General features: G+C 63.3%; 50 protein-coding genes (2 of these 50 running past the window's edge). 34 read left to right on the forward strand and 16 right to left on the reverse strand.

What is annotated here, in order from left to right; all coding sequences use genetic code 11:
• The 7 genes from mraY to aqpZ form a co-directional block, all read left to right on the forward strand.
• Positions 1-408, forward strand: the final stretch of a protein-coding gene (gene mraY, locus MKI86_RS05510) for a phospho-N-acetylmuramoyl-pentapeptide-transferase (protein WP_134649576.1). It extends 693 nt beyond the left edge of the window; the window shows 408 of its 1,101 coding nt (coding positions 694-1,101); the start codon falls outside the window, past its left edge; the stop codon is at positions 406-408.
• Positions 409-414: 6 nt separating this feature from the next.
• Positions 415-1,812, forward strand: a complete 1,398-nt coding sequence (gene murD, locus MKI86_RS05515; protein WP_241598435.1) for a UDP-N-acetylmuramoyl-L-alanine--D-glutamate ligase — start codon at positions 415-417, stop codon at positions 1,810-1,812.
• A gap of 106 nt (positions 1,813-1,918) precedes the next feature.
• Positions 1,919-3,073 (forward strand): putative lipid II flippase FtsW, encoded by a 1,155-nt coding sequence (gene ftsW / locus MKI86_RS05520; protein ID WP_241598437.1) that lies wholly within the window; start codon positions 1,919-1,921, stop codon positions 3,071-3,073.
• A gap of 9 nt (positions 3,074-3,082) precedes the next feature.
• Positions 3,083-4,204 carry an undecaprenyldiphospho-muramoylpentapeptide beta-N-acetylglucosaminyltransferase gene (murG, locus tag MKI86_RS05525; RefSeq protein ID WP_241598439.1) on the forward strand — a complete coding sequence of 374 codons (1,122 nt, stop codon included), beginning with the start codon at positions 3,083-3,085 and terminating at the stop codon, positions 4,202-4,204.
• Positions 4,201-5,616 (forward strand): UDP-N-acetylmuramate--L-alanine ligase, encoded by a 1,416-nt coding sequence (murC, locus tag MKI86_RS05530; protein WP_241598441.1) that lies wholly within the window; start codon positions 4,201-4,203, stop codon positions 5,614-5,616. The genes murG and murC overlap by 4 nt, the downstream gene beginning before the upstream one ends.
• Complete coding sequence (gene murB, locus MKI86_RS05535) at positions 5,613-6,587, forward strand: UDP-N-acetylmuramate dehydrogenase (RefSeq protein ID WP_241598442.1); 975 nt, start codon at positions 5,613-5,615, stop codon at positions 6,585-6,587. The genes murC and murB overlap by 4 nt, the downstream gene beginning before the upstream one ends.
• A 157-nt stretch (positions 6,588-6,744) precedes the next feature.
• A complete protein-coding gene (gene aqpZ, locus MKI86_RS05540; RefSeq protein WP_241598443.1) occupies positions 6,745-7,431 on the forward strand; it encodes an aquaporin Z in 687 nt (228 codons plus the stop codon).
• Between the two features lie 69 nt (positions 7,432-7,500).
• On the opposite strand, the gene MKI86_RS05545 is transcribed toward aqpZ, so the two are convergent.
• Positions 7,501-8,802 (reverse strand): MFS transporter, encoded by a 1,302-nt coding sequence (locus MKI86_RS05545; protein ID WP_241598445.1) that lies wholly within the window; start codon positions 8,800-8,802, stop codon positions 7,501-7,503.
• Between the two features lie 439 nt (positions 8,803-9,241).
• On the opposite strand from MKI86_RS05545, the gene MKI86_RS05550 reads away from it, so the two are divergent.
• The 8 genes from MKI86_RS05550 to ligA all read left to right on the forward strand — a co-directional run bounded on the left by MKI86_RS05550 (position 9,242) and on the right by ligA (position 20,588).
• Positions 9,242-10,168, forward strand: coding sequence for a D-alanine--D-alanine ligase (locus MKI86_RS05550; protein WP_241598447.1), 927 nt, complete (start codon positions 9,242-9,244; stop codon positions 10,166-10,168).
• Positions 10,156-11,076 carry a cell division protein FtsQ/DivIB gene (locus MKI86_RS05555; protein WP_241598449.1) on the forward strand — a complete coding sequence of 307 codons (921 nt, stop codon included), beginning with the start codon at positions 10,156-10,158 and terminating at the stop codon, positions 11,074-11,076. The genes MKI86_RS05550 and MKI86_RS05555 overlap by 13 nt, the downstream gene beginning before the upstream one ends.
• Positions 11,073-12,404 carry a cell division protein FtsA gene (gene ftsA / locus MKI86_RS05560; protein ID WP_241598452.1) on the forward strand — a complete coding sequence of 444 codons (1,332 nt, stop codon included), beginning with the start codon at positions 11,073-11,075 and terminating at the stop codon, positions 12,402-12,404. Before MKI86_RS05555 ends, ftsA begins: the two co-directional genes overlap by 4 nt.
• Before the next feature lie 101 nt (positions 12,405-12,505).
• Positions 12,506-14,239 carry a cell division protein FtsZ gene (ftsZ, locus tag MKI86_RS05565; RefSeq protein WP_241598453.1) on the forward strand — a complete coding sequence of 578 codons (1,734 nt, stop codon included), beginning with the start codon at positions 12,506-12,508 and terminating at the stop codon, positions 14,237-14,239.
• A 315-nt stretch (positions 14,240-14,554) separates the two neighbouring features.
• On the forward strand, positions 14,555-15,511 hold the full coding sequence (gene lpxC / locus MKI86_RS05570) for a UDP-3-O-acyl-N-acetylglucosamine deacetylase (RefSeq protein WP_134649563.1): 957 nt from the start codon (positions 14,555-14,557) through the stop codon (positions 15,509-15,511).
• 153 nt (positions 15,512-15,664) lie between these two features.
• On the forward strand, positions 15,665-16,531 hold the full coding sequence (locus MKI86_RS05575; protein ID WP_241598456.1) for an outer membrane protein assembly factor BamD: 867 nt from the start codon (positions 15,665-15,667) through the stop codon (positions 16,529-16,531).
• A gap of 77 nt (positions 16,532-16,608) precedes the next feature.
• Entirely contained in the window at positions 16,609-18,279 is a 1,671-nt protein-coding gene (gene recN, locus MKI86_RS05580) for a DNA repair protein RecN (RefSeq protein ID WP_241598458.1), read from the forward strand.
• Positions 18,280-18,428: 149 nt separating this feature from the next.
• Positions 18,429-20,588 (forward strand): NAD-dependent DNA ligase LigA, encoded by a 2,160-nt coding sequence (gene ligA / locus MKI86_RS05585; RefSeq protein WP_241598459.1) that lies wholly within the window; start codon positions 18,429-18,431, stop codon positions 20,586-20,588.
• A gap of 3 nt (positions 20,589-20,591) precedes the next feature.
• On the opposite strand, the gene MKI86_RS05590 is transcribed toward ligA, so the two are convergent.
• From MKI86_RS05590 to MKI86_RS05605, 4 genes are all read right to left on the reverse strand, one after another.
• On the reverse strand, positions 20,592-21,506 hold the full coding sequence (locus MKI86_RS05590) for a M23 family metallopeptidase (protein WP_241598460.1): 915 nt from the start codon (positions 21,504-21,506) through the stop codon (positions 20,592-20,594).
• A 126-nt stretch (positions 21,507-21,632) separates the two neighbouring features.
• Positions 21,633-22,043 (reverse strand): TIGR02588 family protein, encoded by a 411-nt coding sequence (locus tag MKI86_RS05595; protein ID WP_241598461.1) that lies wholly within the window; start codon positions 22,041-22,043, stop codon positions 21,633-21,635.
• A gap of 7 nt (positions 22,044-22,050) precedes the next feature.
• Positions 22,051-22,893 carry a TIGR02587 family membrane protein gene (locus MKI86_RS05600; protein WP_241598462.1) on the reverse strand — a complete coding sequence of 281 codons (843 nt, stop codon included), beginning with the start codon at positions 22,891-22,893 and terminating at the stop codon, positions 22,051-22,053.
• A 67-nt stretch (positions 22,894-22,960) separates the two neighbouring features.
• A complete protein-coding gene (locus MKI86_RS05605) occupies positions 22,961-24,934 on the reverse strand; it encodes a DEAD/DEAH box helicase (RefSeq protein WP_241598463.1) in 1,974 nt (657 codons plus the stop codon).
• Positions 24,935-25,213: 279 nt separating this feature from the next.
• Here MKI86_RS05605 and panC point away from each other — a divergent pair, with 279 nt between their 5' ends.
• From panC to MKI86_RS05625, 4 genes are all read left to right on the forward strand, one after another.
• Positions 25,214-26,098 carry a pantoate--beta-alanine ligase gene (panC, locus tag MKI86_RS05610; protein WP_241598466.1) on the forward strand — a complete coding sequence of 295 codons (885 nt, stop codon included), beginning with the start codon at positions 25,214-25,216 and terminating at the stop codon, positions 26,096-26,098.
• A gap of 1 nt (position 26,099) precedes the next feature.
• Positions 26,100-26,924 carry a 3-methyl-2-oxobutanoate hydroxymethyltransferase gene (gene panB, locus MKI86_RS05615; protein WP_241598468.1) on the forward strand — a complete coding sequence of 275 codons (825 nt, stop codon included), beginning with the start codon at positions 26,100-26,102 and terminating at the stop codon, positions 26,922-26,924.
• Positions 26,925-27,117: 193 nt separating this feature from the next.
• A complete protein-coding gene (locus tag MKI86_RS05620) occupies positions 27,118-27,846 on the forward strand; it encodes an AzlC family ABC transporter permease (protein WP_241598470.1) in 729 nt (242 codons plus the stop codon).
• Between the two features lie 2 nt (positions 27,847-27,848).
• Complete coding sequence (locus MKI86_RS05625) at positions 27,849-28,160, forward strand: AzlD family protein (RefSeq protein ID WP_241598472.1); 312 nt, start codon at positions 27,849-27,851, stop codon at positions 28,158-28,160.
• Here MKI86_RS05625 and MKI86_RS05630 read toward each other — a convergent pair.
• The 4 genes from MKI86_RS05630 to MKI86_RS05645 all read right to left on the reverse strand — a co-directional run bounded on the left by MKI86_RS05630 (position 28,150) and on the right by MKI86_RS05645 (position 32,309).
• Entirely contained in the window at positions 28,150-29,985 is a 1,836-nt protein-coding gene (locus MKI86_RS05630) for an aminopeptidase P family protein (RefSeq protein WP_241598474.1), read from the reverse strand. The genes MKI86_RS05625 and MKI86_RS05630 overlap by 11 nt on opposite strands.
• A gap of 494 nt (positions 29,986-30,479) precedes the next feature.
• The gene (locus tag MKI86_RS05635) at positions 30,480-31,361 is read right to left on the reverse strand and encodes a 50S ribosomal protein L11 methyltransferase (RefSeq protein WP_241598476.1); all 882 of its coding nucleotides are present in this window, start codon (positions 31,359-31,361) and stop codon (positions 30,480-30,482) included.
• A gap of 67 nt (positions 31,362-31,428) precedes the next feature.
• On the reverse strand, positions 31,429-32,028 hold the full coding sequence (locus MKI86_RS05640) for an SCO family protein (protein WP_241598478.1): 600 nt from the start codon (positions 32,026-32,028) through the stop codon (positions 31,429-31,431).
• Positions 32,029-32,150: 122 nt separating this feature from the next.
• The gene (locus MKI86_RS05645) at positions 32,151-32,309 is read right to left on the reverse strand and encodes a hypothetical protein (RefSeq protein WP_241598479.1); all 159 of its coding nucleotides are present in this window, start codon (positions 32,307-32,309) and stop codon (positions 32,151-32,153) included.
• A gap of 240 nt (positions 32,310-32,549) precedes the next feature.
• Here MKI86_RS05645 and MKI86_RS05650 point away from each other — a divergent pair, with 240 nt between their 5' ends.
• Positions 32,550-33,014: a chemotaxis protein CheW gene (locus MKI86_RS05650; protein WP_134649548.1), complete on the forward strand. Its 465-nt coding sequence runs from the start codon at positions 32,550-32,552 to the stop codon at positions 33,012-33,014.
• Between the two features lie 167 nt (positions 33,015-33,181).
• On the forward strand, positions 33,182-33,535 hold the full coding sequence (locus MKI86_RS05655) for a hypothetical protein (protein WP_241598481.1): 354 nt from the start codon (positions 33,182-33,184) through the stop codon (positions 33,533-33,535).
• Between the two features lie 54 nt (positions 33,536-33,589).
• On the opposite strand, the gene MKI86_RS05660 is transcribed toward MKI86_RS05655, so the two are convergent.
• The 7 genes from MKI86_RS05660 to MKI86_RS05690 form a co-directional block, all read right to left on the reverse strand.
• A complete protein-coding gene (locus tag MKI86_RS05660) occupies positions 33,590-34,093 on the reverse strand; it encodes a CreA family protein (RefSeq protein WP_241598483.1) in 504 nt (167 codons plus the stop codon).
• A 61-nt stretch (positions 34,094-34,154) separates the two neighbouring features.
• Positions 34,155-34,901, reverse strand: coding sequence for a copper homeostasis protein CutC (locus MKI86_RS05665; RefSeq protein ID WP_241598485.1), 747 nt, complete (start codon positions 34,899-34,901; stop codon positions 34,155-34,157).
• A 20-nt stretch (positions 34,902-34,921) separates the two neighbouring features.
• On the reverse strand, positions 34,922-35,977 hold the full coding sequence (locus MKI86_RS05670) for a dipeptidase (RefSeq protein WP_241598487.1): 1,056 nt from the start codon (positions 35,975-35,977) through the stop codon (positions 34,922-34,924).
• A 68-nt stretch (positions 35,978-36,045) separates the two neighbouring features.
• On the reverse strand, positions 36,046-37,206 hold the full coding sequence (nagA, locus tag MKI86_RS05675; RefSeq protein ID WP_241598496.1) for an N-acetylglucosamine-6-phosphate deacetylase: 1,161 nt from the start codon (positions 37,204-37,206) through the stop codon (positions 36,046-36,048).
• Complete coding sequence (locus MKI86_RS05680) at positions 37,203-38,225, reverse strand: SIS domain-containing protein (RefSeq protein ID WP_241598498.1); 1,023 nt, start codon at positions 38,223-38,225, stop codon at positions 37,203-37,205. Before MKI86_RS05680 ends, nagA begins: the two co-directional genes overlap by 4 nt.
• Before the next feature lie 22 nt (positions 38,226-38,247).
• A complete protein-coding gene (locus MKI86_RS05685) occupies positions 38,248-39,012 on the reverse strand; it encodes a GntR family transcriptional regulator (protein ID WP_241598500.1) in 765 nt (254 codons plus the stop codon).
• Positions 39,009-39,896: a glucosamine kinase nucleotide-binding domain-containing protein gene (locus MKI86_RS05690; RefSeq protein ID WP_241598502.1), complete on the reverse strand. Its 888-nt coding sequence runs from the start codon at positions 39,894-39,896 to the stop codon at positions 39,009-39,011. Before MKI86_RS05690 ends, MKI86_RS05685 begins: the two co-directional genes overlap by 4 nt.
• A gap of 195 nt (positions 39,897-40,091) precedes the next feature.
• Between MKI86_RS05690 and MKI86_RS05695 the strand changes: the two genes are divergently transcribed.
• The 13 genes from MKI86_RS05695 to MKI86_RS05755 all read left to right on the forward strand — a co-directional run.
• Positions 40,092-40,985, forward strand: a complete 894-nt coding sequence (locus MKI86_RS05695; RefSeq protein ID WP_241598504.1) for an N-acetylmuramic acid 6-phosphate etherase — start codon at positions 40,092-40,094, stop codon at positions 40,983-40,985.
• A 44-nt stretch (positions 40,986-41,029) separates the two neighbouring features.
• Positions 41,030-42,289 carry an ABC transporter substrate-binding protein gene (locus MKI86_RS05700; RefSeq protein WP_241598506.1) on the forward strand — a complete coding sequence of 420 codons (1,260 nt, stop codon included), beginning with the start codon at positions 41,030-41,032 and terminating at the stop codon, positions 42,287-42,289.
• Between the two features lie 305 nt (positions 42,290-42,594).
• Complete coding sequence (locus MKI86_RS05705; protein WP_241598508.1) at positions 42,595-43,545, forward strand: carbohydrate ABC transporter permease; 951 nt, start codon at positions 42,595-42,597, stop codon at positions 43,543-43,545.
• 15 nt (positions 43,546-43,560) lie between these two features.
• Positions 43,561-44,400, forward strand: coding sequence for a carbohydrate ABC transporter permease (locus MKI86_RS05710; protein WP_134649536.1), 840 nt, complete (start codon positions 43,561-43,563; stop codon positions 44,398-44,400).
• Positions 44,401-44,408: 8 nt separating this feature from the next.
• On the forward strand, positions 44,409-45,461 hold the full coding sequence (locus MKI86_RS05715; protein WP_370879894.1) for a Gfo/Idh/MocA family protein: 1,053 nt from the start codon (positions 44,409-44,411) through the stop codon (positions 45,459-45,461).
• Between the two features lie 10 nt (positions 45,462-45,471).
• Positions 45,472-46,473: an ABC transporter ATP-binding protein gene (locus MKI86_RS05720; protein WP_241598512.1), complete on the forward strand. Its 1,002-nt coding sequence runs from the start codon at positions 45,472-45,474 to the stop codon at positions 46,471-46,473.
• Positions 46,474-46,661: 188 nt separating this feature from the next.
• Positions 46,662-47,936, forward strand: coding sequence for an efflux RND transporter periplasmic adaptor subunit (locus MKI86_RS05725; protein ID WP_507200883.1), 1,275 nt, complete (start codon positions 46,662-46,664; stop codon positions 47,934-47,936).
• An 11-nt stretch (positions 47,937-47,947) separates the two neighbouring features.
• Positions 47,948-51,085, forward strand: a complete 3,138-nt coding sequence (locus tag MKI86_RS05730) for a multidrug efflux RND transporter permease subunit (RefSeq protein ID WP_241598520.1) — start codon at positions 47,948-47,950, stop codon at positions 51,083-51,085.
• Positions 51,086-51,090: 5 nt separating this feature from the next.
• Positions 51,091-51,714, forward strand: a complete 624-nt coding sequence (locus MKI86_RS05735) for a TetR family transcriptional regulator (RefSeq protein WP_241598521.1) — start codon at positions 51,091-51,093, stop codon at positions 51,712-51,714.
• Positions 51,715-51,884: 170 nt separating this feature from the next.
• Complete coding sequence (locus tag MKI86_RS05740; RefSeq protein ID WP_241598522.1) at positions 51,885-52,550, forward strand: TetR family transcriptional regulator C-terminal domain-containing protein; 666 nt, start codon at positions 51,885-51,887, stop codon at positions 52,548-52,550.
• Positions 52,551-52,874: 324 nt separating this feature from the next.
• Entirely contained in the window at positions 52,875-54,293 is a 1,419-nt protein-coding gene (locus MKI86_RS05745; protein WP_241598523.1) for an amidase, read from the forward strand.
• A 354-nt stretch (positions 54,294-54,647) separates the two neighbouring features.
• The gene (locus MKI86_RS05750; protein WP_241598525.1) at positions 54,648-55,748 is read left to right on the forward strand and encodes a DUF2778 domain-containing protein; all 1,101 of its coding nucleotides are present in this window, start codon (positions 54,648-54,650) and stop codon (positions 55,746-55,748) included.
• 227 nt (positions 55,749-55,975) lie between these two features.
• Positions 55,976-57,671, forward strand: partial view of a methyl-accepting chemotaxis protein gene (locus MKI86_RS05755; RefSeq protein ID WP_241599276.1) — the 5' portion only. Its footprint extends 8 nt past the window's final position; only the first 1,696 of its 1,704 coding nucleotides appear in the window; its start codon is at positions 55,976-55,978; its stop codon lies off the right edge, out of view.

Consider the following 57,671-nt stretch of genomic DNA (forward strand, 5'->3'; position numbering starts at 1 on the left):
AACTACCTGCAGATCCATTTCGTGCCCGGTACGGGGGAACTCGCTGTCGTGCTCGGCGCGGTCATTGGCGCGGGCCTCGGCTTCCTGTGGTTCAACGCGCCGCCGGCCGCCATCTTCATGGGGGACACGGGGTCGCTGGCGCTGGGCGGCCTGATCGGCACCGTTGCCGTCGCCACCAAGCATGAGATCGTCATGGCCATCATCGGCGGGCTGTTCGTCATGGAAACGCTGTCGGTCATCATCCAGGTTGCCTCGTTCAAGCTGACCGGCAAACGCGTGTTTCTCATGGCGCCGATCCACCATCATTTCGAGAAGAAGGGTTGGACCGAAAGCCAGGTCGTGGTGCGCTTCTGGATCATCGCGGTCGTGCTGGCCCTCGTCGGTCTATCGACGCTGAAACTGCGGTAAGAGCCGATGATCCCGGTCACCACCTTCAAGGGAAAGACGGTCGCGCTCTTCGGGCTCGGCGGCTCCGGCCTTGCGACGGCCATGGCGCTCGCCGCAGGCGGGGCTGACGTCGTGGCCTGGGACGATAATCCGGCCAGCGTCGAAAACGCCGCGACATCAGGCGTCAAGACCGGCGACCTGCGCACGCTCGACTGGACGACGGTCGATGCGCTTGTGCTGTCGCCCGGTGTGCCGCTGACCCACCCCAAGCCGCACTGGAGCGCCGATCTGGCGCGCGCGGCAGGCGCGGAGATCGTCGGCGACATCGAGCTTTTCGTGCGCGAGCGCCGCGCCCATGCACCCGATTGCCCGTTCATCGCGATCACAGGCACGAACGGCAAATCCACGACGACGGCACTGATCGCGCATATCCTCAAATCAAGCGGCCGCGACACGCAGCTCGGCGGCAATATCGGCACCGCCGTCCTGACGCTCGATCCGCCCAAGGCCGGCCGCTTCTTCGTGGTCGAATGCTCGTCCTACCAGATCGACCTTGCGCCGACGCTCGATCCTTCCGCCGGCATCCTGCTCAACCTGACGCCCGATCATCTCGACCGGCACGGCTCGATGCAGCACTATGCCGAGGTCAAGGAGCGGCTCGTTGCCGGCAGCCGCACGGCTGTTATCGGTGTCGATGATACCCATTGCGCGATGATTGCCGATCGCATCGAGCGCACCGGCACCAAGGTCGTGCGGATTTCCCGGCGCAATGTGCTGGCCGACGGTATTTACGCCGATGGTGCGCGGCTGATTGCGGCGCAGGGCGGCGCGACACGTCCGATCGCCGATCTTTCGGCCATCCAGACCCTGCGCGGCAGCCACAACGCGCAGAACGCGGCAGCGGCGATCGCGGCGTGCCTTGCCGTCGGCGTGAGCGAAGACGATATCCGCGCCGGCCTGTCGACCTTCCCCGGGCTGAAGCATCGCATGCAGCCGGTCGGCCGCAACGGCGACGTGCTTTTTGTCAACGATTCCAAGGCGACCAACGCGGATGCTGCCGCACCCGCTCTGTCGAGCTTCGAGCGCATCTACTGGATTGCCGGCGGCGTGCCGAAGGAGGGGGGGATCACCACCCTCGGCGGCTTCTTCCCGCGCATCGCCAAGGCCTACCTGATCGGCGAGGCGGCGCCAGCCTTCGCGGCGACGCTCGGCGACCGGGTTGCCTTCGAGATTGCCGGCACGCTGGAGCGTGCCGTCGCGGACGCGGCTGCCGATGCCGGGCAGGATGCAAGCGGCCCCGTTGCCGTTCTGTTGTCCCCGGCTTGCGCAAGCTTCGACCAGTACAAGAACTTTGAAGTCAGAGGCGATGCCTTCGTGAAGCACGTTGCGGCGCTGCCGGGCGTGTCCATGCTGGTCGAGGTTTAGTGACGATGTCGGGCACCACCTCTCTTCCGTCATCTCCGGGGTCGAACCCGGGGATGATGGAGGAGAGGGCTGCGGACCCGAAATCCTTCAACGAGGGGATTTGATCATGGTAAGTCGTGCCGAACGTGGTGCATTGGCGGACTGGTTCTGGACGATAGACCGGTTCTTCCTCGCGGCCTTCATCCTGTTGATGGGACTGGGCTTCATGCTGTCCTTCGCGGCAAGCCCGGCCGTTGCCGAACGCATCGGACTTGACAGTTTCCACTTCGTGAAGCGCCACGCCTTCTTCCTGCTGCCGTCGATCGCAGTGATGTTCGGCATCTCCTTTCTCTCGCCGCGCCAGGTGCGGCGCGCGGCGATGATCCTTCTCGTCGCCTCACTCGGTGCCATGGTGCTGGCGCTGTTCTTCGGCGTCGAGGTCAAGGGATCGCGGCGCTGGCTCGCCATCGGCAGCTTGTCCGTGCAGCCTTCGGAGTTCATGAAGCCGGCCTTCGTCGTCATCTGCGCCTGGCTCTTCTCCGAACACGCACGCCAGCCGGAGATTCCCGGCAATCTCTTCGCCATCATCCTCTTCGGCATCGTGGCGGCTCTGCTTATCGCCCAGCCGGACCTCGGCCAGACGGTGCTCACGGCGGCGGTGTGGGGCGGCATGTTCTTCATGGCCGGCATGCCGTGGCTGTGGATCATCATTTTGGGCGGCGCTGCTGTCGGTGGTCTTCTCACGGCCTACACGCTCCTGCCGCACGTGGCGGCGCGTATCGACAAGTTCTGGACCGGCGAGGGCGACACGTTCCAGATGGATACCGCCCGGGAGGCCATCATCCGCGGCAACTGGTTCGGCCAGGGCCCGGGCGAGGGCACCGTCAAGCGCATCATCCCCGACAGCCACACCGACTTCATCTTCTCGGTCGCGGCCGAGGAGTTCGGCATCATCTTCTGCATGGTTATCGTACTGATATTCGCCTTCGTGGTGATGCGCGGCCTCAATCACGCATTCAAGGAGCGCAACGATTTCACGCGTTTCGCCGTCGCCGGCCTCGTGCTCCAGATGGGCATCCAGTCGATGATCAACATTGGCGTCAATCTCGAACTCATGCCGGCCAAGGGCATGACCCTGCCGCTGATCTCCTATGGTGGTTCGTCCATGGTGGCGATCTGCGTAACGGCCGGCTTCATCCTGGCGCTGACCCGCCACCGTCCCGAGAAGCGCGCCTCCGAGCGAAGCCTCTTCCGCGGTGGTATCGTGGCGGCGGCCGAATAAGGAACAGGCATGAGCAAAGGTATCGTTCTTCTCGCCGCCGGTGGTACCGGCGGCCATCTTTTTCCCGCAGAAGCGCTGGCTCATGAGTTGAAGGCCAGCGGCTGGTCGGTGCATCTCGTGACCGATAGCCGTGCCGAGCGCTTTGCCGGTAAATTCCCCGCCGACGAAATCCACATCGTGCCATCCGCGACCATCGGGTCGAAGAACCCGGTCAGCGTCGCCAAGTCGCTGTTCACGCTGTGGAAGGGCATGCGCGCCGCGCGCCGGCTGCTGGCGCGGCTGAAGCCGAAGGTCGTCGTCGGTTTCGGCGGTTACCCCACCGTGCCGCCGCTTCTGGCAGCGACCGGGATGGGCATCCCCTCGATGATCCACGAGCAGAATGCCGTGATGGGCCGCGCCAACAAGGCGCTTGCCAACCGAGTACAGGCAATTGCCGGCGGCTTCCTGCCGGAGACGGCCGGTCCCTATGCCGCAAAGACCGTAACGACGGGCAATCCCGTGCGGCCGGCCGTGCTGGAGGCTGCCGCGGTTCCCTACACGCCCTCAACGGACGGCGAATTCCGGCTGGTCGTGTTCGGCGGAAGCCAGGGCGCGCAGTTCTTCTCCAAGGCCATTCCCTCGGCGATCGCGGCGCTGGAGCCGCACGACCGGGCGCGGCTGAAGATCACGCAGCAGGCGCGCATGGAGGACAAGGACGAGGTGGTGCGCAGCTATGCCGACCTCGGCATTCCCGCGGATGTCTCGCCGTTCTTCAACGACATGGCCGCGCGCATCGGTGCGGCGCATCTCGTCATCAGCCGGTCCGGTGCTTCAACCGTCTCCGAGCTTTCGGTGATCGGCCGTCCCTCCATCCTCGTGCCCTATCCCTATGCGCTCGATCACGACCAGGCGGCCAATGCCGCCGCGCTTGCAGGTGCCGGCGGCGCCAAGGTGATCCCCCAGGCAGAGCTTTCGACGGAGCGCCTGGCGCGTATCGTCTCGGGTGCCATGCACGATCCGGCCAAGATGGCGACCATGGCGGCAAGCGCCAGAAATGCAGGAAAACCGGACGCCACGCGCTTGCTCGCGTCCATGGTAGAGGCTATTGCGGGCGGCAAGACGATTGCGCAATTCAAGGGAGAACGGCCATGAAGATGCCGCAGAGCATAGGGCTCGTTCATTTCATCGGCATTGGCGGCATCGGCATGAGCGGCATCGCCGAGGTGCTGCATAATCTCGGCCACAAGGTGCAGGGCTCCGACCAGTCGGACAGCGCCAACGTTCAGCGTCTGCGTGACAAGGGTATCGAGGTCTTCGTCGGCCACAAGGCGGACAATCTCGGTGAGGCGGAAGTCGTCGTCGTTTCCACCGCCATCAAGAAAAGCAATCCGGAATTGATCGCGGCGCGCGAAAAGCTGCTGCCGGTCGTGCGTCGCGCCGAAATGCTGGCTGAGCTGATGCGCTTCCGCAATGCCATCGCCATCGGCGGCACACACGGCAAGACGACAACGACCTCGATGGTCGCGACGCTTCTGGAGGCTGGCGGGCTCGACCCGACCGTGATCAATGGCGGCATCATCAACGCCTACGGCACCAATGCCCGCATGGGCGAGGGCGAATGGATGGTGGTGGAGGCCGACGAATCGGACGGCACCTTCCTGAAGCTTCCCGCCGATATCGCCATCGTCACCAATATCGACCCCGAACATCTCGACCATTACGGCAATTTCGATGCGGTTCGCGCCGCGTTCAGGCAGTTCGTCGAGAATGTGCCGTTCTACGGCTTCGGTGTGATGTGTCTTGATCACCCCGAAGTGCAGGCCATGGTCAGCCGTATCGAAGACCGCAAGGTCATCACCTACGGCGAAAACCCGCAGGCAGACGTGCGCTTCGGCAATATCCGCATGGATGGCGCGACCTCGGTCTTCGACGTGGAGATCCGCCGTCGACGCACCGGCCAGGTCATTTCGCTGAAGGATCTGCGTCTGCCGATGCCCGGCCGGCACAACGTTTCGAATGCGACGGCGGCGATTGCGGTTGCGCAGCGTCTCGGCATTTCGCCTGAGCTGATCGCCAAGGGGCTTGCGGGCTTCGGCGGAGTGAAGCGCCGCTTCACCTTCACCGGCAGCTGGAACGGCGTGAACGTCTATGACGACTACGGCCACCATCCGGTCGAGATCAAGGCCGTGCTGCGCGCCGCGCGCGAGGCCTGCGCGGGCCGAATCATCGCCGTACACCAGCCGCACCGTTACAGCCGCGTCGCAAGCCTCTTCGAAGAGTTCGCAGGCTGCTTCAACGATGCCGACAGCGTCATGATTGCGCCGATCTATGCGGCGGGCGAAGACCCCATCGAGGGTGTGACCGCAGAAGAGCTGGTTTCCCGCATCAAGTCGGGCGGGCATCGCGATGCGCGGGTGCTGGCTTCGCCGGATGCGCTGGCCGGTATCGTGGCCGGCATTGCAAAGCCCGGCGATTTCGTGGTTCTCTTGGGGGCTGGCAGCATCACGCATTGGGCGCAGGCGTTGCCGCGGGAATTGGCAGGCATTTCGGGTGAGGTGGCATGAAGCGGGTTGATGGTGCAAAACTTCTGGCGTCGTTGGGTGAAGGCATCAAGGAGGTGCGCGGACGCCTGACACCGGATGCACCGATGGATCGTGTCACCTGGTTCCGCGCCGGCGGCCTTGCCGAGCTGATGTTCCATCCGCACGATGTCGAGGATCTCGTCACCTTCCTCAAGCTGCTGCCCGAAGAGGTGCCGCTGACGGTGACGGGCGTCGGCTCCAACCTCCTGGTGCGCGACGGCGGCATTCCCGGTGTCGTGATCCGCCTTTCGGCCAAGGGCTTCGGCGACGTCGAACTTGCCGGCGAAAACCGCATCAAGGCCGGCGCCATCTGCCCGGACAAGAACATCGCGGCCATGGCGCTCGATCACAACATTGCGGGCTTCGAATTCTATTACGGTATTCCCGGCTCCATCGGCGGTGCGCTGCGCATGAATGCGGGCGCCAATGGCGGAGAGACGAAGGATCTCGTCGTCGAGGTTCACGCCGTCGACCGCAAGGGCAACCAGCACGTTCTGTCGAACGCCGACATGGGCTACAGCTACCGCAAGTCGACCGCGTCTGGTGATCTCATCTTTACCCATGCCGTCTTCCAGGGACAGGCGGGTGAAAAGGATGAGATCCGCGCGAAGATGGATGCCGTGCGCCAGCACCGCGAGACTGTCCAGCCGATCCGCGAGAAGACCGGTGGCTCGACCTTCAAGAACCCGGAGGGCCATTCGGCCTGGAAGCTGATCGACGAGGCAGGATGCCGTGGCCTGATGATCGGCGGCGCGCAGATGTCTCCCATGCATTGCAACTTCATGATCAATACCGGGCAGGCGACCGGCTACGAGCTGGAATATCTGGGCGAGACCGTGCGCAGCCGCGTGCTGGAGCATTCCGGCATCATGCTGCAATGGGAAATCAAGCGTCTGGGCAATTTCATGCCTGGTTACGAGGTGAAGGAATTCCTCGGCCACGCCACTGCCTGACACTTTTCCCTGGAACGGAGATGCGCGCATTCGGTGATTTAGCGCATCCATTCTACCCGTTCAGCTTGCGTTCATGCGCAATTTCCGAAAGCTTTAGCCCTGCGTGATCATCACGCGGGGTGATTCCGGATTTTCGGAAATCGGACAGGGGGTCCTCATGTTCAAGAAGCTTTCAGCCGAGTTTCTCGGCACGTTTTGGCTTGTCTTCGGTGGTTGCGGCAGCGCGGTGCTGGCTGCCGCTTTCCCGGAGGTGGGCATCGGCCTGCTCGGCGTTTCTTTCGCCTTTGGCCTGACGGTGCTTACCATGGCCTATACCGTCGGCGGCATTTCCGGCGGGCATTTCAATCCGGCCGTCTCCGTGGGGCTTACGGTCGCCGGCAAATTCCCGGCATCAAGCCTCGTACCCTATATCGTGGCGCAGGTCGTGGGTGCGATAGCGGCTGCGGCGGTGCTTTATCTCGTCGCGTCCGGTAAGGCCGGCTTCACGGCGGGCGGCTTTGCATCGAACGGTTACGGCGAGTTGTCGCCGGGCGGTTATTCGCTGACGGCAGCATTGGTCATCGAGGTGGTGCTTACGGCGTTCTTCCTTCTCATCATCCTCGGCTCGACCCATGGCCGCGCGCCCGTCGGCTTTGCGCCGATCGCCATCGGCCTCGGCCTGACGCTGATCCATCTCGTGTCTATTCCAGTCACGAATACCTCGGTCAACCCGGCGCGCTCCACGGGCGTTGCACTCTTTGCCGAGACGGCGGCACTGTCGCAGCTCTGGCTGTTCTGGGTGGCGCCGATCCTCGGCGCGGTCATCGGTGCGGTGATCTGGAAGATCGTCGGCGAGAACGATTGATCCGCAGACAAAAAGAAACCCGCCGCGTCGGACGCGGCGGGTTTTTGATTCAGGCGTATTGGGGCAGGCTCAGACTTCTTCCTTGCCCGAGAGCAGGATGCAGGCCAGCGTGATCGCGGCGGAAATGCCGAGATAGTAGCCGACATGGGTCATGCCGTAATTGGCCTGGAGCCAGGTTGCGATGTAGGGCGCGAGCGATGCGCCGAAGATGCCCGCGAAATTGAACGTGATCGATGAGCCCGTGTAACGCACCTTCGTGGGGAAGGGCGCGGCGAGTGCCGTGCCGATCAGGCCATAGGTCATACCCATCAGCGCCATCGCGAAGATCACGAAGATGAAGATGCCCTGTTCGCCGCTGGTCATCAGGCCCGGCAGGAAGAACGAGAAGACGCCGATCAGGATGGTCGTGAGGATCAGCACCTCGCGACGGCCGAACCGTTCCGCCAGCTTGCCGGCAACCGGAATGAACAGGCCGAAGAGCACCGAGCCCAGAATCTGGACTTCAAGCGCCTCGAGGAACGGGATGTTCAGGACCTTGACGTTGTAGGACAGGAGATAGGCCGAGCCGATGTAGAACAGCACGAAGGTGGCGAGCGCCACGAACGTACCGAGCACGAGGCTGCGCTTGTGGTTGCGGAAGAGTTCCATGACGGGAACCTCGACGCGTTCCTGCTTGTCGATCGCCTTCTGGAAGGCAGGGGTTTCGGTGATCGACAGGCGAACCCACAGACCCACGGCGATCAGCAGGATCGACGCGACGAACGGGATGCGCCAGCCCCAGGCGAGCAGCGCCTCCTGCGACATGAAATGCAGCAGAAGCCAAAAGACGCTCGAGGACAGGAAAAGCCCGATAGGTGCGCCGAGCTGCGGGAACATGCCGTACCAGCTGCGCTTGCCGGGAGGTGCGTTTTCGGTCGCGAGCAGAACGGCGCCGCCCCATTCACCACCGAGGCCGAAGCCTTGGCCGAACCGGCACAGCGCCAGCAGCAGCGGGGCAAGCACGCCGATAGTTTCATAGGTCGGCAGCAGGCCGATGATGACTGTCGATACGCCCATCGTCAGAAGTGCGGCGACGAGCGTCGTCTTGCGGCCGATGCGGTCGCCGTAGTGTCCGAACACGATGGCGCCGAACGGCCGGGCGAAGAAGGCGATCGAGAACGTCGCGAAGGAAGCCAGAAGTGCCGTCGTCGGATCGCTGTTGGGGAAGAACAGCGTCGGGAAGACCAGAACTGCGGCGGTGGCGTAAACGTAGAAATCGAAGAATTCGATGGTCGTTCCGACCAGGCTTGCAAATAGAACGCGCGCCGGTGAATTGAGGGCACGGTTGGACTGCGTTGCGGTCGGCGACCCTGACTGGAGTGTTTCACTCATCTTGGGTGCCTTTAAATGTTTCTTCTTGCCGTCTTGGGAGCAGCGGAGGCGTTCCTACGCCACGTGGCCGGCCGATGAAACAATAAAAATGCGTCCGGCATTAAAGAATCATACTTTTCTTTCCTTCCCCGCGACGCCCGCATTTACCAGAGCATTGCGCGGCCGGCAGCCGTGCTCATGCCTGAAACAGGAGCCACCCTGTCGTGCAGTTTTTCTTGCATGGTCGGCAAGGCTCTGATTCTAGAGAGAGAATCGTAGCGTGGCTTGATTCGGGACAGGAAAATTTGATCGACGGCGTGTCCGGTTAACGAAAGTAAACGCTTCATTAACCTTAATGGCGCTCTAGTGGTCTTCACGCGACTCGCCGAGTCGGACCCTGATGAAAATCAGGTCCACGCAAGCAGCGCGAAGCAGAATGCGGAATTCAGTTGGGGGTTCTATGAGCGTAAAGCATGTCGCGATGCTGATGGGTGGTTTTTCGTCGGAACGGCCGGTGAGCCTTTCGTCGGGCAACGCCTGCGCCGACGCGCTTGAAGCCGAGGGCTACAAGGTCACGCGCGTCGATGTCGGTCATGACATCGCAAACGTTCTTTCAGAACTGAAGCCGGACGTCGCCTTCAACGCGCTGCACGGACCGTTCGGCGAGGACGGCACCATCCAGGGGCTGCTCGAGTTCCTGCAGATTCCATACACTCATTCCGGCGTTCTTGCCTCCGCGCTTGCCATGGATAAGGCGCAGGCCAAGATCATCGCAAAGGCTGCCGGCATTCCGGTCGCCGAGCAGCGGCTGATGAACCGCTTCGATTTCACCTCCGCGCATCCGCTGGCGCCGCCCTATGTGGTGAAGCCCGTGCGCGAGGGCTCGTCCTTCGGCGTCGTCATGGTCAAGGAAGACCAGTCGCACCCGCCGCAGATCATCACCTCGGAAGAATGGCGCTATGGCGATGCAGTCATGGTCGAGCGCTATGTCTACGGTCGCGAACTGACCTGCGGCGTCATGGGCGATGTCGCGCTCGGCGTCACGGAAGTGGTGCCGCAGGGCCACGCTTTCTACGACTATGATTCGAAATATGTGAAAGGTGGCTCGAAACACATCATACCGGCGCAGATTTCACCAAATATTTACCAAAAAGTACAAACACTCGCACTCAAGGCGCATCAAGCGATCGGGTGCCGTGGCGTCAGCCGTTCCGACTTCCGCTACGACGACCGTTTTTCAGAGAATGGCGAGCTTATCTGGCTGGAGGTCAACACCCAGCCCGGCATGACCCCTACCTCCCTGGTGCCTGAAATGGCCGTCCATGCCGGCCACTCTTTTGGTGAATTCTTGAAGTGGATGGTGGAGGACGCGTCGTGTTTGCGTTGAGCGCCAAGAAGAGCAGGGTGCGTCCCGTCGGTCTTCCCGAGACGGAAGGCGGTCGTGTGCTGCCGCGCCCGCTGCGCCGTATCGTGCGTTTCCTCGTCAGCCTTGCAGCTGGCCGCATCCATATTCCCCGTCACACCGGCAGCATCGCCACCGCGCTGTTTCTCGGCGCAACCGGTTTTTACGGCATGTCGCTCGGCGGGCACTCGCAGGATTTCGCCCAGGCATCGACGACGGCGATCGGTTTCGCCATCGAGGATGTGAAGGTGTCCGGTAATCGCGAAACCTCGGAAATCGATATTCTGGAGCGCCTCGGGCTCGATGGCACGACCTCGCTCGTCGCACTCGATGTCAAGGATGCGCGCAAGAAGCTCAGCGAACTGCCTTGGGTCGAGGATGTTTCGGTTCGCAAGGTCTATCCGGGCACGATCGAGATCACGCTCAAGGAGCGCGAGGCTTTCGGCATCTGGCAGCACGGCAGCGATCTCTCGCTGATCGAGAAGAACGGCAGCGTGATCGCGCCGCTTCGTGACAACAAGTTCTCCACGCTGCCGCTGTTCGTCGGTCGCGATGCCGAGACGGCCGCTGCGGGCTTCTCCGACGAGTTCGACAGCTGGCCGGAAATCAAGGCACGCGTGAAGGCTTACATCCGTGTCGCCGGCCGTCGCTGGGACCTGCGTCTCGACAACGGCATTGTCGTGAAGCTGCCCGAGCACAACGTGCCGCGCGCGATGGACACGCTCGCCACGCTGGAAGCGGAGGAAAGCATCCTGGAACGCGATATCGCGGCTGTTGATCTGAGACTTGAGGACCGCACGACGGTCCGTCTGACGGAAGGGGCGCTCGAACGTCGTAACAAGATGGTCGAGCAGAGGACAAAGGACCTGAAGAAGGCAGCGAAGCGCACATGAGCATTTTCGGTTCGTCCCATTTCGGCCTGCCGCGCTTGAAGCCGCTTTCCTCGAAGCGGGCTCATGTCGTTTCGGTCCTCGATATCGGCTCCACAAAGGTGGTCTGCATGATCGGCCGGCTGACGCCGCGCGCCGAAAGCGAGATCCTGCCCGGCCGCACCCACAATGTCGAAATCATCGGCATCGGCCACCAGAAGTCGCGCGGCGTGAAGAACGGCGTGATCGGCGATCTGGATGCGGCTGAAAGCGTGGTGCGCCTTGCCGTCGACGCGGCTGAGCGCATGGCCGGCCTCACCATCGAGAGCCTGATCGTCAACGTTTCGGCCGGCCGCCTGCAGAGCGACGTCTACACCGCGACCATCGATCTCGGCGGACAGGAAGTCGATGCCAACGACCTGCGCAAGGTTCTTGCCGTTGCCGGCCACCAGTCCCTGCGTCAGGATCGGGCCATCCTCCATTCGCTGCCGACCGGATTCTCTCTGGACGGCGAGCGCGGCATCCGCGATCCGCTCTCCATGTTCGGCGACGTTCTGGGCGTCGACATGCATGTTCTGACGGCCGAGCGCTCGGCACTGAAGAACCTCGAACTCTGCGTCAACCGCGCCCACCTCTCCGTCGAGGGCATGGTGGCGACGCCCTATGCGAGCGGTCTTTCCGCTCTCGTGGACGACGAAGTCGAACTCGGCTGCGCCTGCATCGACATGGGCGGCGGAACGACGACGATTTCTGTCTTTGCCGAAGGCAAGCTCGTCCATTCCGACGCGGTGTCGCTTGGCGGCCATCACGTCACCACCGACCTGGCCCGCGGCCTTTCGACCCGTATCGAGGATGCGGAACGCCTGAAGGTCGTGCATGGCTCGGCCCTGCCGAATGCCGGCGACGAACGCGACATCATTACGGTTCCGCCGATCGGAGAGGACGACCGCGACCAGCCGACCCATGTGCCGAAGTCGTTGATTTCGCGGATCGTGCGCGCCCGGATCGAGGAAACGCTCGAACTCATTCGCGACCGCATCCAGCGCTCGGGCTTTTCGCCGATCGTCGGCAAGAGGATCGTGCTGACAGGTGGCGCGAGCCAGCTGACGGGCCTGCCGGAGGCGGCGCGCCGCATCCTGGCGCGCAACGTGCGAATCGGCCGCCCGCTCGGCGTCTCCGGCCTGCCGACGGCAGCCAAGGGGCCGGCCTTTTCGACGGCGGTGGGTCTGATGATCTACCCGCAGGTCGCGGAACTGGAAGAACACGCTGTGCAGGGCGGCATGCTCTCGCAGCTGACGGGGGGTAATGGCCGCATCGCCCGCATGGGACAGTGGGTGAAGGAAAGTTTCTGACGGGTTTGCCGGCGGCGTAGCGAGTGCCGGGAAAGACCGACAACTGAGTTTTGGGAATAGACCGGCTGGGCGAAGTGGCCGGAAACGAAAGGAACACTGCAATGACTATCAAGCTCCAGAAGCCTGACATCACCGAGCTGAAGCCCCGCATCACCGTCTTCGGCGTCGGTGGCGGTGGCGGCAACGCCGTCAACAACATGATCACCGCGGGTCTGGAAGGCGTCGATTTTGTCGTTGCCAACACCGATGCCCAGGCGCTGACCATGACCAAGGCGACCCGGATCATCCAGATGGGTGTCGCCGTCACGGAAGGCCTCGGCGCAGGCTCGCAGCCGGAAGTCGGCCGCGCTGCTGCCGAAGAGTGCATCGACGAGATCATCGATCACCTGAACGGCACGCATATGTGCTTCGTCACCGCCGGCATGGGCGGCGGCACGGGCACGGGTGCAGCACCCGTCGTTGCACAGGCCGCCCGTAACAAGGGCATCCTGACCGTCGGCGTGGTCACCAAGCCGTTCCACTTCGAAGGCGGTCGCCGCATGCGTCTGGCCGAAGAAGGTATCCAGGAACTACAGAAGTCGGTCGATACGCTGATCGTCATTCCCAACCAGAACCTGTTCCGCATCGCCAACGACAAGACGACATTCGCCGACGCCTTTGCGATGGCCGATCAGGTTCTCTACTCGGGTGTTGCCTGCATCACCGACCTCATGGTCAAGGAAGGCCTCATCAACCTCGACTTCGCCGACGTCCGCTCGGTGATGCGCGAGATGGGCCGCGCCATGATGGGTACGGGCGAAGCCTCGGGCGAGGGCCGTGCAATGGCCGCCGCCGAAGCCGCAATTGCCAACCCGCTCCTCGACGAAACCTCGATGAAGGGCGCGCAGGGCCTGCTGATCTCCATCACCGGCGGTCGCGACCTCACCCTCTTCGAAGTCGACGAAGCTGCAACCCGTATCCGCGAGGAAGTCGATCCTGACGCAAACATCATACTCGGCGCTACCTTCGATGAAGAGCTCGAAGGCCTGATCCGCGTTTCCGTTGTTGCAACCGGTATCGACCGCGCGGCCTCGGAGGTGGCTGCACGTAATGCTGACTTTCGCAACCTCAGCAAGCCGGTAGTTCGCCCGTCCGCCGCCATCCAGCCGCAGCCCGTCGCCGCAGCGCCGCAGCCGATCAGCCAGCCGCAGCCCGTGCTGCAGCAGCCGGTCGCCCAGCAGCCCGCGATCGACCCGATCGCCGAAGCCATCCGCGCCTCGGAAGAAAGCCTCGATCGCGAGCTTTCCATTCCGATGACGCGTCCGGCCCCGGCCCAGCAGGCCGCCGTCCATCAGGAAGAGCCGCGTCTGCAGAACCGCATCTTCGCGGCTCCGGCTGAAGCCCCGGTTGTCCAGCGCGTTGCGCCGGTGCAGCAGCCGGTCCAGCAGCAGGCTCCGGTCATGCAGCAGCGCGTCGAGCACGCGGCCCCGATCATTCGCCAGGAGCCGCAGTCCATGCGCATGCCGAAGATCGAGGACTTCCCGCCGGTCGTGCAGGCCGAGATGGACCACCGCGCTGCCCAGCAGCCGGCCGCGCATCAGGAAGAACGCGGCCCGATGGGCCTGCTCAAGCGGTTGACCTCGTCGCTCGGCCGTCATGAGGAAACCCACGCGGCCCAGGAGCCGGCGGCTCCCGCCGCCCAGCAGCAGCGCCGCCCGCTGTCGCCGGAGGCAAGCCTCTACGCACCGCGTCGCGGCCAGCTCGATGACCACGGCCGCGCCAACCCGCAGCCGCGTGCGCTGCATGAGGACGACCAGCTGGAAATCCCGGCCTTCCTGCGCCGCCAGTCTAACTGAGCCGGAACGGCTTTGTCACAGATGCCCGGATCATCGATCCGGGCATTTTTGTTTCTTGATGTCTTTCAAAGGGTTGCGACGCAGATTTTGCGTAACAAACCGAAAGAAACAGTGATTTGTATGATGACTGCCGGCCGACTAAATTCAGGCTGGGCAAAGGGGCAGCAGGAATCACGCCACGGCATGGCTGTGTGCAGCGAAACCTTCAGACGTTCCGGCAGGCGTGTCGGCGGACGCAAGGCGTTCAGCCACGGTACTGCTCGGCCCGCGAATTGAAATGTCGGCGATGAATGCGCCGAGACTAAGACGAGGCGAATGCACATGACGATGCTCGGTTTCCAGACGACGATCGCGGCCCCGGTGACGATTTCCGGGACGGGCGTCCATTCCGGCGCGGCCGTGTCGATCACGCTGAACCCGTCGGAAGCCGATAGCGGCATCCTCTTCCAGCGCCTGCACGATGACGGTACCGTCAGCGAATACCGCGCCGTATCCTCGCAGGTCGGCAACACCGACCTTTGCACCGTCCTCGGTTTCTCCGCCGCGACCTCCATCGCAACGGTCGAGCATGTCATGGCAGCGCTTTACGCGCTCGGCCTCGACAACCTGCTCGTCGAAGTGCACGGCTCGGAAATGCCGATCATGGACGGCAGCTCGGCTCCCTTCATCGACGCCATCGATCAGGTCGGCATCGTGCCGCTTTCGGTCAAGCGCCGCTATATCCGCGTGATCAAGCCGGTTCGCGTCGATGCCGGGGCCTCCTGGGCCGAGTTCTCGCCCTATGACGGCATGCGATTCGAGGTGGAGATCGATTTCGATTGCCCGCTGATCGGCCGTCAGGCCTGGAAGGGCGACATGACGCCGTCGACCTTCCGCAACGAGCTTTCCCGTGCCCGCACCTTCGGCTTCATGCGCGATGTCGAGCGCCTGTGGGCCTCCGGTCATGCACTCGGTTCCTCGCTGGAAAACTCCGTGGTCATCTCCGATGACAACACAGTGATCAATGTGGAAGGCCTGCGCTACGCCAAGGACGAGTTCGTCCGTCACAAGACGCTGGACGCCGTTGGCGACCTGGCGCTGGCCGGCGCGCCCTTCATCGGCCGCTACCGTTCCTATCGCGGCGGCCACAAGATGAACGCCTACGCGCTCAAGGCGCTGCTGAGCGACCCGACCGCCTATGAGGTCGTGGAAGATGCCGGCTCGCGTTCGCGTCCCGGTCAGCGTGAGCTGGTTGCGGTCAATGCGCCGGAATTTGCGCCCTGGGCTTTGTGAGGCCGGGCGCATTAAGCCTTTCTCCCGACACGTATGCCATAAAAATGCGTTAATGCGCCGGCATGGCGTTGCGATCTTCACGCTTTTGGAGATACAACGCGGGGCGCATGTGCGGCCCGCCCGCATTTGGTGCCGTTGAACTGGGATTGTCTCATGGTTGTTGCAGGATCTGTTGGTGTGAAGAAGACGGCACGTATTGTCTATCTTACGCTTTTCGCTACGGCGGCGTCTGTCGTTCTCTCCGCCTGCCAGTCGGACCCGGACATCGACATCACGAAGCTGACGGGCGAAACCGAATCGTCGCAGACGCTCTACAATCAAGGCCTGGCGAATATGAGCGCCGGCAAGGTTGGCGAGGCGGCGCGCAAGTTCGAGGCCGTCGATCGGCAGAACCCGTTCTCCGACGAGGCTCGCAAGTCGCTCGTCATGCTGGCCTTCACGAACTATCGCCAGGGCCGCAATGAAGAAGCCATCAAGGCCGGCAAGCGTTATCTGAGCCTCTATCCGGGTTCGGAAGATGCGGCCTACGCGCAGTATATCGTCGGTCTCGCCTACTGGAAGCAGATCCCGAGCGTGACGCAGGACCAGCGCGCGTCGCAGCAGACGATAGAGGCCATGCAGGCCGTCGTCGACAACTATCCGAAGTCGGAATATGTCGAGGACGCCCAGGCTAAGATCCGTTTCGCTCGCGACCAGCTCGCCGGCAAGGAAATGCAGATCGGTCGCTATTATCTCGAGCGTAAGGAATATATCGCGGCGGCCAGCCGCTTCCGCGTCGTCGTCGAGAAGTATCCGATGACGAACCAGATCGAGGAAGCGCTCGCCCGTCTTGTCGAGACCTATTACGCGATGGGCGTCGACAGCGAGGCGCAGACGGCAGCCGCCGTTCTCGGCCACAACTACCCGGACAGCCAGTGGTATTCCGACAGCTACAAGCTGCTTCAGACCAAGGGTCTGGAGCCGCGTGAAAATTCGGGCTCGTGGATCGCGCGCGCCGGCAAGAAGCTGATCGGGGCTTGACGCCGGCATAGTTGAGCGGAGAGTGTGCGACAGTTCTGCGTCCGGAATCGCGCGATAACAAAGAGATCTGACACGGTATGCTGGCGCAGCTATCGATCCGCGATATCGTCCTGATCGAACGGCTCGACCTTGCGTTCGAGCCGGGCCTGTCCGTGCTGACGGGCGAAACGGGCGCGGGTAAATCCATTCTTCTCGACAGTCTTTCGCTGGCGCTCGGCGGGCGCGGCGATGGTTCGCTCGTGCGTCACGGGACGGAGCGCGGGCAGGTCACGGCGGTTTTCGACGTACCGCTGGACCATGCCGCCCGCGTGCTTCTGCGTGAAAACGGCATCGACGACGACGGTGACCTCATTTTCCGCCGCCAGCAATCCGCCGACGGGCGCACCAAGGCCTTCGTCAACGACCAGCCCGTCTCCGTGCAGCTCATGCGGCAGGCGGGACAGCGCCTTGTCGAAATCCACGGCCAGCATGACGATCGCGCGCTGGTCGATACGGATGCACATCGGTTGCTGCTCGATGCCTTCGGCGGTCTCAACGAAGCCGCCGCCGATGTCGGTACGCTGTATCACCAGTGGAAGGATGCCGAGCGCACCCTGCGTCGTCATCGCGACAAGGTGGAGGCGGCCGCCCGCGAAGCGGATTACCTGCGATCCTCCGTCGAGGAGCTTGAGGCGCTTTCGCCACAGGACGGCGAAGAGGACGCGCTGGCCGAGGTGCGAGCCCGCATGATGAAGGCCGAGCGTATCGCCGGAGATATCAGCGAGGCGAGCGACTTCCTCAACGGCAATGCATCGCCCGTGCCGCTGATCGCCTCCATGGTGCGGCGGCTGGAGCGCAAGAGCCACGAGGCGCCGGGTCTGCTGGAAGAAACCGTCGAACTGCTCGACCAGGCGCTGAACCAGCTTTCTGACGCGCAAATGGCCGTCGAGGCAGCGTTGCGCAAAACGGAATACGATCCCAAGGAACTGGAGCGGACGGAAGAGCGGCTCTTTGCCTTGCGCGCTGCCGCCCGCAAATATTCGGTGCCCGTCACGGGACTGCCCGCATTGGCGGCGAAGATGATCGCCGATCTGGCTGATCTCGACGCGGGTGAGGAAAAGCTGGTGCAACTCGAATCGCGGCTTACCGAAGCGCGCGCCGCCTTCGAGATCACAGCACGCTCGCTTTCGGAAAAGCGCCATCGTGCCGCCGAGGCCCTTGCCGCAGCCGTGATGGCGGAGCTGCCAGCCCTGAAGCTAGAGCGGGCACGTTTCACCGTTGAGATCACCACTGACCCCGAGGGCGGCGCGGAGGAGGGGATCGACACGGTCGAATTCCATGTCCAGACCAATCCCGGCACACGGCCCGGCCCCATCATGAAGGTGGCCTCGGGCGGGGAGCTTTCGCGTTTCCTGCTGGCGCTCAAGGTGGCGCTGGCCGACCGCGGCTCGGCCCCGACACTCGTCTTTGATGAAATCGATACCGGCGTCGGCGGTGCGGTGGCTGATGCCATCGGCCAGCGGCTCAAGCGGTTGTCCTCGACGGTTCAGGTTCTGTCTGTCACCCATGCGCCACAGGTCGCAGCGCGTGCGGCGACGCATCTCCTCATCTCCAAGGGGCCGGTCGAGGGCAGCGAAACGGTCGCCACCCGTGTCGCGCGTATGGATGACGGCGCGCGAACCGAAGAGATCGCCCGCATGCTGGCCGGCGCATCTGTAACCGAAGAGGCACGGGCGGCGGCGGCACGGCTGCTTTCCGGTGGAACGTAAGAGATAGCCCCGCATCCGCCTTCTGGCACCTTCTCACCGTTTACGGGGAGAAGGTCGCGGCAGCTGGGTCAGGGGCAGCCCAACCCGCGCTCCCATCTTTTCTTTCGTCAGCTTTCCTCTAAAACCGGTGGCAGAATCCGGAGCATGTCATGGCCAACGCGAAAACCCCTGTCGAGACCCTGACCGAAGAAGAGGCCGCAGCCGAACTGGCCTATCTCGCGGCGGAAATCGCGCGCAACGACGACCTCTATCACGGGCAGGATGCGCCGGCGATTTCGGACGCCGACTATGATGCGCTGAAGCGCCGGAACGAGGAGATCGAGGCCCGCTTTCCCGCCTTGGTGCGCGATGACAGCCCGTCGCGCCGCGTCGGCGCGGCGCCGCTTCCTACCTTCGCGCCGATCACCCATTCGCGTCCGATGCTGTCCCTCGACAACGCGTTCTCCGACGAGGACGTGCGGGATTTCGTCAATAGCGTTTATCGTTTCCTGGGGCGTCTGCCCGACGAGACGATCGCCTTCACCGCCGAACCGAAGATCGACGGCCTGTCGATGTCCATCCGCTACGAGAACGGTCGACTCGTATCGGCGGCCACGCGTGGTGACGGAACGACGGGCGAGAACGTGACGGCCAATGTGCTGACCATCGGCGAGATACCAAACCGCCTGCCGGCCGGCGCGCCCGATGTCGTGGAGGTGCGCGGCGAGGTCTACATGGCCAAGAGCGACTTCCTGGCGCTCAACGAGAAGATGGCAGCCGAGGGCAAGCAGACCTACGTTAACCCGCGCAACACGGCGGCGGGATCGCTGCGCCAACTCGATGCGAGCGTAACGGCAAGCCGCAAGCTCCGCTTCTTCGCCTATGCCTGGGGCGAAATGTCGTCCATGCCGTCGGATAGCCAGTTCGGCATGATCGGCGTGCTCAAATCGTGGGGTTTCCCGGTCAACCCGATGACCCAGCGCCTGACCCGGGTGGAGGATATCATCGCCCACTATCGCGAGATCGGCCTTGCCCGGCCGGATCTCGACTACGATATCGATGGCGTCGTCTACAAGGTGGACGAACTGGCGCTGCAGGAACGGCTCGGCTTCAGGTCCCGCTCGCCGCGCTGGGCGACGGCACACAAGTTCCCTGCCGAGCAGGCCTTCACGATCGTCGAGAAGATCGACATCCAGGTGGGCCGCACGGGCGCACTCACGCCCGTCGCACGGCTGACGCCGGTTACGGTGGGCGGCGTGGTCGTCACCAATGCGACCCTGCACAATGCGGACTATATCGAGGGCATCGGCAACAGCGGCGAACGCATTCGCCCCGAGGAGCATGATATCCGCATCGGCGATACCGTCATCGTGCAGCGTGCCGGCGACGTGATCCCGCAGGTGCTTGACGTGGTCATGGAAAAGCGGCCGGCGGATGCTACGCCTTACGTCTTTCCGAAGACCTGCCCGGTCTGCGGCAGCCACGCCGTGCGCGAACGCAACGAGAAGACCGGGCGGCTCGATTCCGTGACGCGCTGCACGGGCGGTTTTGTCTGCCGCGCGCAGGCCGTGGAGCACCTCAAGCATTTCGTGTCGCGCAATGCCTTCGATATCGAAGGACTGGGCGCCAAGCAGATCGATTTCTTCTTCGAGGCCGACGACGAGGCGCTGCGCATCCGCACGGCGCCCGATATCTTCACCCTCAAAGCGCGGCAGGAGGCATCACCTCTCGCCAAGCTGGAGAATATCGACGGCTTCGGCAAAGTCAGCGTGCGCAAACTTTTCGATGCCATCGATGCCCGACGGTCCATCGCGCTCAACCGCTTCATCTATGCGCTCGGCATCCGCCATGTGGGTGAAACGAACGCGAAGCTTCTCGCGCGCGCCTATGGCACCTACGACGCCTTCGCGACGGCAATGAAGGAGGCCGAGAGCCTTTCCGGTGAGGCGTGGAATGATCTCAACAATATCGAGGGCATCGGCGAGGTCGTCGCTCGTGCCATCGTCGAATTCTACAAGGAGCCGCGCAATCTCGATGTGCTCGACCGGCTGCTCAAGGAAGTCACGCCGGAGGCTGCGGAAGCGGTGGTCGTGTCTTCCAGTCCGGTGGCCGGCAAGACCGTCGTCTTCACCGGTTCGCTGGAAAAGATGACGCGTGACGAGGCCAAGGCCATGGCGGAGCGCCTTGGGGCGAAGGTCGCCGGCTCCGTTTCGAAGAAGACCGATCTTGTCGTTGCAGGGCCGGGGGCAGGCTCAAAGCTCGACAAGGCGCGGGAATTCGACATCGAGGTCATCGACGAGGACGGATGGTTCGAACGCATCAAGTCGTGATCGTCAGGGCACGGTGACGATAGAGCCGCGAACGAGGAAGCGGTCTTCGAACGTCATGGGCACACCTTCGCCCTCGTTGTAGTCGAGGGTGCCGCCGAGATAGGCGTGCATGTGCAGGTGCGGCTCTGACGAATTGCCGGAATTGCCGACATTGCCGATCGTCTGGCCGGCGGTCACCACTTCTCCCGCGCTGACGCCGATCGATCTGGCCCGCAAGTGACCGAGCAGCACGCGCACGGAGCCGCAGGCGACAATGACGTAGTTGCCAGCTGGCTCCTGCGTGTTGGTTTCGCCGATGGCATTGTCCGCGACGCCGTCATGGGTGGAAATGGCGATGCCGCTGCACGGGCTTTTCACCGTTCTTCCGAAGATCACGTAATCCGTAAGCGAGCGCGGCATGAGACCGTCGGCCCTTGCGCCGAGCCGGTTCAGCGCGACGATATCGAGAGCGAAGCGTTGGCTCTTGTCGGCATGGTGGTTGTTGATCGACGTCGTGCTGCCGCCCTGGCCGATATAGTATTGACCTCGATCGAAGGGGAACGCGAGGTCGACGGCGGTTTCATGGTAGCCGTAGCCGGACAGGCCGCGCATCGCGAGCGCCAGAAAAAAGACGCTCATGGCGGCGGTGAAACCGTGCGCACGCACGGGCGACACGGCGCTGTTCCACCGGCGATCACGTACGCGCAGGAACGAGACAAAGGCGGCAAGCGCGAAGACGGCTGGCAGGATGAAAATCAGCGCGGTGCTCAGAAAATCCCAACGGCCCAGGATCGTGATGAAGGCGATGTAGCATGCGCCGTAGACCACACGCATGAGCCAAGCGAGCTGATCGGCCGGACGCGGCCACCAAAGCCAGATCAGGAAAAAGGCCGGAAGGAAGACCTGTGTCGTCAAGAGGATGGCGAGCGAAAGCTGCATGGGTCAGACCTTGGCGATTGGCCAGGTCTCGCTGATCTCGGACCCCGGCAATTGTGTGAACTCAATACTCTCCAACGGGATTGGTTCCGCTTTTCGCGAGTCTATTCCAAGGCTTGCTGTCGTTTTTTAAGGGCTGGTATAGCCGGCCGGCCGGATCACCATTTCGCTCGCGGCCGGGTCGTTGCGGAAGAAAATCGCACCTTGCGTCCTCGATTGCGCGGCGACGTAGTCAAAGACGATGGGGCTCTCTTCGATCACCTGTCCGTCCTTGATGAGCCTTCCGATTACGGTCACCGCCGCAGCTGTCGTTGTGCCCGCATTGGATATGTCGAATGCCAAGCGATAGCCGCCGGAGGATGGCTCGGTCGACACAACGTGGATGGAAAGATCAGGCGGCGTCGTGGGACGCATCAGCGCCTCCCAGCCGAGCCAGCCAAACAAGGCGGCGACGAGAAGGGCCGAGACGATGCCGGTCAACCACTCGATCCAGTGCGCATCCTGGCGTTCGCGGCGGCGACCGTTTTCTGATTTCGTCATGGTCTCCTCACAGGATCAGCCGTGCGCCGGCGGCGCCAAGCGCAGCTGGAAAGCCGAGCACGATCACCGACACCATGATCTCGATTGCCGAACTATCGCCGAGGCGTTCGAAAATCCAGAGCGTCAGCATGCTGACCGCCAGAGCGACGACATAACCGGGCAGGGTGAAGCGTACAAAGGCGTGCCACCAGGGTGTTTCGGGCGAAAGTTCGTGTCCGCCCATGAAGGACACGGCATAGACCAGCCCGTGCATCAGTGCGATGGAGATAAGTGAGATGACGAGGGCGTGCCAGATGGTCATCTTGTAGGACAGCACGATCATCTCGTCCGTCGGCGCTATGTTGAGCGACAGGAACAGCGCGCCAGTGCCCATCAGGAACAGCTCGCTGTGGTAGGGCGTCGATTTTCTTTCAGTGTCGTCGTCCTCGTCGCCAAGCTGGCTGCGCCCGAGCATGGCGCCAATGCTGGCGGGGACCGACTGCAGGGCGATCTTCCCGATGAGCTCGCTTGCCGACATGTCCCCGCGCAGAAGACCGAGTGCAGCGAGCACGATCGCGCTGGTAAGAATACCGATGCCATAGGCGACGATTGCGTCGCGAACGGCATCGCGCCAGCTCACGGTTTTTTCGAAGCCGATGCGATGCGCCAGAAGGACGAGAAGGGGAATATTGAGGATGACGAGCAGCAGAAGCCGCTCGCGTGCCATGTAGAAGCCGAGATACCACATTTCCATGGTCATCAGCATGGGGAGCGCGAAGAACAGCGCTCCCGCGACGCCACGGGCAAGCCCCGTTAAAAAGCGGCTGAACTCGCTTTGATCGCTTTCGGCGGATGCCGCGTCGTCTGTCATCGCACTTCCCCCTCAGAAGTGCGACGCTAACGTGGTGCGGATCGGAATGTTCCGCACCACGACGGTTCTAGCTACGATCGGTCTTCTTGAACTTCGGCTTCTTCGGGCCACCTTCGGGCTTGGCGAATTTCTCGTCGCGCTTGCCCTTGAAAGGCTTGGGCCCACCGAAGGGCTTGCCGGGCGTCTTGGCGGCGCTACCGTCCCGGTCCTTCCAATGCGGCTTGGCGCTCGCACCTTCGGGCTTGGCGGATTCGGGTTTGCGGTCGAAGTCCTTCTTCTTGGCGAAGCCGGGCTTCTTCTCGAATTCGCCGCGTGGCTTCCAGTCCGCGCGGCGCTCGCCGCGGAATGGCTTGTCGTAACGTTGCGTCTTCTCGCCCGGTGTGCGCTCATAATATTGCGGTGTGAGGTCGGGCATGCCGTCAAGTACGGTCACGCGGACGCCGCGCTCCAGCATTTTGTCCGGGCCGAGCGCCCCGAGGAAGGCATCCGAGGCATCGGCGGACAGCTCGATATAGGTTTCCTCCGGCTGCATCTTGATGGCGCCGATCTCGTTCTTGGTAAGGGCGCCGTTGCGGCAGAGCATGGGGATCAGCCAGCGGGGCTCGGCGCGCTGCTTGCGGCCGACGGAAACGGAGATCCAGGTGCTGCGGGCGAAACTGTCGCGAGGGCGCTTGGTTTCTGCAGGAATGTTTTCGTTGCTGCGCTCGCGCGGCTTGCGCTGCTCGAGCGATACTTCGACCAGATCCTCCGGCGCGGAACGACCGGCCTTGAAGTAGCGCGCGACGGCGGCGGCGAGCTGGCGGGCATCGAACTTCCCAACCAGTGCGTCGATGGTCTCGATCTCGTCGTCACCGATCGTATCGGTCAGCGTGGTGTCGGCGAGCAGGCGCTCGTCGTCGCGTCGCAGGATTTCCTCGGCCGACGGCGGCGTCGCCCAGTCGGCCTTGAGATTGGCGGCCTGCAACAGACGCTCGGCCTTGCGGCGGGCGCTGAGCGGCACGATCATGGCGCTGACGCCCTTGCGGCCCGCACGACCGGTGCGGCCCGAACGGTGAAGCAGCGTATCCGGGTTGGTCGGAAGGTCAGCGTGCACGACAAGCTCAAGGTTCGGCAGGTCGATGCCGCGGGCGGCGACGTCCGTCGCGATGCAGACGCGGGCGCGGCCATCGCGCATGGCCTGCAGGGCATGTGTGCGCTCGTTCTGGCTGAGCTCGCCCGAGAGCGCGACGACAGAGAAGCCGCGATTGTTGAAGCGGGCCGTCAGGTGGTTCACGGCAGCGCGCGTCGAGCAGAACACGATGGCGGTCTGGGCGTCGTAGAAGCGCAGCGTGTTGATGATGGCGTTCTCGCGATCGGAGGGCACGCAGAGCAGGGCGCGGTACTCGATATCGACATGCTGCTGGCGTTCGGCGGCCGTCGAGATGCGCATGGCATCGCGCTGGTAGTTCTTCGCAAGCGCTGCAATCTCCTTCGAGACCGTCGCGGAGAACATCAGCGTGCGGCGCTCTTCAGGAGCAGCTTCGAGAATGAATTCGAGGTCTTCGCGGAAGCCGAGGTCGAGCATCTCGTCGGCCTCGTCGAGCACGACGGCACGGATGGCGGAGAGATCGAGGTTGCCGCGCGTGATGTGGTCGCGCAGGCGGCCGGGTGTTCCGACGATGATATGGGCGCCGCGTTCCAGCGCGCGCCGCTCGTTGCGCACGTCCATGCCGCCGACGCAGGACGCGATGACCGCGCCGGTCAGTTCGTAGAGCCATTCCAGCTCGCGCTTGACCTGCATGGCGAGCTCGCGCGTCGGCGCGATGACCAGTGCCAGCGGGCTTGCCGCGCGGTCGAAGCGCTCTTCGCCTTCAAGCAGGGTAGGGGCGATCGCAAGGCCGAAGGCTACGGTCTTGCCGGAGCCGGTCTGCGCCGAAACCAGCGCATCGGCGTCGCCGATCTTGGGGTCGGAGACGGCGATCTGCACCGGCGTCAAAGTGGTATAGCCGCGTTTTTCCAACGCCTTTGCCATCGCCGGAGCGAGGCTGTCGAAACTCGTCATGTGGGGTCTTCCGGAATTCGGGTTTAGCGGCGATCTTGCACCGCACTCTCAAGCCCGCGGGTGACGAGCATGTTGACGCGCTCTCTACTGGTCAACGGGCGAAATGTACAGTGCGCAAAACGCAAAGCTGCCCGTCAGGCGGGCAAAGCGTGCCAAATCCGTTTGCCGATTGTCTTTTTGCGCTGCACAAGATAGAAAATGCCGCCCCGGAAGCGCTCCAGAGAGAAAGCACCTGAGGGATCGCCCGCGGGAGAGGGCGAGAGCAAGGAGGAACCGGCGATGCAGACCTTCACCACCATCGCGGAATTGCGGGCGGCTCTTGCGCCGCACCGGCTCGATGGCCGCACTGTCGGCCTCGTGCCGACGATGGGCTATCTTCATGTCGGCCATATGGAACTCGTCCGGCGCGCGCGCGCCGACAATGACATCGTCGTCGCCACCATCTTCGTCAATCCGTTGCAGTTCGGCGCGAGCGAGGATCTGTCGCGCTATCCGCGCGATCTCGCGCGCGACCAGGCGATGCTCGAGGCGGAAGGAGTGCACTATCTTTTCGCGCCCGGCGTCGGGGACATGTATCCGCAGCCTATGGAGACGGTGGTCGACGTGCCGAAGCTCGGCGCCGAGCTGGAGGGCGCCGTTCGCCCCGGTCATTTCGCGGGCGTGGCCACCGTCGTCACCAAGCTGTTCAACATTGCAGGACCGGACCGCGCCTATTTCGGCGAGAAGGATTTCCAGCAGCTCACCATCATCCGCCGCATGGTGGCCGATCTCGCCCAGCCCGTGGAGGTGATCGGCGTGCCGACCGTGCGTGAGGCCGACGGGCTCGCCTGTTCCTCGCGCAATGTCTATCTCTCGCCGGACGAGCGCGCCGCCGCGGCCGTCGTGCCGCGCGCGCTGAACGAAGCCGAGCGGTTGATTGCGGCCGGTGAGACCGATGCGCGAAAGCTGGAGGATGCGGTGCGCGCCTTCATCCAAAGCGAGGCGCTGGCCGAGCCCGAAGTGGTCGCGGTCCGTGATCCGCAGACGCTGGCTGATGTGGCGGTGGTTGGCGGAAAGCCCGTTCTCCTGTTGCTTTTCGTGCGCTTCGGCAGCACGAAGCTTCTCGACAACCGGGTCCTCGGCCCGATGAATGCAATGCCTGAACATGCAAAGAAGGTAGCGTGACATGAGCGTACACACCGCCAAGCGCCGTTTGGCCCCCGCCGACATCAAGGCCCTCAAGGGTGAGCGCCCCATCGTCAGCCTGACCGCCTATACGACGCCGGTCGCCAAGCTCATGGACCAGCACGTCGATTTCATGCTGGTGGGCGACAGCCTCGGCATGGTGCTTTACGGCCTTGATTCCACTGTCGGCGTGACGCTGGAAATGATGATCGCCCATGGCCAGGCCGTCATGCGCGGTTCGTCGAACGCCTGTGTGGTTGTCGACCTGCCTTTCGGCTCCTACCAGCAATCGAAGGAACAGGCCTTCGCAACCGCCGCCCGCGTTCTCAAGGAAACCGGCTGCTCTGCCATCAAGCTCGAAGGTGGGGCGGAAATGGCCGAGACGGTGCATTTCCTCACCCAACGGGGCATTCCGGTGCTGGGACATGTCGGCCTGATGCCGCAACTCATCAACACGACCGGCGGTTACCGTTCTCTCGGCCGCAACGACAAGGAAGTCGACAAGATCCGCAAGGATGCCGCTGCCATCGACGATGCGGGCGCCTTCGCCATCGTTATCGAGGGTACGGTCGAGCCGCTGGCACGCGAGATCACCGGCGCAGTCAAGGTGCCGACCATCGGCATCGGGGCTTCGCCGGCCTGCGACGGCCAGGTGCTGGTGGTCGATGACGTGCTCGGCATCTTCACGGATTTCAAGCCGCGCTTCGTCAAGCATTTCGCCAACCTCGCCCCCCTCATGAGCGAGGCCTTCGCGACTTATGCGCAAGAGGTGAAAGCCCGCAGCTTCCCCGGCCCCGAGCATACGTTCCAGCTCAAGAAGGGCTGAGCGCCTTTTCAATGGCCCGGCCATTCTCCGTCCGAGACTGGCCTAAAGTCCTGACATTCAGAGAGCAATCATGAACGTCGGTCGCGGATTTGCACTGAATGATCAATTGTGCTGAACGGTCTATCAGGCATATTGGTTTGCAGGCGTGGCGCGGCTGCTCTATGGCTTGGCCATCCTAGGACAGAGCAGTTTCATGACCCCCGCGACAAAAGAAGAATTCCGCGACGCCTTTCGTCGCGGCAGTGCCGTTGCCATTGCGGCGGCCCCGTTCGCCGTGCTGTTCGGCGCCGTTGCCGTCGACAATGGCCTGAGCGTCGCCGAGGCGACATTGATGAGCGCGACGCTCTATGCCGGCGCCAGCCAGCTGGTCGGCGTGGAGTTGTTCAACCATCATGTCGCGCCCTGGCTCGTCGTGCTGTCGATCTTCGCCGTGAATTTCAGGCACGTACTCTATTCCGCCGCCATCGCCCCGCATATTCGCCACCTGACCTTCTGGGAGAAGGCGACGTCGCTCTTCCTTCTGACCGACCCGCAATTTGCCGAAACGGAGCGGCGGGCGGACAGGGGCATTCGCGTCAGCTACCCTTGGCTGATGGTTCTCGGTCTCAGCGTTTACGTTCCGTGGCTGTTCCTGACCATTCTGGGGGCTTTCCTTGGCAACCTCATCGGCGATCCCAAGGCCATCGGTATCGACGTTCTGTTGCCGGTCTATTTCATGGGGCTGGTGCTCGGTTTCCGCAGTCGTGCGCATTGGCTGCCCGTCGTCCTGGCTTCCGGGGCGGGCTCCATCCTTGCTTTACATTTCGTCGGTTCGCCCTGGCATGTCAGCCTTGGCGCGCTGGCGGGCATTATCGTCGCGGCTCTGCTGCCGCTCGATGACGCCGAAGCGGCCGCCGGCGACGTTGCGGAAGGGGAGGCGTGAGCATGGAAAGCCTGTTTCACACGCAGACGCTGCTCATCATCGCCGCCGGTGCCATCGCGACCTATCTCACACGCGTCGGTGGCTATGTCTTCATCACGCGGATGAAGCGTATTCCGCCGCGTGCGGAGGCGGCGCTTAACGCCGTGCCGGCGGCGGTTCTGACCACGCTGGTCGCGCCTGCCGCCATTACCGGCGGCTGGGACGTCAGCCTCACCATGGCGATTGCTTTTCTCGTCGGCCTTCGCCTGTCGCTGCTGCCGATGCTGGGCGTCTGCTGGATCGTCGTGATGGTGATCCGTCACCTCATCGTCTGATCGGAGCCGTCGCCTTTTCGAGCCAGGCCTTCGTCGCGTCGTCTGTGAGGAGCGGTCCGATCTTTTCTCGCGTTTCAGCGTGATAGGCGTTGAGCCAGTCCAGTTCCTCGTCCGTCATCAGATGTGCGAGAATCAGGCGGCCGTCGATGGGGCAGAACGTTAGCGTCTCGAAGCCGAGCATGTCGATATCGCCGCCCTCGACGGCAGCGGCGGGAAGGACATGCACAAGATTTTCGATACGGATGCCGAAGGCGCCGGGACGATAGTAGCCGGGCTCGTTCGACAGGATCATGCCGGGCAGCAGCTCCTGCGTCGAAAGCCGCGAGATGCGCTGCGGGCCTTCATGCACGGAGAGATAGGAGCCGACGCCGTGTCCGGTCCCGTGGGCGAAATCCGCTCCTGCCTTCCACAAAGCGATACGGGCGAGAGGATCGAGATCGCAGCCGCGCGTGCCCTTGGGGAAGCGTGCAAGGCTGATGGCGATCATGCCCTTCAGCACCAGGGTGAAGAAGCGCTTCTGTTCTTCCGGCACGTCGCCGATAGCCACGGTGCGGGTGATGTCCGTGGTGCCGTTGACATATTGCGCGCCCGAATCGATCAGGAACATCGTCCCGGCTTCGATTGCCGTATCGCTCTCGGTGGTTACCCGGTAGTGCATGATCGCAGCATGCGCGCCCGCGCCGGCTATGGTGTCGAAGGACACGTCCTTCAAAGGGTTCTGATGGCGCTCGCCCAGCGTGCGGCGGACTTCCTCCAGCCTTTTCGTGACGCTGATTTCCGTCTGCGAGCCGGGGGGCGTGCTGTCGAGCCAGGCGAGGAATTCCACCATGGCTGCGCCATCCTGCAGGTGGGCGCGGGCCGAACCCTGAAGCTCGACGGCGTTCTTGCAGGCGCGGGGCAGGCGGGCGGGATCGGCCGCCTCGACCAGCGTTCCGCCCTTGCTGCGCACGATTTCCGCCAGCGCGAAGGGCGCTTGGTCGGGGTCGATCAGAATGTGCTTGCCCGCCGCCGCCAGTTTCGCGACCTGTTCGTCGAACTGCGAGGGCGGCAAAAAATCGGCCAGCTGGGTAAGATAGGCCTCCGGCTCGATGCCCGTCTTGCGTTTGTCGAGGAAAAGCTGCGGGCGGCCCTCGGCGGGAATGATCGCGCGGGCCAAGGGATGCGGCGTATGCGGCACATCGCTGCCGCGGATGTTGAAGATCCAGGCGATGGAGGAGGGGTCGGTGACGGCGAGCACATCCGCTCCGGCCTTCGCCGTGGCGTCGGCCATCGTCACCAGCTTGTCCCGTGCGAGTTCTCCGGCATGGTCGATGTCCTGAATGACGACACGGCCAAGCGGCTCGGCGGGACGGTCGGTCCAGGCCCGGTCAAGCGGATTGTATGGCAGGAACACGAGTTGGCCGCCGAGCTCCGCAAGCGTCTTCTCCAGCCGGCGCACCTCGGCGCCGGTGTGAAGCCACGGATCGATACCGAGACGGAAGCTCTTCAGTCCATGATTGCGCAGCCACAGATGCGGCGGTTCTCCAACAAGATCGCCACCGGTGAAGACCGCACCATCGACCTGTTCGGCAAGCTGCGTGACATAGCGCCCGTCCACGAAGACGATGGCCTTGTCGCGCATGACGAGCGCGATGCCGGCAGAGCCGGTGAAGCCCGTCAGCCAAGAGAGGCGCTCGGCGGAGGGCGGCACGTACTCGCCCTGATATTCGTCGGCTCGCGGCACGAGGAAGCCATCGATGCCGAGCGCATCGAAGGTGGCGCGCAGCGCATCCACGCGCGCGCGGCCAAACTGGGGCGTGGAGGTGACGTCGAAACTCTGGAACATGGGGCTTCCGATGCGGCGTTGAATCGTGAGCGGCAATCTATCCCATCGCCCGGTGGCGTCAAAGGCGAGACGGCCGTTTCGCACCGGAGAGCACATAACTATGCGCTGTGCGCATGGCACCCATGCCCCATTAGCGCTGTCCTGTTTTTCTGAATCGTCTATAAGCGGTGCCAACGAAGCGAACATAAACGCGCTTCAAGCGAAACGAAGTGAACTCCTCCTCCCACGCTTCGTATCGCGCAATAAATGCCGAAAGGCAAAAAGCTAGGTGTTCCGATCAGGCGTCTTTCTGGTCACTCCTCCTCCCTCCTCCGGGAAGGCGTTCGGAACACGTAGGACCGCTTGAGCGCTCCTCCTCCTCAAGCTCGCGGTCTGGCCGGTTCGCCGGTCCAATAGGCGGTGCCACTGGCACCGCCTTTTCTTTTGCCCGCTTTCCAGACACGTTTCGCTTTCAGACATGCAAAGGGCGGGGAAATCCCCGCCCGCAATACCATTCAGCGCCTGTTGTCGAGATGGATGGTGACCCAACCTTCGCGCCATATCGTGCGCACATGGCGCAGGCCGAGGCTGTTATAGGCTGCCAGCACCTTCCAGCGCTGCGAGGCAAGGATCCCCGACAGGATGACATCGCCGCCCGGCGCAAGCTGGGCTGCAAGTTGCGGCGCCATGCGCATCAGCGGTCGGGCGAGGATGTTGGCGATAATGAGATCGAAGGGACCGTGGCGGCCGAAGGCAGTGGAATGGAAGCCCGGCGCCGTTTCAAGCGCGATGCCCGAGGCAATGCCGTTCACGCGGACATTCTCGCGTGCGACACGGGTGGCGATCGGGTCGATGTCGGTGGCCAGCACCGCGACGGGGGCGAGCTTGCGGGCCGCGATGGCGAGCACGCCGCTGCCGGTGCCGAGGTCGAGCACGCGCCTGACCTTGCGTGCGCGCATGACCTTGTGAATCACTTCCAGGCAGCCTGCCGTGGTTCCGTGATGCCCTGTGCCGAAAGCCTGACCGGCATCGATCTCGATGGCGATTTCGCCGATACGGGCCGTGCCGCGGTCATGTGAGCCGTGCACAACGAAGCGTCCGGCGCGCACCGGTTTCAGGCCTTCCAGCGACTTGGCGATCCAGTCGATATCGGGAAGTTCCTCGCGCTCGATCTCGACGCCCGGGAAGTCTGCTGCGAGCAGGGCGGCGAACCGGCCCCGAACCTCGTTCTCATCGGGGCGAAAGACATAGACGGAGGCTTCCCAGATGTCGTTCTTCTCGTCGATCTCCATCGTCGCAATGGCGAGGCCCTCTTCCTCGAAGGCATCGCTCATCAGCGAGAGCGCATGCTCCGCCTTGTTCTCGGTCGTGGAAATGTAGAGGCGGATTTCGCTCACGGCTCGTGGTCCCTGTTGTTTGCGGACCGCCTAGCATGTCCGAAAGTCGAGGGCAAAGGCCGAATGGTCATCGCGTGATGAGGTTGGCCAGCTTCTGCTCGGCGGTCTCGGCATTCTCGCCATAGGCGATGGTGCCGACGAACCGGCCCTTTGCATCAAGCAGGAAGACCGAGGCCGTGTGATCCATGGTGTAGTCGCCGTCGGGCTTGGCCTCGTCGAGCGGCACCTTGCGGTAGTAGACACGGAAGCCCTTGGCCATTTCCAGCACCTTTGAGGGCTCGCCGGAAATGCCGGTGATGCGCTTGGAGACGTTGCCGACATACTGGCCAATCAGCTCCGGCGTATCGCGCTCGGGATCGATCGTCACGAAGTAGGCCTGCAGCTTCGAGCCGTCCGGATCGACCTTGCCGAGCCAGCCGTTCAGTTCGAACAGCGTCGTCGGGCAGACTTCCGGGCAATGGGTGAAGCCGAAGAACAGCGCGGTCGGCTTGCCGGTGAAGGCCTTTTCGGTGACTGGCGTGCCGTCCTGCGCGACAAGCTGGAAGGGAACGCCGAAGGGCTCGCCGGCGATCTGGTCCTTCGTCCGGGTCATTTCCAGCGTCAGCCAGCCGAGCAGGCCGGCGACGAGTGCGACGGCGATCCAGAGTACGAGACGCAGGGTTTTCATGGCAATCCTTCGAGAGCGCGGCATCGACGCGTGTTCCCGGCTTCTTAATGCCTACCGCAAGGCTGCGCAAACGCGCCATTTGACGCAAGGGCCAACATCGCCGATGGCTCGCGCAATCGTGATCAGAAGCACCACGCCATGCCCGATTCGGCAAGGCTGAGGAGAATGTCCGGTCCGTGCTCGAGCCAGCCGGCAAAGGCCGCCGTTGCCGCCATGATGGCGAGCCCCAGCGCGATCAACACGGCGGGGAGGAGGGTATATCTGCGCGCTGTGTCCTTCATACGTGCATGATAAGCCAAAAGGCGCCGGTTTCCAACCGCGTGGCGGGCAAGCAAGTCGTCGCTCCGGCCGGAAATACTGTTTCAAGCAATGTTTCTTTAGTCATTGTTTAATCTCTGTTTGCCACTTTCGAGTGACGCGCAAAGGGCGGCAGATCCGCCGGACATGATGTCCGCCGTGCGCCGGAGACGGCGAGCTGCGCAATTCAACCCGTTTCCTCGTCTCTGGAAAGAGGTCCATTCATGTCCAACGCCATCAAGCAGTCCGGCGCCTATCTCGAAATCGTATCGTTCCATCTGGGCGAGCAGGAATTCTGCATCGACATCATGGCTATCCGCGAAATCCGCGGCTGGGCTCCGGTGACGCCGATGCCGCACACGCCGCCCTACGTTCTGGGCCTCATCAACCTGCGTGGTGCCGTCATCCCGGTCATCGACATGGCCTGCCGCCTCGGCATGAAGATGACCGAGCCTTCCGAGCGTTCGGCGATCATCGTCACCGATATCGCCGGCAAGCTGGTCGGCCTGCTGGTCGAGCAGGTGTCCGACATGATGACCATCAAGAGCGAGGAACTCCAGCCGGCGCCGGAGATCATTCCGGAAGCCCAGCGCGCCTTCTGCCGCGGTATCGTCGCTCTGGAAAAGTCGATGGTATGCTTCCTGAACCTCGACACGGTGATTGCGGACGAGCTCGCGCAAGCGGCCTGACAGCCCGCCTCAAATACCCTGATCCGGCGCCCGGTGGCTCGTGTTAAAGCGCGCCGCCGGTAATATTAATTATTGGTCATGTTGAGATTTTCACGAAATCCGGCAGGAACAATCCGTAGACGTTCCCATTCTCCCCCTGCATTTCAATCCAACAGTGGAGAATGAAAATGAACAAGACTGTTACCATCGCCCTCGCTTCGCTCCTCGCCGTTTCGCCGGTTGCCGGCATCGCATATGCCCAGTCGGCCACGACGACCGAAACCATGACGACCGGCTCGATCTCCGCCGACAAGGTGAATGTCGTTCGCATTTCCACGCTCGAAACCGATGATGCGACCAAGAACGAATACGATCGCCTGATGAGCAAGTCGAAGGACGCGGCTGCCGTCGCGCAGGCCCAGGAAGAGCTGCGTGCCGATACGGCGCTGACAGATGTCCTCGTGTCGAAGAACGTCCAGCTCGAGAACGTGGTCGATGTGACCACCGCAGCTGACGGCGGCAAGATTGTTTACGTCAAGTAAGCACAGTTCTACCGTTAAGAAAAAGCCCCGGCCACCGAAAGGTGCCGGGGTTTTTTATGGCCTGCCGTTCGTCCAGGTGATGTTTTCCCCGTAGAGCGGCACGGTCGAAATCGACATCTTTGCCGAACCGTCCGTCAGTTCACGGGAATGGGCGAGATAGATCAGCGTGTCGTTCTTCTTGTCGTAGACGCGTGTGACGACGAGCGATTTCCAGATCAGCGACAGGCCGGATTTGAAGACCTCTTCTCCGCCACGCGACAGATCGATATCGCCGATCGTGACCGGGCCGGTCTGGCGGCAAGCGATGGCATTGTTGGAGGGATCTTCGAACCAGTTTCCGTTCTTCAGCCGGTCGATGACGCTCCGATCGAAATAGGTGACATGGCAGGTGACGCCGGAAATCTTCGGATCGCTCACCGCATCGATATAGATATCGTTGCCGATCCAGTCGACGCCCACCTTGCCGACCGTCTCGGCGGTCGCGGGCAGGGCGGCGAGCGTGAGAAGGCTCGCGACAACGACGGTGCGCAGTCGTGGCAGGACGGATGACAGGGGCATGGCGGTCTCCTTTGTTCGCTTACACGTAAGGATGGCCGACCGCTATCCGCAAGTGGCGTCGTCAGGATTTTGCGGCGGCGATCGTTTCGCGCACTGCGTTCTCGTCGGCGATCGTCAGTTCGTATTCGCGATCCTTTTCCATACCACCCATGCCGACATGGGGGTTGCGGAAGATCATGCCGCTGCGAACGGTGGTCAGCGCGGCGAAATGCAATTCGGTCAGTCCCGTGGCATCCCGCACGCCGCGAATGTTGCCGGCGTCCAGCCCGCCGCAACCCATGATGACGATGCGACCGGCCGCCTGCTCGACGGCGTGCTTCAGGATAGCCACACCCTCGACGGCTGTCTCGCGCTGGCCCGAGGTCAGAACGCGGTCGATGCCACAGCGCACGAGCGCCTCCAGCGCTTCGCCGGCATCGGCTGTCATGTCAAATGCGCGGTGGCAGGTGACGGACATAGGGCGCGCAGCCTCAACCAGTGCCTTCGTCCGCACCTCGTCGATCCGCCCGTCCGGCGTGAGGCAGCCGATGACGACGCCCGAAACGCCTTCGGCGCGAAGTGCCTTCACATCCGCCAGCATTGTTGCAAACTCGGCCTCGGAATAGAGGAAATCGCCACCGCGCGGGCGGATGATGACGTGAACCGGGATATGCGCGGCCTTCACAGCGGCGCGGATGGTGGCAAGGCTCGGCGTCAATCCACCTTCCAGCAGGCTGGCGCAGAGTTCCACGCGATCCGCACCGGCAGCCTGGGCGGCAAGGAAGCCGTCGATGCCTTCGACGCACAGTTCGATGAGAGGCTTGGGCATGACGTTGCTCCCGGGATTGCTCAGGCTTCGCGCCAGACGGTTTTGAGAAGCCGCAGCCAGTTTTCGCGGCACAGTTTCGCGAGGTCGCCTTCGCCGTAGCCCGCCGACCGAAGGGCCTCGACGAGCGCTTGGTTGCCGGCGGCGTCTCCGATGGCGGAGGGGATGGTCGCGCCGTCGAAATCCGAACCGATCGCCACGCAGTCGATGCCCATGCGCTCGACCATGTAATCGATATGCCGCACCATATCGGACAGCGGCGTGTCCGGATTTTCGAGACCGTCGGGCCGCAGCATGGTCGTGGCGTAGTTGAGCCCGGCAATGCCCTTGCGTTCGCGGATCGCGTCGAGCTGGCGGTCCGTCAGATTGCGCGAGATCGGTGTGAGGGCGTGCGCGTTGGAATGGGTCGCGACCAGCGGCTGCGTGCTGACGCGCTCGACGTCCCAGAAGCCTTGTTCCGTGATGTGGGCAAGGTCGATCATGATGCCCATGCGGTCGCACGCCTTCACCAGTTCGATGCCTGCATGCGTCAGGCCGGGCGCGGTATCCGGCGAGGAGGGGAAGGCGAAGGGCACGCCATGGCCGAAGCGGTTGTGCCGGCTCCAGACCGGGCCGAGCGAGCGCAGGCCGGCGGCGTAGAGCGTTTCGAGCGTCGACAAATCCTCGGCAATCGGTTCGCAGCCTTCGATGTGAAGCACCGCGGCAAAGCGGCCAGCGGCCATGGCGGTACGGATATCGGCGGTCGAACGGCAGATGGTGAGGGCTTCGGCCCGCTCCAGCCGGAAGGCGATCTCCGCCATTGACAGCGCCGTGTTCAGTGCATCCGGCTGGTTGAGCGGGCCGACCATGCGGATATTGTAATGGCCGTTAGCATCGAGTTCGCGCGGCGGGTAATCCTCGTTGGGCGGGATGAAGATTGCGCAGAAGCCACCGGCGAGGCCGCCCTTGCGCGCACGCGGGCCATCGATATGCCCGAGTGTCGTTCCCTCTACGAATTCGGCAACCGGATCGGCGCCGGCCTTCGCATTCTCCCACAGCCGCAGCAGAACGTCGTTATGGCCGTCAAAGATCAGTTGCATGCGCCGCTCCTATGCTTGTCGCGCCGGTAGAGCCGATTCCGCCAGGGTCCGCAAGGACCGGCTAGGCGTCAGGCGGCGAAGACCGGCGTGCCGCCGATCCATGTCGATACAACGTTCACGCCGTCATCGATGACGGCGAAATCGGCGTCGTGACCATGGGTCAGCCGGCCCTTGCGCCCCGCCATGCCGATTGCCTCCGCGGGATACAGCGAGCCCATGCGCAGCGCCTCCTCCAGATCCATGCCGACGGTATCGCGCATGAAGCGGATGCAGGAGGCCATGTCGATATCGGCTCCGGCCAGCGTGCCGTCGGCGAGCGTCAGGCGACCGCCTTCGCGGAAAATCTCGCGCCCGTTGAGGAAGAAGCTCGTCATATCTGTGCCGAGCGGCGACATGGCATCGGTGACCAGGAAGATGCGCCCTGGGCCGCGCTTGGCCCGCAGCGCTGCACCGATCGATGCGGGATGCACATGGTATCCATCCGCGATGAGGCCGGCGTTGAGATGACCGAGATCGAGTGCCGCGCCGACCATACCCGGCTCGCGGTTGCCGAGCGGGCTCATGGCATTGAAGAGATGCGTCATCATCTGCGCGCCGGCCGCGACGGCTGCGGCCGCGGCGGCGTAGCCACAGTCGGAATGACCGAGGCTGACGGTGACGCCGGCTGCGCGCAGCGCGGCGATCTGCTCGTTGGTGGCGTTCTCGGGTGCAAGCGTCATCAGGAGCGCGTCGAGACCCTTTCGGGCCTCGATGGTGCGGGCAAGGTCTTCCGGCTCCATGGGCCGGATGAAGGCCGGATCGTGCGCGCCCTTTCGCGCGATGGAGAGGTGCGGGCCCTCCAGGTGGAGGCCGAGAAAACCGGGCACGGCTGCCGCGCACGCCGCAAGGCCGGCCTCGATTGCGGCCGTCGTGACGGCGACACTGTCGGTGATCAGTGTCGGCAGGAGGGCCGTGGTGCCGAAACGGGCGTGCGCCGCGCAGATGGTGCGGATGCCCTCGACATCGGGGCTCTCGTTGAGCAGTACGCCGCCGCCGCCATTGACCTGCAGATCGACGAAACCGGGGACGAGCGACAGTCCGTCCATCGGTACGAGGCGGGCTTCCGTCGGTACATCGCGGCGCGGCGCTACGGCGGCAATCCTGCCACCCGAAATCAGAAGCGCGCTATTCTCATGCCAGAGATCGCCATCGAAAATGCGGGCGCCGGTAATGGCGGTGAGCGCTGTCATCGGGTTTCCGTCACTTTCTTGAGGTTAACAGGCTTGTCTGGGTCGAGCCCCTTGCCGCGGGACCAAGCCTCCACGAAGCCGTAGAAGGGCACGATTAGCGCCAGCGCATCGGTTATCGGATGGCCGGTGGCGACAAAGGGGAGCGTGCGCGCGGTTTTCGCGCTGTCCGAGGTTACGCAGGCATAGGCGCCCCGCTCGGCAAGACCGTCTGCCATGCCGGTGACGGAGGCTTCCGCAGCGTCGCGCGCGGCGAGAGCGATGACGGGGAAGGATGGCCCCACAAGCGCGACAGGGCCATGCACCACTTCCGCCGAGGAATAGGCTTCGGCATGCATGCCCGATGTTTCCTTGAATTTCAGTGCAGCCTCGCTTGCTATGGCCAGGCCGGGGCCGCGGCCGAGAACGTAGAGCGACTGGGCGTCCTTGAGGTCGCCGGCAAGGCCCGACCAATCCAGCGCCACAGCCTTGGCGAAGTGCTCCGGCAGGTCCTGCACGGCGTTTGCGAGCGCGGTGTCGCCCGTCCATTCGGCCAGCACGGCAAGGCCCGCGACGATGGAGTTTACATAGGACTTCGTCGCGGCGACCGAGAGTTCGGGACCGGCCGAGAGATCGAGAGAATGGGTGCACGCTTCCGCGAGCGGCGAGGGCAGGGTGTTGGTGAGCGCGATGGACACCGCGCCGCCCTTCGTGGCGCCATCGGCCATGGCGACGATATCCGGGCTCTTGCCGGACTGGGAAATGGCGATGGCCGCGCCGCTGGCCAGTTTCAGGCGCGCGCCGTAGATCGAGGCGAGCGAGGGGCCGAGCGAGGCGACGGGGCGTCCCGCCGTCAGTTCGATGGCATATTTCAGGAAGAGGGCGGCATGGTCGGACGAGCCGCGCGCGACGGTCACGAAAAACTGCGGGTCGCGTTCGCGCAAAGCCGCGCCGGCCGCTTTGATCGCCCCGGTGGATTGGGCCAGAACGCGGGCTGCGGCCTCGGGGATTTCGTTGATTTCTTTGCGCATGTTGGTCTGCATGGACGTCTCTTTCAGGTAGGGCTCACGTATCGGACAGTGTGAGCTCGGCGACGAAGTCATAGGCGTCGCCGCGATAGATGGAGCGGGTGAACTCGACCACCCGGCCCGTGCGAAGATAGGAAACACGTTCGATGGAGAGCCCCGCCGAACCGGGCGGCACGCCGAGGATGGACGCGTCGGGGTCCTTCATGTTGTAGGCGGAGATGCGCTGGACGGCGCGCACCGGCCGGCGGCCTCGCTTTTCCAGCGCAGCGTAAAGTGAATCCTGCACCTGCAAAGGCTCCGGCAGGAATTCTGCGGAAATGCAGGCGCGCTCGATGGCGAGCGGCATGCCGTCGGCGATGCGCAGGCGGCCCAGTCTTGCTACAAGGGCATCGGCCGGCAGGCCGAGCATCATCATCTCGTCGGGCGAGGGGTGGAACAGGCCCCGGTCGAGCCATTCGGCGCGGGTGGTGAGGCCGCGCCGCGCCATGTCCTCGGTGAAGGAGGTGAGGCGCGACAGGGACTGCTGCACCTTGGAGACCGGCTTGGCGACGAAGGTGCCGGACCCGTGGCGGCGCACGAGGAGCCCATCCTTGACCAGATCGTCCACGGCCTTGCGCACGGTCACGCGGCTGACATTGGCATGGTCGGCCAGGTCGCGCTCGGCGGGCAGGGCATCGCCGTAGTTCAGCCTGCCGGAGGTGATCGCCTCTTCCAGCGTCTGGCGTAGTTTTACGTAAAGGGGGCCGGGCACGCCCGATTGCAGGCTGTTGGGCGGCAGGATGGTGGACAGCGGCGTTGTCATGCGGCCGCTCCCGTGCGTTCCCGGTAACCCTTGGCGGCCAGCGCCACGGCTCCCGTCAGGGCATCGGCTTCAGCCTCCACCAGGATCGCGCGGTGCTTTTGCGAAAGCCATTCGGGATAAAGCGGCGCGAGCCCGCCGAGCAGGCACAGGCGTGGCGCGCCGGCGAGCTTCATGATGGCGTCGAGGGATTCGTTGACGGACGTGGCCGCCGCCTCGACGATCGCCAGCGCCTGGCGGTCGCCCCGGCGGGCGTGATCGAAGATCAGCGGCGCGAAGCGGCCGAAGTCGCCGGGCTTGGACAGGCGGGCGAACTCGACAATGCTGCGCGGATCGCCCTTGAACTCGTCCAGAACGGCGTCGGTCACGGTCGAGCGCGGATGTACGCGGTCATGGGCGAGAAGCGCCTCCTGCAGGAGGGCATGGCCGAGCCGCGCGCCGCCGCCGAGATCGCCGACCGTAAAGCCCCAACCGCCGATATAACGCACCGTGCCGTCCTTGCGGCCCATATAGATGGAGCCGGTGCCGAGGATCGCCACCGCGCCGTCCTCGTCGCCGATCGCGCCTTGCAGGGCGACCAGGCCGTCTGAGTCGATATCGGTATGCCTGAAGGGCAGGCGGTCGTGCACGTAGCGGGTGAGATCGCCGACATTGGTGCCGGCAAGACCGAGAAAGGCGGACGCATCGCTGATCCCGGCCTCGTCGAGCCCCGCGTCGCGGTAGGCGGCCTTTGCCGCCTCGGTGATGGAGACGATCGCGTTGTTGGGATCGGTAAGAATGTTGGCTGCGCCGCTCTTGCCGCGCCCCAGAACCATGCCATCAGGTGTGGCGACGGCCGCGCGGCAACTCGTGCCACCGCCGTCGATGCCGAGAATGTAATGGGTCATCGCCACCTCCGAGGAAGACGATACCAAAAAAATACCAATAACCAAGGGGTATGGTGGTATCGAAGTATCACTTTCTCTTAACGGACTGTTTTTCATGTATAAAAATGATTGTCGGCAAAAAATTGCTCTCAAAAGTTAATTCTCTATGGACAAGTGGTATTTTTTTGGCATTAATTTGGCCAAGGGAGAACAAGCATGGCCGAGCGCAGAACCGAAGGCAGGCATGAACAGGCGAAGGGGCTGGACGCGCGCCAGCCGCTGGATGTCCTCAGTGTGCTTGCCGATGCGCAGAAAGAGGCCGTCGCGGCCGTCGATCCCGCACTCTCCGATATCGCGGCCGCTTCACGCCTCGCCGCCGACGCCCTGCTTGCCGGTGGGCGTCTCGTCTATGCGGGCGCCGGCAGTTCCGGCCTGATGGCCATGGCCGACGCGCTCGAACTTCCCGGCACTTACGGTATTTCACGCGAACACATCGTTATCCTGCTTGCCGGCGGTGCCGAAAGCCTCGTTGATCTGGCCGGCGGGTTCGAGGACGACCGCGCGCTTGCCGTTTCCGATGCGAAGGAAGCGGGGCTTCGGGCCGACGATTGCGTGATCGCCGTTTCCGCAAGCGGCAGCACGCCCTATGCGCTTTCCCTGATCACCTATGCCAAGGAAAAAGGCGCCAAAGTCATCGCGATGGCGAACAATCCGGGGGCGGCGCTCTTCGACGAGGCCGATGTTTCGATCCTGCTGCAAACGCCGCCGGAGGTGATTTCCGGCTCGACGCGCATGGGTGCCGGCACCGCGCAGAAGATCGCCTTCAATCTCTTTTCGACACTTCTCGGCATTCATCTCGGTCACGTTCACGATGGCCACATGGTCAATCTCAAGGCCGACAATATCAAGTTGCGGGGCCGCGCGTGCCGGATCGTTTCCGACATTTCGGGTGTCGGTCCGGACGAGGCCGAGCGCCTGCTCACCTTGTCCGACGGCTCGGTCAAGGCGGCGGTGCTGCTGGCCAGGGGCGTGGAGGATAAAAGAGCCGCGCAGGCGGCGCTCGACCGTTCGGGGCAAAGTCTCCGCCGGGCCCTGGAGGCCCTGGAATAACAGAATCTCAAAGCGCGCTACGGCGCATAAAAGGGGAGAATGACATGACACGCAACGCAATAAAGGGCCTGCTTCTGGCCTCCAGCATGCTCGGCACGGCCGGGCTTGCGCATGCGCAGGACGTGACGCTGACGGTGGAAAGCTGGCGTAACGACGACCTGTCGATCTGGCAGGAGAAGATCATCCCGGCCTTCGAAGCGAAGAACCCGGGCATCAAGGTTGTGTTCTCGCCGTCGGCCCCGACCGAGTACAATGCCGCGCTCAACGCCAAGCTCGACGCCGGTTCGGCCGGCGATCTCATCACATGCCGTCCGTTCGACGCCTCGCTCGAACTCTTCAACAAGAAGCACCTCGTTAGTCTGAACGATCTGCCGGGCATGGAAAACTTCTCCGACGTCGCCAAGTCCGCCTGGACGACGGATGACGGCGCGACGACCTTCTGCGTGCCGATGGCATCGGTCATCCACGGCTTCATCTATAATGCTGACGCCTTCGCGGAAGTCGGCGTGGAAGTGCCGAAGACGGAAGCCGAGTTCTTCGCCGTCCTCGACAAGATCAAGGAAAACGGCAACTACACGCCAATGGCGATGGGCACGAAGGACCTCTGGGAAGCCGCCACCATGGGCTACCAGAACATCGGCCCGACCTACTGGAAGGGTGAAGAAGGCCGCAAGGCGCTGATCGCCGGCACGCAGAAGCTGACCGACGCGCCGTGGGTCGAGCCGTTCCGCGTTCTTGCCAAGTGGAAGGACTATCTCGGCGACGGCTTCGAGGCGCAGACCTATCCCGACAGCCAGAACCTGTTCACGCTCGGCCGGGCCGCGATCTATCCGGCCGGCTCGTGGGAAATCGGCCTGTTCAACACGCAGGCCCAGTTCAAGATGGGCGCGTTCCCGCCGCCGGTGAAGAACGAAGGCGATACCTGCTACATCTCGGATCACAACGACATCGGCATCGGCCTCAACGCCAAGAGCCCGAATGCGGAGGCTGCGAAGAAATTCCTGACCTTCGTCGCCTCGCCTGAATTCGCCGACATCTACGCCAACTCGCTGCCGGGCTTCTTCAGCCTGAATTCGACGGCGGTGAAGATGAACGACCCGCTGGCGCAGGAATTCGTTTCCTGGCGCGAAAAGTGCCAGCCGACGATCCGCTCGACCTACCAGATTCTGTCGCGCGGCACGCCGAACCTGGAAAACGAGACCTGGACGGAATCCGCCAACGTGATCAACGGCACGGACACGCCGGAAGTCGCTGCGGAGAAGCTCCAGAAGGGCCTCGACAGCTGGTACAAGCCCGCGAAGTAAGGTGCGTTGCCGAGGGGTAGGGGATCGCTCCCCGCCCTGATCCTCTTCCCGCAAGCGGGGAGAAGGGCTCAAGACTTGCAGCCGGTGTTCTCTCGCCGCATTCGCGGGAAGGGACACCGGCAGGCAGGAGCAGGAGCTTCGCGCCGGACTTGCCGCACGCGGACATCATATGCCCAGCAAAAAACGGGGCAGCGGCCTCAAGCCAGACGTGTATGCTGACCTTGGCCCTGTGCGGCGCAGCCGACCGCGCACGGCGTCCGTTCCTGCGGGCATTCAACGAATAACAACCGGATGGGGCAGGCTTTATGAGCGACGCAACTTCTTCCCGCGAGACAATGGCGCCGATCCGGCGCCCGAGGCGCTGGCATATCGCCGTTTTCCTGCTGCCGGCGCTCCTTGTCTATTCCGCGGTGATGATCCTGCCCTTGATCGAGACGCTGCGCCTTTCGCTGTTCAACACGGTGGATGGCGAACCGGCTTTCGTCGGTCTCGCCAACTTCCAAGTCCTGTTCGGCGATGCACGCTGGGCGGCGGATTTCTGGAACGCGCTGAAGAACAACTTCATCTTCTTTACTATCCATATGCTGGTGCAGAACCCGATCGGTGTCGCGCTCGCCGCCATGCTGTCCATTCCCAAGCTGCGTTTCGCCGCCTTCTACCGCACGGCCATCTTCCTGCCGACGCTGCTTTCCTTCGTCATCGTCGGCTTCATCTGGAAGCTGATCCTCTCGCCGATCTGGGGCGTGTCGCCCTATCTGATGGACCTCGTCGGCCTGAAGTCGTTCTTCTCGCCGTGGCTCGGCAAGCCGAATACGGCGCTGATCGCGGTCTCGCTCATCTCGGTCTGGCAGTATGTCGGCATCCCGATGATGCTGATCTACGCAGCGCTTCTCAACATCCCCGAAGAGGTGATCGAAGCCGCGGAATGCGACGGCGTGACGGGCTGGAGCCAGTTCTGGAAGATCAAGCTGCCCCTGATCCTGCCGGCCATCGGCATCATCTCGATCCTGACCTTCGTCGGCAATTTCAATGCTTTCGACCTGGTCTATACCGTGCAGGGTGCGCTCGCGGGTCCTGACAAGTCGACCGACATTCTCGGCACGCTACTCTACCGCACCTTCTTCGGTTTCCAGCTCCAGCTCGGCGACCGCTCGATGGGCGCGACGATCGCGACGGTCATGTTCCTGATCATCCTCGCCGGTGTCTCGCTCTATCTCTTCGTCATCCAGCGGCGCATGCGCCGCTACCAGTTCTGATCGGGAGGGCCTGACATGTCCAAGGCACGCGCTTCGCTCAGCCGTACGACCCTCGTTCACCTCGCGCTGATCGGCTACACGCTCATCGCGGTCTTTCCGGTGTTCCTGACGCTCATCAACTCGATGAAGAGCCGCAATGCGATCTTCCGCAATCCGATGCAGCTTCCCACGACCGAGACCTTCGATCTCGTGGGGTACACGACGGTTCTGGGGCAGGGGGATTTCGCGTCCTACTTCCAGAACAGCTTCATCGTGACGGTGGCCGCCATCGCGCTGGTGCTGCTGTTTGGCGCCATGGCCGCCTTCGCGCTCTCCGAATACCGCTTTCGCGGCAACACGCTGATGGGGCTCTATCTCGCGCTCGGCATCATGATCCCGATCCGGCTGGGCACGGTGGCCATCCTCCAGGGCATGGTGGCGACCGGGCTCGTCAACACGCTGACGGCGCTGATCCTCGTCTACACCGCGCAGGGCATTCCGCTCGCCGTCTTCATCCTGTCCGAGTTCATGCGCACCGTTTCCGACGACCTCAAGAATGCCGGGCGCATCGACGGTCTCTCGGAATATGCGATCTTCTTCCGTCTTGTGCTGCCGCTGGTGCGGCCGGCCATGGCGACGGTCGCGGTCTTCACGATGATCCCGATCTGGAACGACCTGTGGTTCCCGCTGATCCTGGCGCCGAGCGAGGCGACCAAGACGGTCACGCTGGGCTCGCAGCTCTTCATCGGCCAGTTCGTCACCAACTGGAACGCGGTTCTGGCGGCGCTTTCGCTCGCCATCCTTCCGGTCCTCGTCCTCTACCTTGTCTTCTCGCGGCAATTGATCCGCGGCATCACTTCGGGAGCTGTAAAGTGAGTTCTGCCATGACCCCCATCCGTGTCCTTTCCGCCGGCCTCGGCAACATGGGCAGGAGCCATGCGCTCGCCTATCATGAAAATCCGGGTTTCGAGCTCGTCGGGCTGGTCAATCGCTCGAAGGTGCCGGTCCCGGCCGGGCTGGAAGGCTACGAGATCCATCCGTCCTTCCTCGATGCCCTCAAAGAGTTCAAGCCGGAGCTCTGCTCGATCAGCACCTATTCCGACAGCCATGCCGACTATGCGGTGGCGGCGATGGAAGCCGGCGCCCATGTCTTCGTAGAAAAGCCGCTGGCGACCACGGTGGCGGATGCGGAGCGCGTCGTCGCCTGTGCCAAGGCCAATGGCCGCAAGCTCGTCGTCGGCTATATCCTGCGCCACCATCCTTCCTGGATGCGGCTGATTGAGGAGGCGCGCAAGCTCGGCGGCCCCTATGTCTTCCGCATGAACCTGAACCAGCAGTCGAGTGGCGCGACCTGGGCGACCCACAAGGCGCTGATGAACACGACCCCGCCGATCGTCGATTGCGGCGTGCACTATGTCGATGTGATGTGCCAAATCACGGATGCCAAGCCCGTCGAGGTGCGCGGCATGGGGTTGCGCCTGTCGAACGAGATCGCGGCCGACATGTACAATTACGGCCACCTGCAGGTGCTGTTCGATGACGGTTCGCTCGGCTGGTATGAGGCGGGCTGGGGCCCGATGATCTCGGAAACGGCGTTTTTCGTGAAGGACGTCATGTCGCCGAACGGTTCGGTCTCCATCGTCATGGATCCAAATGCAAAGTCCGACGACATCGACACGCACACCAAGACCGCCGTGATCCGCGTGCACAATGCGGCAACCGGGCCGGACGGCAAGTTCCTGTCGCCGGACGAGGACATGACGATGGCGGGCGAACCCGGCCATCAGGAACTTTGCGACCGGGAACAGGCCTATGTGCTGAAGGCCATCCGCGAGGACATCGATCTCACGCGGCATATGGACGACGCCGTGCAATCGCTGAAGATCTGCCTTGCGGCGGATGAAAGTGTCAGAACCGGCCAGCCGGTCGAGCTCTAGGGGATATCGCGTGGGCTCTCTTCAACTCAAATCCGTCCGCAAGTCCTTTGGCCCGGTCGACGTGCTCAAGGGCATCGACCTCGATGTGAAGGATGGCGAATTCGTCATCTTTGTCGGGCCGTCGGGCTGTGGGAAGTCCACGCTGCTGCGTATCATCGCCGGTCTCGAGGATGCGACGTCGGGCTCCATTACCATCGATGACGAAGAGGTGGCGGCGGTGCCGCCGGCCAAACGCGGCATCGCCATGGTGTTCCAGTCCTACGCGCTTTATCCGCATCTGAACGTCAAGGACAATATGGGCCTCGGCCTCAAGCAGGCCGGCACGCCGAAAGACGAGATCGAGAGGCGCGTCGCCAAGGCTTCGGCGATGCTGTCGCTTGAAAAGTATCTTGCGCGCCGTCCCGCCGAACTCTCGGGCGGCCAGCGTCAGCGCGTCGCCATCGGACGCGCCATCGTGCGGGAGCCGAAACTGTTCCTGTTCGACGAGCCGCTCTCCAATCTCGATGCAGCGCTACGCGTCAACACGCGCCTTGAGATCGCAAGGCTTCATCGTGAACTCAAGGCAACGATGATCTATGTCACGCACGATCAGGTCGAGGCGATGACGCTCGCCGACAAGATCGTGGTACTCGATGCTGGCGTCATCCAGCAGGTCGGGTCGCCGATGGAACTCTACAACCGCCCGGCCAATCTCTTCGTCGCCGGCTTTATCGGCTCTCCCGGCATGAACTTCGTCGATGCCGGCCGGCTGGGCGTCACCGATGCGAAGACGATCGGTGTGCGGCCCGAGCATATCGCACTGTCGCGCGAAGCCGGAACATGGCAGGGTAAGGTCGTGCATGTCGAGCATCTCGGTGCCGACACCATCGTCTATCTCGAATCCGAGGCCATCGGCACCTTGACGGTGCGCCTGTTCGGCGAGCATCATTACACCGTCGGCGATGTGGTTTTCGCAACGCCGTCGGAAGATCAGACACATCGTTTCGATGCGGCGGGGCAGGCGATACGTTGAGGCCCCTCATCACAAATCCGTGATCGCGCCGAATCATCGTGTTTCCGGCACATACGCCGGATTGTCAAAAGGCGGGAATTAACATACAGCCGTGTTTGTATGTTGCGATGCGGTGGTCCTATCGACCACCGCATCTGTTCGTTTTCAGCACCCAGCCGCACTTGCCGGCGCCTTCTATGGAAGAACCGATGCGTTTCACGAGACCGATTTCGATTGCGACCCTTGGCGCCGTTTTGATTCTCGCAGGATGTCAGGAAGAGCAGGCGCCGCAGGGCGGCGCTGCCTTTCCGCCGCCGGCCGTGGCCGTCATCACCGTGAAGGCCGAGGATGTGCCGATCACCAACGAGTTGCCCGGCCGCATCGCTGCGACCCGCACGGCGGAAGTTCGCCCGCGCGCATCCGGCATCATCGTCGAGCGCGTTTTCGAGCAGGGCTCGCAGGTCAAGGAAGGCGATGTTCTTTATCGGATCGATCCGGCGCAGTTCAAGCTGCAGGTCGATAGTGCCGAAGCCACGTTGCGGCGAGCCCAGGCCACTCAGGCCCAGGCGAGGAACGACGCAGCGCGCCAGGACCAGCTGAAGAAGTCGAACGTTGCCTCCGCCCAGAACTATGACGACGCCGTGGCCAAACTGGCTCAGGCCGATGCGGATGTCGCGAGCGCGCAAGCCGGTCTTGCCACGGCCAAGCTGAACCTCGAATACACAGAGGTAAAGGCGCCGATCAGCGGCCGCATCGGCCGCGCGTTGATCACGGAAGGTGCGCTGGTTTCGGCAAACGGCACGGAAAACCTTGCCACCATCCAGCAGCTCGATCCGGTTTACGCAGACTTCACCCAGTCCGCGACCGACCTCATCCGCCTTCGCAAGGCGCTGGAGGACGGCGACCTGATGGCCGACAACAACTCCGCCGCCGTGAAGCTGCTTCTCGATGACGGATCGCCGTATCCGCAGCCCGGCAAGCTGCTGTTCTCCGAGGCTGCCGTCGACGAGACGACAGGCCAGGTGACGCTGCGCGGCGAATTCCCCAATCCCGACGGCGACCTTCTGCCGGGCATGTATGTCCGCGTCCAGATCGAGCAGGGTGTTGAAAAGGGCGCTGTCATGGTGCCGCAGCAGGCCGTTCAGCGCGACGGTTCGGGCAGTGCGCTCGTCTACGTCGTCACTGCCGACAATAAGGCCGGTATCCGCCCTGTCCGTGTCGGCCGCGCCGCCGGAACGCGCTGGGTCATCACCGATGGCCTGAAGGATGGCGAAACCATCATCGTCGAGGGCTTCCAGAAGGTTCAGCCCGGCGGCGAGGTCGTCCCGTCCCCGTGGGATCCGAATGCCGTGGCAAAGGATGCGGAGAAAGACGGCGCCGAAGGTGCTGCCACTGAAGGCGACGCAAAGCCTGACGATGCGAAGGCAGGCGAAGCCGGCAAGGCCGAAGGCGCTGACGCCGCCAAGACCGAGCAGGCGAAGTAAGGACCGAAACGATGCCCAGTTTTTTCATCGACAGGCCGATTTTCGCCTGGGTGGTCGCGATCTTCATCATGATCGCCGGCGCCATCTCCATCCCGTTGCTGCCGATTTCGCAGTATCCGGATGTCGCTCCGCCTCAGATTTCCGTTTCCACCTCCTATGCCGGCGCGTCGTCGCAGGACACCTACCAGAGCGTCACCAAGCTCATCGAGGATGAGCTGAACGGCGTGGACGGCATGCTTTATTTCGAATCGACCTCGAGCGCCTCGGGTTCGGCCGAAATCAACATCACCTTTGCGCCGGGCACCGATCCGTCGCAGGCATCGGTGGACGTGCAGAACCGCGTCAGCCGCGTCGAGCCGCGTCTTCCCGACTCGGTGCGTCGCCAGGGCGTGCAGGTGGAGGAGGCCGGTTCGGGCTTCCTGCTCATCGTGTCGCTGACCTCCACCGACGGTTCCATGGATGCGATCGCTCTCGGCGACTATCTCAACCGTAATATCCTCTCGGAAGTCCAGCGTGTGCCCGGCGTGGGCCGTGCGCAGCTTTTCGCCACGCAGCGTTCCATGCGTGTCTGGCTCGATCCGGCCAAGATGCTCGGCCTTAATCTGACGGCGGCCGACATTACGGCCGCTGTTCAGGCGCAGAACGCGCAGATCGCGGCGGGCTCCATCGGCGCCCAGCCGAATCCGATCACGCAGCAGATTGCTGCTCCCGTTAACATCCGCGGCCAGCTCACGACGCCGGAAGAATTCGGCGCCATCGTGTTGCGTGCGAACGCTGACGGTTCGGCCGTGCGTCTGCGTGATGTCGCGCGTGTGGAAGTGGGTGGCGAGACCTACTCGTTCTCCACGCGCCTCAACGGCAAGCCTTCCGCCGCCATCGGCGTTCAGCTTTCGCCAAGCGGCAACGCCATGGCGACGTCGGAAGCGATCAAGGCACGCATGGACGAACTGTCGCGGTTCTTCCCGCCGGGTCTGGAATATTCCATCCCCTACGACACCTCGCCGTTCGTGAAGGTTTCGATCGAAAAGGTTCTGCACACGCTGCTCGAGGCCGTCGGGCTCGTGTTCCTCGTGATGTTCCTGTTCCTGCAGAACATCCGCTACACGATCATTCCCACACTCGTCGTTCCCGTTGCGCTGCTGGGTACCTGCGCCGTGATGCTTGCGATGGGGTTCTCGATCAACGTACTCACGATGTTTGCCATGGTGCTTGCCATCGGCATTCTCGTCGACGATGCCATCATCGTCGTTGAAAACGTCGAGCGCATCATGTCGGAAGAGGGGCTGCCGCCGAAGGAGGCGACCCGCAAGGCGATGAAGCAGATCACCGGTGCCGTCATCGGTATCACGCTCGTGCTTGCCTCGGTGTTCATTCCGATGGGCTTCTTCCCGGGCGCCGTCGGCGTCATCTATCAGCAGTTCTCGCTGACCATGGTCGTGTCGATCCTGTTCTCGGCCTTCCTCGCGCTCTCGTTGACTCCGGCCCTCGCCGGCAGCTTCCTGAAGCAGGTGCCGAAAGGGCATCATCACGCCAAACGTGGGTTCTTCGGCTGGTTCAACCGCGGCTTCGACCGCACGTCGAAGGGCTATAGCGGAAGCGTCGGCTGGCTGGTTCGTCGTGCCGGTCGGTTCATGGTCATCTATCTCGCGATCCTCGCTGGCCTCGGCTACATGTTCCTGAAGCTGCCGTCCTCGTTCCTACCGGATGAGGACCAGGGTTTCGTCATTGTTATGATGCAGCTTCCCTCCGAGGCCACCGGCCACCGCACGGACGAAGTGCTCAGCCAGACCGAAAAGATCTTCGGGCAGGAGGCTGCGGTCGACACGATTGTTGGCATCAATGGCTTCTCGTTCTTCGGTGCGGGCCAGAATGCCGGCCTGGCCTTCGTGACGCTGAAGGACTGGAGCGAGCGCGGACCGGAAGATGCCGCGCAGGCAATCGCCGGGCGTGCCAGCATGGCGATGAGCCAGATCAAGGATGCGATCAGCTTCGCGCTGTCGCCGCCGCCGATCCAGGGCCTCGGTACGACGGGCGGTTTCTCCTTCCGCTTGCAGGATCGTGGCGGTCTTGGTCAGGAAGCCCTCTCGGCCGCCGGTCAGCAGCTGCTCGGCCTTGCCGCGCAGAGCGATATTGTCGCCGGCGTTCGCGTCGAAGGCATGCCGGACGCCGCGCAGGTCAATGTCATGATCGATCGTGAGAAGGCCAACACCTTCGGTGTGACCTTCGCCGATATCAACAGCACGATCTCGACCAACCTCGGCTCGACCTATGTGAACGACTTCCCGAATGCCGGCCGCATGCAGCGCGTGACTGTGCAGGCAGACCAGAACGAGCGCATGCAGGTTGCCGACCTCCTGAACCTCAACGTTCGCAATTCGAGCGGCGGTATGGTGCCGATCTCGGCTTTCGCGACTGCTGAATGGGTGAGAGCTCCGACGCAGACGGTGGGTTACAACGGCTATCCTTCCATCCGCTTCAGTGGCGATACCAAGCCGGGCTTCTCCTCGGGCGATGCCATCGCGGAAATGCAGCGGCTTGCCGCCCAGCTTCCGCCCGGTTTCGGCTATGAGTGGACGGGGCAGTCGTTGCAGGAAATCCAGTCGGGCTCGCAGGCGCCGATCCTTATCGGACTGTCGATCCTTCTGGTCTTCCTGTGCCTTGCTGCTCTTTACGAAAGCTGGTCGATCCCGTTCGCGGTCATCCTCGTCGTGCCGCTCGGCGTCATCGGCGCGGTCATCGCGGTCACGCTGCGCGACATGTCGAACGACGTGTACTTCAAGGTGGGCCTGATCGCGATCATCGGCCTTTCGGCGAAGAACGCGATCCTGATCATCGAGTTCGCCAAGGAGCTTATGGAGGACGGTAGATCGCTGATCGAGGCGACCATCGAAGCCTGCCATCTGCGCTTCCGGCCGATCCTGATGACCTCGCTCGCCTTCACACTCGGCGTTCTGCCGCTCGCGATCGCGACGGGTGCGAGCTCGGGCAGCCAGCGCGCTATCGGTACCGGCGTTATGGGCGGCATGATCACCGCGACGGTGCTTGCCATCTTCTTCGTGCCGGTCTTCTTCGTCTTCGTGATGAAGCTGTTTGGCTACGGGAGAAAGAAGGAGGAGCCGGTTCCGGCTGCAACCAACCCGGCCGAGTAAGCCGCATGCGCCGGACCAAGGACAGGGCCAAGGAAACCCGCGAGCAGATTTTGCTCTCGGCCGAGAAGGTCTTCTACGAAAAGGGTGTTGCGCACGCCTCCATGGAGGATGTGGCGCGCGCCGCGGGGGTAACCCGCGGCGCCATCTACTGGCACTTCGCCAACCGCGCGGATCTGGTGCTGGAACTCTACAATTCCCTGCCCATGCCGCAGGAAGAGCTGATCGCACGCGAACTGGAAGCCGAAAATGCCGATGTGTTCGGCGTTCTGGAGCGTGTGGGCAGGGAGTGGCTCGAACTGCTTGCTGCCGACGAGCACCGCCAGCGCATTCTCTCGATTCTCCTGCGCTGCGACCACACCGGCGAGTTTTCCGTCATCTCCGAGCGTCAGAACGATCTCGACGATGAGCATATGCAGGTGCTGGAAGCCGCCTTTGCGAAAGCCGAAGGTCAGGGCAAGCTTGGAAGTACCTGGACGCCCCGCTCCGCGGCTTCCATGCTTCGCTGGGTGATCAAGGGCCTCTGTTCGGAATGGCTGCTGTTCGGCCGCCGCTTCGATCTTGCCGGGGAGGGTAAGGAGGCGCTGCACCGGCTTTTCGCCAGCTATGCCTTGCCGGCAGCGCCAGGCTGAGCGATCTCGAAGTCATTCCAGTTCTGATCCGTAACGGTCTGCCGGGCACTGTCAAAAGGTTCTTGACAGCGGCGGGCATTGTCCCGCTTTGCTGCGTTTCAGCATGGCGGCTTCGGACAACCGCGCGTGAGCGGATGCTGATCGATCCCAGAGGCAAGGTGACGGCGAAAATGCGCGCAGACGAAGCTGAACAGGTCGCGATCGACGGCGAGAAGCGGGGACGCAAGGCCTCCAGGGAGACGCGGCGCCAGCAGCTCATCGAAGCCACAATCGATTCACTCGCCAAGCGCGGTTACTCCGACACGACACTGGCGGATGTGGCCGTTGGTGCGGGGCTTTCCCGGGGCATCGTCAACTTCCATTTCGAGAGCAAGGAGAACCTGCTCGTCGCCACGCTGCAGTTCCTTTCGGAGGAGTACAGCGACCACTGGCAGTCGGCTCTCGACAAGGCCGGCCCCAGCGCCGCCAGTCGCCTCTGGGCGCTCGTGCGTGCGGATTTCAGCAGAAAGATTTGTACGAAACGCAAGATTGCCGCATGGGGTGCCTTCTGGGGCGAGGCCAAGTCGCGTCCGACCTACCAGGCCCTCTGCGGCGCACGGGATATCAGATATCGCGAGACGGTCATCGCCCTTTGCACCGAACTGAAGGCGGAGGGCGGTTACGATTACCGGCCGGAGCCGATGGCGCTGTCACTCTGCGCCATGATGGAGGGCCTGTGGCTGCGCCTGCTGATGGGCGACGGTACGACACGCGAGACGGCGCTGGAGGCCGCTGTCGCTTTCGTGGTTGCGGTCTTCCCGCGGCATCTCTCACGACAGGGACCGACGCCGAGATAGGGAAGCGGGACACAACACATGGCAGGCTTAACTGCCCGGTAACCTCCTCGTTTCGGTTGCGGTGTGACGGCTTGACCTTTCGGAAGTGGCGAGCGTAGGTAGCGCAACCGCCATGATGGCGGCCAGCAGTTCGTCGTCCAGGACGCGGGCTGCGCCCTGACAGCAGCACGCCGATTCTTCCGATCTAAATCCGCCACATGGTCGTCGCCGGCGCGACTATGTGAATGACCATAGTCATATGATGCGCAGCAGCGTCCATACGCGGGCTGGCGCTTCGATTTTCCACCTGCTAGCTCTTGCTCGAACAGATTGCCGGAGCAGACCTTGCAGGACATCACAGACCTTTCCGCCCTTGATCTTTTCACCGCCATCGCCGAACGGCGGCTCGATTGCCGAAGCGTCATGGCGGCGTATCTGTCGCGGATCGAGGCCATCAATCCCCGCATCAACGCTATCGTAAGCCTGCGTTCGGCCGACGCGCTTCTGGCCGAGGCCGAGGCGGCTGACAAGGCGCTTGCGGCCGGCGATTATCACGGCTGGCTGCACGGCATTCCCTTCGCCGTGAAGGATCTCGCCGAGGCCAAGGGTATTCTCTGCTCGTTCGGCTCGGCCAACTATGCTGATTTCGTGCCTGACTACGACGATATCCAGGTCGAGCGCATCCGTGCCGCTGGCGCCATCATCATCGGCAAGACGAACGCGCCGGAAATGGGCCTGGGCTCGCACAGCTATAATCCGGTGTTCGGCGTCACCCGCAATCCCTATGACACCACGAAGAGTGCGGGCGGCTCGTCCGGCGGCGCCGGAGCGGCCCTTGCCGCGCATCTTCTGCCGGTTGCTGACGGCAGCGACATGATGGGCTCGCTGCGCAACCCCGCCGCCTTCAACAATGTCGTCGGTTTCCGCCCGTCCATCGGCCGCGTGCCGTCGCTCGGCACGGAACTCTTTCTTGGCCAACTCGCGGTGAATGGCCCCATGGGGCGCACCGTTGCAGATCTCGCCGCACTTCTCGCTACGCAGGCCGGGTACGATGCGCGCGATCCGCTCTCGCTCGCTGACGAGGACCTTTCACCGGATGCCAGCCGCGATTTTTCCGGCGCCCGCATCGGCTGGCTCGGTGATTTCGGCGGCTATCTGCCGTTCGAACCTGGAGTGTTGGAGCTGTGCCGCAATTCGCTCGACGTATTCCGGCGGCTCGGCTGCACTGTGGAGGAGGTGGCGTCCGGTTTCGACATGGCGGCGCTCTGGCAGACATGGCGGACGCTTCGCCATTTCCTCGTGTCGAACGGGCAGGCGGCGGATTATGCCGATCCCGCGCGCCGCGCGCACATGAAGCCGGAAATGATCTGGGAGGTCGAGAACGGCCAACGGCTGTCGGCGGGGGAGGTCTACGCGGCCTCGCTCGGGCGCAGCGAATGGTATCGCTACGTCGCCGGCCTTTTCGAGCGCTACGATTTCCTTGTCCTGCCGTCGGCGCAGGTCTTCCCGTTCGATGCCGAACTGGACTGGCCGAAGAGCATAGCCGGAAGGTCCATGGACACCTATCACCGCTGGATGGAAGTGGTCATCGGACCGACGCTTGCCGGGCTTCCGGTTGCGGCCATGCCGGCCGGTTTCGGCGCGAACGGCTTGCCCGCCGGTATCCAGATCATCGGCCCCGCGCGGGCGGATCGGGACGTGCTTTCCATGGCCGCGCGCTATGAGAAGGCGACGGACTGGCTGAGCCGGCATCCCCAGTTCTAGGGAGCCGGTCACCGGCGGACACGCGAGCGCCGCATTTCCATGACAGGGAGCCTTGCCGGGCGATGAGGATCCGCCCGGCCTGTTCCCGCAAAAACATGGGGCGCCGTAAAGGAATTGCTTACCATATTTCGTCATTCTTTACCCGTTCGGCAGGAACCGGAGGCGCACAGCCCCACCCGCCGCAAGCGTAACGGCTTCCGCAGGATGTTGTCTGCGGCCGCGCCGAGTAACGAGTATCGGGTAACGAGTATCATGGCGTCTGTGTACAGTTCCGCGCGTTCCGCGTCGAAATCCCGTCGGGGTCGTTCCGGGGGTATTCTTGTCAGCGCATTGCTTGCCTGCGGCGTTATTGCCGTGTCTGCCTGGGCCGTCGTCTCGACGCTCGGGGCCATGCAGCAAGCAGCCTCATCGCTTTCGGAGAGCAAGAAGCACCTTGCCCTCTCGGTGAATGGCCAACCGGTTTCGGCCGAGAAGATCCAGGCCGAGCGCAATCTCAAGATCGCCAAGTTCTCGCGTCTGTCGCCGCCGTCCGAGAGCGATATCCGCCAGAAGCAACTGACCGCCGAGGCGATCCAGGCCGCGCACCAGCGCAAGATCTCCGTCCAACTCGCCTCCGCCGTCAAGCGCGAGAAGCAGAAGGCGATGATGATCGAGGCCGCCTTTGCCCGCGCCGAGCGTACGGTCGAACAGGAGAAGGCGATCACAGGGCAGCCCGCGCTGGTTACCGCGCTGTTGCCGGATGACTCTGGCCGCAAGAACATCCAGCCGTTCGGCCTCGTCATGGCGAAGCCGGATGCCGAGGACGAAGACGAGGATTTCCTGGCGTCGATCCCGCTGCCCGAGGCACGACCGGCGCTGGAGACGGTGACGATCGAGCGCAAGCCGGCCGCCGAGGAAAAGCCGGTCGCCCGCACCAAGCGCGATGAGGCGAAGGACAAGGACGAGGATGTCGCCTTCGCCAAGCCGGAGCGCTCGCTGTTTGGCGATCTCTTCAAGAGCAAGGGCAACGGTTCCGGGTGGCCCGGCAAGGGAACGCGGGTTGCGATCTACGATGTGTCCAACGCCACCGTTCACATGCCTGACGGCACCAAGCTGCGCGCCCATTCCGGCATCGGCAAGATGCGCGACAACCCGCGCTACGAGCACGTCAAGATGAACGGCCCGACGCCGGCCGGCATCTATCGTCTGCGGATGCGTGAAAGCCGCTTCCACGGCGTCGAGGCGATCCGCATGCTGTCGGTCGATGGCCGCGACCCTAAGAACCGCACGGGCCTGCTCACCCACACCAACCTCCTGCGCGGGCAGAAGGGATCGCATGGCTGCGTGGCCTTCCAGAACTACGAACCCTTCCTGAACGCCTTCAAGCGCGGCCATGTCACGATGCTTGTCGTGGTGCCGGAACTGCCGTCCTCGCGCAACCAGCTCGCAGCGCTCTATCGCAAGGCAGGCGCCTGAAGCATCGCCCATTCTCTTGATACGAAAACCGGTGCCAATGCGCCGGTTTTTATTTTTCAGGGTGAGCCATGTCGGCGACTGCACCTATTTTTATCAAATGTCAGCTTTACCGCCGCCTTGGTTTAGCAATCGCTAAGAATTTTAGGCGATTTCTGGTCGTGCCGCAGATCGAGCTGCGGCGTATTGTGTTTCCTCTGGGGTGATACGTGGGTGCTTTTGATTTCGGAATGAATGCGCGCGCCGTTCTTGCGGCGGTGAACCGCTCGCAGGCGATCATCGAGTTCGACCTGACAGGCCGCATCCTCCATGCCAATGAGAATTTCCTCCAGGCGGTCGGCTATACGCTGGCGGAGATCGTTGGCAAGAACCACCGCATTTTCGTTGCGCCGGAAGAAGCGCAGTCGGCTGCCTACGCGACTTTCTGGGCCAATCTGGCGAAAGGCAATTTCGATCGCAGCCAGTACCGGCGCATCGCCAAGGGCGGCCGCGAGATCTGGATAGAGGCGTCCTACAATCCGGTCTTCCGTGGAGGCAAGCCTTACAAGGTCGTGAAGTTCGCGACCGAGATCACCGGCTTGAAGCTCAAGGCGCTGGAAGACGAGGGCAAGCTCGCGGCTCTTGGCCGCGCGCAGGCCGTCATCGAATTCACGCCCGAGGGCGACATCCTCACGGCCAATGCCAATTTCCTTTCAACGCTCGGCTACAGCCTTGCGGAAATCGTTGGCCGCCATCATTCCATGTTCTGCACACGCGATTATGCTGCGAGCCCGGAATACGCGCGGTTCTGGGAGCGGCTTGCCGAAGGGCAATTCGTTTCGGACCAGTTCACCCGCATCGGAAAGGACGGCAGCAGCGTTCATATCCAGGCCTCCTACAACCCGATTCTGGATGCTGACGGGAAGGTCTTCAAGGTCGTGAAGTTCGCGACCGATGTGACGGAGCGCGTGCGCGCGATCTCGGAAATCGGGGCAGGGCTCGGGCGCCTGGCCGAGTGCAATATCCGCATCACGATCGACGATGCCTTCGTGAGCGAATTCGAGCCGCTGCGGCGCGACTTCAACAATTCGATTGCGGCATTCCAGGACACGCTTTCGCTCGTTCTCGACCAGACCTATGTGCAGAACCGCAGCGGTCAGGACATGCGCAAGGCCGCCGAGGAGCTCTCCGAGCGCACGCGCAAGCAGGCCGTTGCGCTGGAGGAGACGGCCGCCGCGCTGACGCAGGCGACCATCGCCGTGCGTTCCTCCACCGAGCGAACGCGCGAGACGCGCCAGCTCGTGCAGGATGCGCGCATATCCGCCAGCAGCTCGGCCCAGGTGGTCAACGACACCGTGAGCGCGATGCAGCGCATCGAGGCCGCCTCCAGCGAGATCGGCCAGATCATCGGCGTCATCGACGAGATCGCCTTCCAGACCAATCTTCTGGCGCTCAATGCCGGGGTCGAGGCGGCGCGTGCGGGCGATGCGGGCAGGGGGTTTGCCGTCGTCGCGCAGGAGGTTCGCGAGCTCGCGCAGCGTTCCGCCAAGGCCGCCCGCGAGATCAAGACGCTGATTACCAATTCAGGCACGGAAGTGCAGGATGGCGTGCGCCTCGTGGGCGAAACCGGCCGGGCGCTGCAGGAAATCGGAAGCTTCGTGCAGAAGATAGACGAGAATGTCGATGCCATCGCGACTTCCGCCGCGGAGCAGGCTGCGGGCCTCGAGGAGATCAGTGCCGCCGTCTCCGATGTCGACCGCATCACGCAGGAGAACGCCGCGATGGTGGAGCGCACGACTGCCACGAGCCAGACGCTGGCCGAAGGCGCGGTCAAGCTCAGCGATCTCGTCAACCGCTTCCAGCTCAACCGTCGGGCCCGTCGCCGTGACGGCAGCAAAATCTGGACGCCGGAAGAGCGCGCCGCGCGTCTGGGTACGATGCGCAAGG

The sequence above is a fragment of the Shinella sedimenti genome (assembly GCF_022601905.1).
In the GTDB taxonomy this organism is placed as follows: domain Bacteria; phylum Pseudomonadota; class Alphaproteobacteria; order Rhizobiales; family Rhizobiaceae; genus Shinella; species Shinella sedimenti.

Excerpts from the sequence above, each read along its gene's own strand:
- MKI86_RS05595 (WP_241598461.1), bottom strand. The coding sequence starts at position 22,043 with ATGACGAAATCAGAAAACGGTCGCCGCCGCGAACGCCAGGATGCGCAC.
- MKI86_RS05725 (WP_507200883.1), top strand. The coding sequence starts at position 46,662 with ATGCGTTTCACGAGACCGATTTCGATTGCGACCCTTGGCGCCGTTTTG.
- recN (WP_241598458.1), top strand. The coding sequence starts at position 16,609 with ATGCTGGCGCAGCTATCGATCCGCGATATCGTCCTGATCGAACGGCTC.
- MKI86_RS05625 (WP_241598472.1), top strand. The coding sequence starts at position 27,849 with ATGGAAAGCCTGTTTCACACGCAGACGCTGCTCATCATCGCCGCCGGT.
- ftsZ (WP_241598453.1), top strand. The coding sequence starts at position 12,506 with ATGACTATCAAGCTCCAGAAGCCTGACATCACCGAGCTGAAGCCCCGC.
- MKI86_RS05605 (WP_241598463.1), bottom strand. The coding sequence starts at position 24,934 with ATGACGAGTTTCGACAGCCTCGCTCCGGCGATGGCAAAGGCGTTGGAA.
- MKI86_RS05740 (WP_241598522.1), top strand. The coding sequence starts at position 51,885 with ATGCGCGCAGACGAAGCTGAACAGGTCGCGATCGACGGCGAGAAGCGG.
- MKI86_RS05645 (WP_241598479.1), bottom strand. The coding sequence starts at position 32,309 with ATGAAGGACACAGCGCGCAGATATACCCTCCTCCCCGCCGTGTTGATC.
- ftsA (WP_241598452.1), top strand. The coding sequence starts at position 11,073 with ATGAGCATTTTCGGTTCGTCCCATTTCGGCCTGCCGCGCTTGAAGCCG.
- MKI86_RS05685 (WP_241598500.1), bottom strand. The coding sequence starts at position 39,012 with ATGACAACGCCGCTGTCCACCATCCTGCCGCCCAACAGCCTGCAATCG.
- lpxC (WP_134649563.1), top strand. The coding sequence starts at position 14,555 with ATGCACATGACGATGCTCGGTTTCCAGACGACGATCGCGGCCCCGGTG.
- MKI86_RS05705 (WP_241598508.1), top strand. The coding sequence starts at position 42,595 with ATGAGCGACGCAACTTCTTCCCGCGAGACAATGGCGCCGATCCGGCGC.
- MKI86_RS05695 (WP_241598504.1), top strand. The coding sequence starts at position 40,092 with ATGGCCGAGCGCAGAACCGAAGGCAGGCATGAACAGGCGAAGGGGCTG.
- murB (WP_241598442.1), top strand. The coding sequence starts at position 5,613 with ATGAAGCGGGTTGATGGTGCAAAACTTCTGGCGTCGTTGGGTGAAGGC.
- MKI86_RS05670 (WP_241598487.1), bottom strand. The coding sequence starts at position 35,977 with ATGCAACTGATCTTTGACGGCCATAACGACGTTCTGCTGCGGCTGTGG.
- aqpZ (WP_241598443.1), top strand. The coding sequence starts at position 6,745 with ATGTTCAAGAAGCTTTCAGCCGAGTTTCTCGGCACGTTTTGGCTTGTC.
- MKI86_RS05545 (WP_241598445.1), bottom strand. The coding sequence starts at position 8,802 with ATGAGTGAAACACTCCAGTCAGGGTCGCCGACCGCAACGCAGTCCAAC.
- ftsW (WP_241598437.1), top strand. The coding sequence starts at position 1,919 with ATGGTAAGTCGTGCCGAACGTGGTGCATTGGCGGACTGGTTCTGGACG.
- MKI86_RS05735 (WP_241598521.1), top strand. The coding sequence starts at position 51,091 with ATGCGCCGGACCAAGGACAGGGCCAAGGAAACCCGCGAGCAGATTTTG.
- murC (WP_241598441.1), top strand. The coding sequence starts at position 4,201 with ATGAAGATGCCGCAGAGCATAGGGCTCGTTCATTTCATCGGCATTGGC.
- murG (WP_241598439.1), top strand. The coding sequence starts at position 3,083 with ATGAGCAAAGGTATCGTTCTTCTCGCCGCCGGTGGTACCGGCGGCCAT.
- MKI86_RS05660 (WP_241598483.1), bottom strand. The coding sequence starts at position 34,093 with ATGCCCCTGTCATCCGTCCTGCCACGACTGCGCACCGTCGTTGTCGCG.
- MKI86_RS05630 (WP_241598474.1), bottom strand. The coding sequence starts at position 29,985 with ATGTTCCAGAGTTTCGACGTCACCTCCACGCCCCAGTTTGGCCGCGCG.
- murD (WP_241598435.1), top strand. The coding sequence starts at position 415 with ATGATCCCGGTCACCACCTTCAAGGGAAAGACGGTCGCGCTCTTCGGG.
- panC (WP_241598466.1), top strand. The coding sequence starts at position 25,214 with ATGCAGACCTTCACCACCATCGCGGAATTGCGGGCGGCTCTTGCGCCG.
- MKI86_RS05640 (WP_241598478.1), bottom strand. The coding sequence starts at position 32,028 with ATGAAAACCCTGCGTCTCGTACTCTGGATCGCCGTCGCACTCGTCGCC.
- MKI86_RS05550 (WP_241598447.1), top strand. The coding sequence starts at position 9,242 with ATGAGCGTAAAGCATGTCGCGATGCTGATGGGTGGTTTTTCGTCGGAA.
- MKI86_RS05600 (WP_241598462.1), bottom strand. The coding sequence starts at position 22,893 with ATGACAGACGACGCGGCATCCGCCGAAAGCGATCAAAGCGAGTTCAGC.
- MKI86_RS05690 (WP_241598502.1), bottom strand. The coding sequence starts at position 39,896 with ATGACCCATTACATTCTCGGCATCGACGGCGGTGGCACGAGTTGCCGC.
- MKI86_RS05715 (WP_370879894.1), top strand. The coding sequence starts at position 44,409 with ATGACCCCCATCCGTGTCCTTTCCGCCGGCCTCGGCAACATGGGCAGG.
- MKI86_RS05730 (WP_241598520.1), top strand. The coding sequence starts at position 47,948 with ATGCCCAGTTTTTTCATCGACAGGCCGATTTTCGCCTGGGTGGTCGCG.
- MKI86_RS05665 (WP_241598485.1), bottom strand. The coding sequence starts at position 34,901 with ATGCCCAAGCCTCTCATCGAACTGTGCGTCGAAGGCATCGACGGCTTC.
- MKI86_RS05710 (WP_134649536.1), top strand. The coding sequence starts at position 43,561 with ATGTCCAAGGCACGCGCTTCGCTCAGCCGTACGACCCTCGTTCACCTC.
- nagA (WP_241598496.1), bottom strand. The coding sequence starts at position 37,206 with ATGACAGCGCTCACCGCCATTACCGGCGCCCGCATTTTCGATGGCGAT.
- MKI86_RS05680 (WP_241598498.1), bottom strand. The coding sequence starts at position 38,225 with ATGCAGACCAACATGCGCAAAGAAATCAACGAAATCCCCGAGGCCGCA.
- MKI86_RS05620 (WP_241598470.1), top strand. The coding sequence starts at position 27,118 with ATGACCCCCGCGACAAAAGAAGAATTCCGCGACGCCTTTCGTCGCGGC.
- MKI86_RS05700 (WP_241598506.1), top strand. The coding sequence starts at position 41,030 with ATGACACGCAACGCAATAAAGGGCCTGCTTCTGGCCTCCAGCATGCTC.
- ligA (WP_241598459.1), top strand. The coding sequence starts at position 18,429 with ATGGCCAACGCGAAAACCCCTGTCGAGACCCTGACCGAAGAAGAGGCC.
- panB (WP_241598468.1), top strand. The coding sequence starts at position 26,100 with ATGAGCGTACACACCGCCAAGCGCCGTTTGGCCCCCGCCGACATCAAG.
- MKI86_RS05575 (WP_241598456.1), top strand. The coding sequence starts at position 15,665 with ATGGTTGTTGCAGGATCTGTTGGTGTGAAGAAGACGGCACGTATTGTC.
- MKI86_RS05655 (WP_241598481.1), top strand. The coding sequence starts at position 33,182 with ATGAACAAGACTGTTACCATCGCCCTCGCTTCGCTCCTCGCCGTTTCG.
- MKI86_RS05590 (WP_241598460.1), bottom strand. The coding sequence starts at position 21,506 with ATGCAGCTTTCGCTCGCCATCCTCTTGACGACACAGGTCTTCCTTCCG.
- MKI86_RS05650 (WP_134649548.1), top strand. The coding sequence starts at position 32,550 with ATGTCCAACGCCATCAAGCAGTCCGGCGCCTATCTCGAAATCGTATCG.